A 56,272-nucleotide genomic window follows, 5' to 3' on the forward strand; every position below is an offset into this window, starting at 1 on the left:
TCCGCTGCTGGGGATCGAGGCGGGGCTGTTCGGCGGGATGGCCCGGGTCCGGCTGGAGATGTACGGGCAGGCGGAGCCGCTCTTGTCGGCGGCGCTGATGCGCTGCCGCAGTGAGCAGCCGCAGCGCAAGGAGCTGCGGTACTGGCTGGCGCGGGCGCACGAGGGTACGGGGCGCAGTGCGGCGGCGCTGCCGCTGTACCGGGCGGTGCACCGGGTGGATCCCTCGTTCATGGACACGGCGGCCCGGCTGACGGCGATCGAGGACGGCGACGACACCGACGGCATGGCCGACCTGGCGGGTCTGGCGGGCTTCTCCGGTTACGGGACGTACGGCGGGCACGGCCCGTCCCCGGCCGGCGGGAACTTCGCGGCGGTGGCGCTGGGCGGCGGGCCCGTGCAGGACGTCGCGGCGGACGGGCAGGCCGAGCCCGACCCGCTGACCGTTCCGCCGCCTCCGCCGGGCCGGGTGGAGGGCGTACGGCACAAGGTGTCCGTCCCTGCGCAGGGCGCGCCCACGGGGCTGCCGCCCGGGCCGGCCGATCCCGAGGCGCTCGCCGAGGCGTTGGCGGAGCTGGAGCGGATGGTGGGCCTGGAACCCGTCAAACGGCAGGTGAAGGCGCTGTCCGCGCAGCTGCACATGGCACGGCTGAGGGCGGGTCAGGGACTGCCGGTGCAGCCGCCGAAACGCCACTTCGTCTTCTCGGGGCCGTCGGGGACGGGGAAGACGACGGTGGCACGGATCCTGGGGCGGGTCTTCTACGCGCTGGGGCTGCTGGGCGGGGACCATCTCGTGGAGGCGCAGCGAGCGGATCTCGTGGGCGAGTTCCTGGGCCAGACCGCGGTCAAGGCGAACGAGCTGATCGATTCGGCGATCGGCGGGGTGCTGTTCGTGGACGAGGCGTACTCGCTGTCGAACTCGGGCTACAGCAAGGGTGACGCGTACGGGGACGAGGCGCTCCAGGTCCTGCTGAAACGGGCCGAGGACAACCGGGACCACCTGGTGGTGATCCTGGCCGGGTACCCGGCCGGGATGGACCGGCTGCTCGCGGCCAATCCGGGGCTGTCCTCCCGGTTCACGACGCGGGTGGACTTCCCCAGCTACCGGCCGCCGGAGCTGACGGCGATCGGCGGGGTGCTGGCGGATGCGAACGGGGACCGGTGGGACGAGGAGGCGCTGGAGGAACTGCGGAGCATCAGCGGGCACGTGGTGGAGCAGGGGTGGATCGACGAACTGGGCAACGGGCGGTTCCTGAGGACGCTGTACGAGAAGAGCTGCGCGTACCGGGACCTGCGGTTGTCGGGGTTCGCGGGCGAGCCGTCGCGGGACGATCTCGCCACCCTGCGGCTGCCGGACCTGATGCAGGCCTACGGGGAAGTCCTGTCGGGCCGCGGCCCCCAGGAACGCCCGGACGCCGCGCCGCCGCCGCTGTAGCCGGGCCGGTGGCCTGCCGCTGGGCTCTTGCCGGTGCCCGTGCCCGTGACGTGCCGTCGGCAGTGGCTGTTCCGGGCCGGTGCCCTGCCGCTGGGCTCTTGCCGGTGCCCGTGCCTGTGCCGTCGGCAGTGGCTGTTCCGGCCCGGTGCCCTGCCGCCGGCTCTGCGGCTCCAGCCGGTGCCGCTGGGCCGGAGCGGTCCCGCTTGGCCGCTGCGCGGGCCTCCCCCACCCCGCCCCTTCCCGAAACCGGGGCTTGCGACCCCGGCCCCCGCTCCCGGGGGCTCCGCCCCCGGACCCCCGCGCCTCAAACGCCGGCGAGGCTGGGTGGGCCCTGCGCTGCCGGTGAGGTTGAAAGTGCCCGCCGTAGTTGGTGAGGTGACGGACCCCCGATCGTGAAGCCGCACCCAAGCGCTCAGGGCGGGGAAATCCAGCCTCGCCGGCGTTTGAGGCGCGGGGTCCGGGGCGGAGCCCCGGTCTTGTGCCCGCACCGACCCGTTAAGCCGAGCCACATCCAGCCCCTCCGGCGATTGAGGAGCGGGGTGCGGGGCGGAGCCCCGGGTGGGGCCCCGCACCCGGCGGCTACGCGCGGTGGGCCGGGTCGCGGACCTCGCCGACCAGCATTTCCAGGACGTCCTCCAGGGCGACCAGACCCAGGACCCGGCCGGCGGGGTCGGCGACCTGCGCCAGGTGGGTGGCGTCCCGCCGCATGACGGTGAGGGCGTCGTCCAGCGGGAGGGTGGCCGAGAGGGTCGTCATCCGGCGCCAGACCCGCTGGGGGACGGCCCGCTCCCGTTCCTCCAGGTCCAGGACGTCCTTGACGTGCAGGTAGCCCATGAAGGCACCGCTGTCCGCCCGGACGGGGAAACGGGAGTAGCCGGTCCGCACCGTCAGCTGTTCGATCTGGCGCGGGGTGACGGAAGGACCGACGGTGACGATGCGATCCCGTGCCAGGAGCACGTCGGTGACCGGGCGGCTGCCCAGTTCCAGGGCGTCCTCGAGGCGCTCCTGTTCGACCGGCTCCAGGAGTCCGGCCCGCCGGGAGTCCTGGAGCAGCCGGCCGAGCTGGGCGCTGGTGTAGACGGCCTCGACCTCGTCCTTCGGCTCGACCTTGAAGAGCCGCAGGACGAGCTTCGCGCAGGCGCCCAGCGCGGTGGTGACCGGCCCGCACAGGCGGGCGAAGGCCACCAGGCCGGGGCTGAACCACAGGGCGGTCTTCTCGGGGGCGGCCATGGCGAGGTTCTTGGGGACCATCTCGCCGATGACCAGGTGGAGGAAGACCACCGCCGACAGGGCGACGGCGTAGCCCAGTGGGTGGATCAGCCCCTGGGGGACGTGGAGCGCGTGGAAGACGGGTTCCAGCAGCCGGGCCACGGTGGGTTCGGCGACCGCGCCGAGGGTGAGCGAGCACACGGTGATGCCGAACTGCGCGGCGGCCATCATGCGGGGCAGGTTCTCCAGGCCGTGGAGCACCTGCCGGGCCCGCTTGGAGCCGGCCGCGAGGGGCTCGATCTGGCTGCGCCGTACGGAGACGAGGGCGAACTCGGCGCCGACGAAGAAGCCGTTGGCGAGGACCAGCAGCAGGGCGAAGAGGAGTTGGAGCGCGTTCATCGGGACGCGCCCTCCAGCTCGGCCGGCTGCGGGGCCGGATCGCCGGGGCGGCCGGGGCCGCGCCGGGCCGCGTTGGCCGCCGGCTGCCCGGCGTCGGAGGGCCGTGCGGGCTCGGGAACGGGCCCGTACGCACCGGTGGCCGTGGGGACCGAGGTCAGCCGGACCAGCCGGACCCGTTCGGCGCGGTTGCGTCCGACCTGGCGGACGGACAGCTTCCAGCCGGGGAGTTCGGCGCGGTCCCCGGGGGCGGGGATCCGGCCGAGGAGGTCGGCGACGAGACCGGCGACGGTCTCGTACGGCCCCTCGGGCACCTCCAGGCCTATCCGGCGCAGGGTGTGCACCCGGCAGCTGCCGTCGGCCTCCCAGGAGGGGCGGCCGTCCTCGGCGGGGACGGCGGCCAGCTCGGGGCTCGCGTCCTCGGCGAGGTCGTGCTCGTCGCGGACCTCGCCGACGAGCTCCTCGACGATGTCCTCCAGGGTGACCACCCCGGCGGTGCCGCCGTACTCGTCGACGACGACGGCCATCGGCTGTTCGCTGCGCAGCCGCTCTAGCAGCGGCTGCACCGGCAGCGAGCCGGGCACCAGCAGCGGGGCGACGCAGATCCGGGCGACGACCGTGCGGCCGCGTTCCGACTCGGGCACGGCGAGGGCGTCCTTGAGGTGGACCACGCCGGTGATCTCGTCGATGCGGTCGCGGTACACCGGGAAGCGGGACAGGCCGGTGGCGCGGGTCAGGTTGAGCACGTCGGCGGCGGTGGCCGTGTGCATGAGGGCGCTGACCTTCACCCGGGGGGTCATGACGTGCTGGGCCGTGAGCTCGCCGAGCGAGAGGGTCCGTACGAACAGGTCGGCGGTGTCCTGTTCGAGGGCGCCGGCCTGGGCCGAATGGCGGACCAGGGAGACCAGTTCGCCGGGGGTGCGGGCGGAGGCCATTTCCTCGGTCGGCTCGACGCCGAGCGCCCGTACGAGCCGGTTGGCGACGGCGTTGAGGCCGGCGATGACCGGCCGGAAGGCACGGGAGAAGGCGCTCTGCGGGCCGGCGACGAAGCGGGCCACCTGGAGGGGCCGGGAGACCGCCCAGTTCTTCGGGACGAGCTCGCCGACGACCATCTGGACGGCGGAGGCGAGCAGCATGCCGATGACGACGGCGACGCCGGAGGCGGCTCCCTCGGGGAGGCCGGTCGCGGTGAGCGGCCCGGCCAGCAGTGCGGCGAGGGCGGGCTCGGCGAGCATGCCGACCACGAGGGAGGTGATGGTGATGCCGAGCTGGGTGCCGGAGAGCTGGAAGGACAGCTCCCGCAGGGCCTTGACGACCGTGCGGGCACGGCGGTCACCCTCGGCTGCGGCGCGCTCCGCCTCGGGCTTCTCCACGGTGACCAGCCCGAATTCGGCTGCCACGAAGAATCCGTTGGCGAGGATCAGGACGAAGGCCGCCCCGAGCAGGAGTAGCGGGATGGTCATGCCGCCGCCTCCGTGGGGAGGGCGGCGCGGGTATTACCGGACGATCCGTCCATTGCTGGAGGGAGTCACTCCTCAAGTCGCAGGTTCCCTTGGCACCCGGGGTTCCCGGGGCCGGTGGGAGGGCGCGCACGGAACGCGCCCCGCCACCAGGGTAGTCATTGAGATCGCGGCCGCAACGGTAGGCGGCGGCGAGGGTCGGTGGGCCGGGGGCCTCAGTGGTCGTTTTCGCCGGTTCCGCGGGATTCGGCGAGGGCGCGCAGGGCGCGGGCGTCGCCGATCGCACGTTCCTTGGCGATACCGGGCTGGATGCCGAGGACGGGCAGGCTGGTGCCGTCGCTGAGGTCGAGGAACACCCACGGGTCGCCGGGGCGGAGGTTGACGCGCAGGATCTGCGCCCATTCCAGGCGGCGGGTGGTGGTCAGGTTCACGACGGTGACCCCGGCCTCGTCCGCGGTCACCTTGGGGCGGCTGAGCAGGACGAGGACGGAGGTCAGCAGCACGGCGGTGAAGACGAAGCTGATCCGCTCCCCCGGGCTGAGGTTCTCCAGGAGGAAGGCGATCGCCGTGATGGTGGCGAACATGGCGAGCCCGACGCTCAGCAGGACGGCCCTGGTGCGGGTCGGCCGGAAGGTGACCGGCAGGGCGGGCGGTACGGGCTGGGCGGCGGACTCGGCCATGGTGGTTCGGATGCCTTCTGGGGTGGTCGTGCGGCGGGTCAGAGACGGCAGGCGTGGATCGAGGTGGTGAGGATCGCGCGCGCGCCGAGCTCGTACAGGTCGTCCATGATCCGCTGGGCTTCCTTGGCGGGGACCATCGCCCGGACGGCGACCCAGCCCTCGTTGTGCAGCGGGGAGACGGTCGGCGACTCGAGGCCCGGGGTGAGGGCGACCGCGCGCTCCAGGTGCTCGGCGCGGCAGTCGTAGTCCATCATCACGTAGCTGCGGGCGACCAGGACGCCCTGCAGGCGGCGCAGGAACTGCTGGGCCTGCGGGTCGTCGGCGTCGGTGCCGTTGCCGCGGATCACGACGGCCTCGGAGGTGAGGATCGGCTCGCCGATGACCTCGAGGCCCGCGTTGCGCAGGCTGGTGCCGGTCTCGACGACGTCCGCGATGATCTGGGCGACGCCCAGCTGGATCGCGGTCTCCACGGCGCCGTCGAGGTGGACGACGGAGGCGTCGATGCCCAGGTCGGCGAGGTGCTTGGCGACGATTCCCTCGTACGAGGTCGCGATCGTCATGCCGTGGAAGTCCTGGGGGCCCTTCGCGGTGCCGGGCTTGGTGGCGTAGCGGAAGGTGGAGCGGCCGAAGTTCAGCGGCAGGATCTCCTCGGCGGAGGCCCCGGAGTCGAGCAGCAGGTCACGGCCGGTGATGCCGATGTCGAGCTTGCCCGAGGAGACGTAGATCGCGATGTCCTTGGGGCGGAGGTAGAAGAACTCCACCTCGTTCTCGGGGTCGACGACCACGAGCTCCTTGGACTCCTTGCGCTGGCGGTAGCCGGCCTCATGGAGCATCGCCGACGCCGGTCCGGAGAGTGAACCCTTGTTGGGGACGGCGATGCGCAGCATGGGTCTTCCTTTGGTGCGTAGATGCGTGATTGCGGAAGTGGGGTGTTCGGACCGGGCTCAGAGGTGCTTGTAGACCTCGTCGAGGGAGATCCCGCGCGCCACCATCATCACCTGGACGTGGTAGAGCAGCTGGGAGATCTCCTCGGCGGCGGCTTCCTTGCCCTCGTACTCGGCGGCCATCCAGACCTCGGCGGCCTCCTCGACGACCTTCTTGCCGATGGCATGGACGCCCTTGCCGACGAGCTCGGCGGTACGGGAGGTGGTGGGGTCGCCGTTCGCGGCCTTGAGCTGGAGCTCCGAGAAGAGCTCTTCGAAGCTCTTGGGGGATCTGTTCGCCATGATGTCCATAGAGTACGGGTTCACCCGGCGCCCGCGGCGCCAGGGTTCACTCCGTGGACTACCGCCAGGGTTCGCTGACCGTACGCAGGGTCATGGCGGTGGAAACGGCGGCGGTGACCGCTTCGTGCCCCTTGTCCTCGTTCGACCCCTCGAGTCCGGCGCGGTCCAGCGCCTGCTCGTCGTTGTCGCAGGTCAGCACGCCGAAGCCGACGGGGACTCCGGTGTCGATCGACACCTGCACCAGGCCCTGGGTGACGCCCTGGCAGACGTAGTCGAAGTGCGGGGTGCCGCCGCGGATGACGACGCCGAGGGCGACGATCGCATCGTAACCACGACCGGCGAGCACCTTGGCCACGACCGGGAGTTCGAAGCTGCCGGGGACGCGCAGCACGGTCGGCTCGTCGATGCCCAGCTCGTGCAGGGCCCGCAGGGCGCCGTCGACCAGTCCGTCCATGACCTTCTCGTGCCACTGGGCCGCGATCACGGCGACCCGGAGGTCGCCGCAGTTCTTCACGCTCAGTACGGGTGCGCCCTTGCCGCTCACAGCTCTGCTCCTCGGTGGTGGTGTGGTGTGACGTGTGGGATGTGGGGTGTACGTGGTTACTGGTTGCCGCAGGCGGACGTGGTCACGGCAGCCTCCAGCCAGGGCAGGTCGTGGCCCATCCGGTCCCGCTTGGTGCGCAGGTACCGCAGATTGTGCTCGCCCGCCTCCACGGGCATCGGCTCCCGGCCGGAAACCTCGATCCCGTGCCGTACGAGGGCGGCGGCCTTGTCGGGGTTGTTGGTCATCAGCCGGACGCTGCGGACGCCGAGGTCGGCGAGGATCTGCGCGCCGGCCCCGTAGTCGCGGGCGTCGGCGGGCAGGCCCAGTTCCAGGTTGGCGTCGAGGGTGTCGCGGCCGAGCTCCTGGAGCTCGTAGGCGCGCAGCTTGGACAGCAGTCCGATGCCGCGGCCCTCGTGGCCGCGCAGGTAGACGACGACGCCGCGGCCGGCGGCCTTGATCCGTTCCATGGAGGCGTGCAGCTGGGGGCCGCAGTCGCAGCGCTGGGACGCGAAGATGTCGCCGGTCAGGCACTCGGAGTGCATGCGGACCAGGACGTCCTCGCCGGCGTCGCCGCGGCCGATCTCGCCGTGGACGAGGGCGATGTGCTCGACCCCGTCGACGGTGGAGCGGTAGCCGTACGCAGTGAACTCGCCGAAGGCGGTCGGCAGGCTGACCTCGGCCTCGCGGCGCACGGTGGGCTCGGCGGAGCGGCGGTAGGCGATCAGGTCCTCGATGGAGATGATCGTCAGGCCGTGCTTGCGGGCGAAGGGGATCAGCTCGGGCAGGCGCAGCATGACGCCGTCCTCGCCGGCGATCTCCACGATGGCGCCCGCCGGGCGCAGGCCCGCGAGGCGGGCGAGGTCGACGGCGGCCTCGGTGTGGCCGTTGCGGACCAGGACGCCGCCGGGCCTGGCGCGCAGCGGGAAGATGTGGCCGGGGCGGACGAAGTCGGCGGGCTCGCTGGCCCCGCTCGCGAGCAGCCGCAGGGTGGTGGCGCGGTCGGCGGCGGAGATGCCGGTGCTGACGCCGTGGGCCGCGCTCGCGTCGACGGAGACGGTGAAGGCGGTCTGCATCGACTCGGTGTTGTTCTGGACCATCTGGGGCAGTTCGAGCCGGTCCAGCTCCGAGCCCTCCATGGGGGCGCAGATCAGGCCGCGGCACTCGCTCATCATGAAGGCGATGATCTCGGGGGTGGCCTTCTCGGCGGCGATGACGAGGTCGCCCTCGTTCTCGCGGTCCTCGTCGTCGACGACGACGATGGGCCGGCCCGCGGCGATGTCGCGGATGGCCTGCTCGACGGGGTCGAGACGGAAGGTCTCTTCGGAAGCGTCGAGGATGTCGGGCACGGGCTTGAGGGAGGTCATGCCGTTGCTCCTTCCAGGGCCGGGGCGGGGGCGGTGCGCGAGCGGAGCCACCAGTCGCGCATGCCCCACAGGACGAGCGCGCCGTAGATGACGTAGACGAAGCCGGAGAACGCGTAGCCGTTGGCGAAGTTGAGGGGGACGCCGACCAGGTCGACCAGGAGCCAGGCGAACCAGAACTCGACCATGCCGCGCGACTGGGCGTACATGGCGACGACGGTGCCGACGAAGATGTAGGCGTCGGGCCAGGGGTCCCAGGACAGCGCGGGGTAGGCGGTGAACAGCAGGGCGACCGCGACGGTGCCGAGGGCTGCGGCTCCCACCAGGACGCCGCGTTCGCGCCAGGTGGCGAAGCGGACCGCGAGGCCGCCGTCCTGGGCCTGCTTCCGGCCGCGGTTCCACTGGGCCCAGCCCCAGGCGGCGACGAGCATGACGACGACCTGCTTGCCGGCGCTGCCGGACAGGTGGCCGGCGGCGAAGGCCACGAAGAGGATGACGCCGGAGAGGAACTGGGCGGGCCAGGTCCATATGGAACGCCGCCAGCCGAGGGCGAGGGCGATCAGACCGATCGTGTTGCCGATCATGTCGGACCACTTGATGTGCTGGCCGAAGGCGGTGAAGGCTTCGGAGTTCAGCGAGTTCAGCGAGTTCAGCGTGTTCACCGCCCCGCCTCCCGGTCCGCGCCGAGCAGGCGCTCCACGTACTTGGCGAGGACGTCGACCTCGAGGTTGACCGGGTCGCCGGGCTGCTTGATGCCGAGCGTGGTGAGCGCGAGGGTGGTGGGGATGAGGCTGACGGTGAACCAGTCGGCGGCGGCTTCGACGACGGTGAGGCTGACGCCGTCGACCGTGATGGAGCCCTTCTCGACGACGTAGCGCGAGAGGTTCGCCGGGAGGGCGACCTTGACGATCTCCCAGTGCTCGGAGGGGGTCCGGGAGAGGATCTCGCCGGTGCCGTCCACGTGCCCCTGGACCAGGTGGCCGCCGAGCCGTCCGCCGAGGGCCATGGGGCGCTCCAGGTTGACCCGGGAGCCCTCGGTGAGGGCGCCGAGGCTGGAGCGGTTCAAGGTCTCCTGCATGACGTCGGCGGTGAACTCGCCGTCGGCGGTCTCCACGACCGTCAGGCAGACGCCGTTGACGGCGATGGAGTCGCCGTGCTTGGCGCCCTCGGTGACGACGGGGCCGCGCAGGCGGAAGCGGGAGGCCTCTTCCAGCTGCTCGACGGCGGTGACCTCGCCCAGTTCTTCGACGATTCCGGTGAACACTTCAGTGCTCCTTGAGGGCTGTGTGGACGGAGGGGGCCGTGGGGACGGCGGTGATGCGGATGTCCGTGCCGATGCGGACGGTCTCGGTGATGTCGAGCCGGAGCGCTTCGGTGAGGGTGGCGATGCCGGCGTCGGCGAGGGCGGCGGGGCCCGCGCCGAGGAGGACCGGGGCGAGATAGCCGACGACCTTGTCGACGGCGCCCGCGGCGACGAAGGCGCCCGCGAGGGTGGGGCCGCCTTCGAGCAGGACGGAGCGGATCCCGCGCCGGTGCAGTTCGGCGAGGAGGGCGTCCACCGAGATCCCGTACTTGTCGTGCGGGAGTCGGGCCAGCTCGACCCCGGCGAGGTGGCGGGTGGCCGCCTCGTCGAGGTCCTGTGCGACGGCGATCAGGGTGGGCGCGGCCCCGTCCAGGACGCGGGCGCCGGGCCGGATGGTGGCGTGGGTGTCGAGGACGACGCGCAGCGGCTGGTCGGCGGCTGCGAAGCCGGCGATTCCGCGGACGGCGAGGTGCGGGTCGTCGGCGCGCAGGGTGCCGGAGCCGACGACGACGGCGTCGGACTCGGCGCGCAGCCGGTGGACGTCGGCGCGGGATTCCGGGGAGCTGATCCAGCGGCTGGTGCCGTCGGCGGCGGCGATCCTGCCGTCGAGGGTGGCGGCGTACTTCCACAGGACGTAGGGGCGGCCGAGGCGTACGGAGGTCAGCCAGGCGGCGTTGCCGGACTCGGCCTCGTCCGCCAGCAGTCCGGCGGAGGTGTCGATCCCGGCGGCGCGCAGGGTGGCGGCGCCCCCGCCGGCCTCCGGGTTCGGGTCGGAGACGGCGTAGACGACGCGGGTGACGCCGGCCTCGACGAGGGCCTGGGCGCAGGGCCCCGTACGGCCGGTGTGGTTGCAGGGTTCGAGGGTGACGTAGGCGGTGCCGCCGCGGGCGGCCGCCCCTGCCGCGCGCAGGGCGTGGACCTCGGCGTGCGGGCCGCCGGCGCGCTCGTGCCAGCCCTCGCCGACGATCGTGCCCGCGGCGTCGGTGATGACGCAGCCGACGACCGGGTTGGGGCGGGTGGAGCCGAGGCCGCGGGCGGCGAGCTCGATGGCTCGGCGCATGGCGCGGGTACCCGCGTCGGGTGCTGCGTGCGCGGCGTGTGTCGCCACCGGGTCCTCCTGCCTCATCGGGCACGGACTCCGGGGCCTGTCGGGATACGACAGATGAAGCGGTACAGCTCACACGGGGGCGCCGAGGCCGGAAAACGGTCCGATCGGGCATATCCGTGGGGATACGCCGATGAACCGCCGACGGCGGCGTACCGGTGACTGGCCCGCCGCGCACTGCCTCCCATCCGGACTTTAACCGTCGGTCCAGGAATCTCACCTGGTCAACCGGCCGCTGGCTGCGGACGGGTCGCGGACTATAACCGCCGGTTCGGAATTACACCGACCCCGGAGTGCGCTGCTACTGGTACTGAAGCCAGTCTGCCACGGGTGATCGGCGGCCATGAGGGTGAGGGGCTGTGGCCTGGCTCACATGGGGGCGCCTTCCGGACTCCACGGGGGCCGGCTCGGGGCTCCGCCAGGGGGCGGCTCGGGGCTTCAGCCGGGGGTGCGATCCGGGACTCCGTCCGCCGGCCGGTTCGAGGCTCGGCCGGCACCCTCCGGGGCGCGACCCGGGGCCTTTTCGGGGACTCGGTCAAGTGAGCCGTGGATGGTCCAGACCTATTGACGGGTTGGTCTAGTCCTCTTAACGTTCCCTTCATCTTCTCCCGGGAACAGCCCGTCAGATGTGCGCACGTCACGGGCCAACAAGCGCCACCCTTCTGCATGTTGTGTCCTGTTGTGTCCTGCCATCCTCCCCTCCCCAGGAGGCACAATGCCGTCCCCCACACGTACGAGAGCGATGCTCCTGGCATCCGGCGCCGCAATCGCCGGACTGCTGGTGGGCGGGCTCTCGGCGGGCGTCTCGCACGCGGCCGACAACGAGTCGTGCCGCCCCGACGGGCTGTACAGAACGGCCGGCGCCGACGTCCCGTACTGCTCGGTCTACGACTCCGAAGGCCGCGAGAAGATGGGCGCCGACCACCAGCGCCGCGTCATCGGATATTTCACGGGCTGGCGCGACGGCAGCAACGGCGAGCCCGCCTACCTCGCGAACAACGTCCCGTGGTCCAAGGTCACCCACCTGAACTACGCCTTCGCCCACGTGGGCGCCGACAACAAGATCTCCGTCGGCGCGGACAACGCGAACAACGCCGCCACCGGAAAGACCTGGCCGGGCGTCGCGGGCGCCGAGATGGACCCGGCCCTCCCGTACAAGGGCCACTTCAACCAGCTGACCAAGTTCAAGAAGCAGTACCCGAACGTCAAGACGCTGATCTCGGTCGGCGGCTGGGCGGAGACGGGCGGCTACTTCGGCGACGACGGCAACCGCGTGGCCTCCGGCGGCTTCTACTCGATGGCCACCAACGCCGACGGCTCGGTCAACCAGGCCGGCATCGACACCTTCGCCGACTCCTCCGTCGCGTTCATCCGCAAGTACGGCTTCAACGGCGTCGACATCGACTACGAGTACCCGACCACGATGAAGGACGCGGGCAATCCGCTGGACTGGCAGCTGTCCAACGCGCGGCGCGCCGGCCTGGTCCAGGGCTACGCGGCCCTGATGAAGTCGCTGCGCGAGAAGCTCGACCGCGCGGGCGCCGCCGACGGCAGGCACTACCTGCTCTCGGTCGCCGCCCCCTCCTCCGGCTACCTGCTGCGCGGCATGGAGACGTTCCAGGTGCAGAAGTACCTGGACTACGTCAACATCATGTCCTACGACCTGCACGGCGCCTGGAACGAGTACGTCGGCCCCAACGCCTCGCTCTTCGACGACGGCAAGGACGCCGAACTGGCCGCCGCCGGCGTGTACTCCACCTCCCAGTACGGCGGCGTCGGCTACCTCAACACCGACTGGGCCTACCACTACTTCCGCGGCTCCATGCCCGGCGGGCGCATCAACATCGGCCTGCCCTATTACACCCGCGGCTTCAAGAACGTGCAGGGCGGCACGGACGGCCTGTGGGGCAAGGCCCCCGCGACCAGCTGCCCGGCCGGCGCGGGCCTGACCAAGTGCGGTGACGGCGCGGTCGGCATCGACAACCTGTGGCACGACAAGGACACCAACGGGGCCGAGTCCCCGGCGGGTTCCAACCCGATGTGGCACGCCAAGAACCTGGAGAAGGGCGTCGTCGGCGACTACGTCACGAAGTACGGCTTCCCGGCGAACACGGCGCTGACCGGCACCTACGCCCGCAAGTACGACTCCACCCTGGTGGCGCCGTGGCTGTGGAACGCCCAGAAGAAGGTCTTCCTGTCCACGGAGGACGAGCAGTCGGTGGCCGCCAAGGCCGACTACGTGGTGCACAAGGGCATCGGCGGCACGATGGTCTGGGAACTCGCGGGCGACTACTCCTACAACGCGGCCAAGGGCCAGTACGAGATGGGCGACACGCTCACCTCCCTGATGTACGACAAGTTCAAGGCGGCCTCGCCGTACGGCGCGAAGAAGGCGGGCGCGGCGCTGCCCGCCCAGGCCGTGGACATCAAGACGGAGTTCACCGAGTTCAAGCTGGGCGACTCCAACTACCCGATCACCCCGAAGCTCAGGATCACCAACAACACGAAGGCGACGCTGCCCGGCGGCACCGAGTTCCAGTTCGACTACGGGACCTCCGCCCCGGCCAACGCCTCCGACCAGTCCGGCTTCGGCACGAAGGTCATCAGCAGCGGCCACACCGGCGCCAACGTCGGCGGCCTCAAGGGCGACTTCCAGCGGGTCTCCCTGAAGCTGCCGGCCTGGCAGACCCTGGCCCCGGGCGCCTCGGTCGACCTGGCGTTCAACTACTACCTGCCGGTTTCCACGCCCTCCAACTGGACGGTGAACATCTCCGGCACCACCTACGCACTGGCCGGGGACCTGGCACGCGGCACCACGGTGACGGAACCGGGCGGCACCCAGCCGCCGACCACCCCGCCGACCACTCCCCCGACCACGCCGCCCACCACCCCGCCCCCGACGGGCGGGACCTGCACCGGCCCGGCGTACGTGGCCGGGACCGTGTACAACAGCGGCAGCGTCGTCTCCCACAAGGGCCACACCTGGAAGGCCCAGTGGTGGACGCAGAACGAGGAGCCCGGCACCACGGGCGAGTGGGGCGTCTGGAAGGACCAGGGGGCCTGCTGACCACCCGACGGGTGAAGCCCTGACGTGAGGACCCGGTGGCCCGGTCGGCCACCGGGTCCCCGTGCGTGCGCCCGCGGGCATGCCCCGCACATGCCTGCGGGCAGGCCCGTACGGGTGGCCGTACGGGCCCTCGTAGGCTGCTCCGGTGAGCACCCATGTCACCGCAGCCGTAGCGGACTTCGAGGAACACCGGCCCCGGATGTTCGGCATCGCCTACCGGATGCTCGGCTCCGCCGCCGAGGCCGAGGACACCGTCCAGGAGGCCTACCTGCGCTGGAGCGCCGCCGACCGCAGCGACATCGACCACCCCGGGGCCTGGCTCGCCAAGGTCGTCACCCGGCTGTGCCTCAACAGCCTCACCTCGGCCCGGGCCCGGCGCGAGGAGTACGTCGGCCCGTGGCTGCCGGAACCGGTCCTCACCGGGGACGGGGCGCTGGGCCCGCTGGAATCGGCGGAGCAGCGGGAGGGCGTGTCCATGGCCCTGCTGGTGCTGCTGGAGCAGCTCACGCCGGCGGAGCGGGCGGTGTACGTGCTGCGCGAGGCCTTCGCGTACGGCCACCGGGAGATCTCCGAGCTGCTCGACCTCACCGAAGCCAACTGCCGCCAGCTCCACCGCCGGGCGGCGGCCCGGGTCGCGGCGGGCTCCCCGAAGCCGCGCTTCACACCGGACCCGGCGCAGTGGCAGGGCCTGGTGGATTCCTTCCTGACCGCGGCGCGCAGTGGGGACCTGGCCCGGCTGGAGGGCCTGCTGAGCGCCGACGTGCGCTACGTGTCGGACGGCGGCGGGGTGGTCAACGCGGCCAGGCGGCCGGTCGTCGGCCGGAACAACGTGGCCCGCTTCGCGATCGGAGCGCTGGGGAAGTACGTGGCGGGTGTGCCGCTCACCGTCGCGGAGGTCAACGGATCGCCCGCGCTGCTCTTCGGCGAGATCGGAGTCCTGGTGGTCGAATTCGAGAACGGCCTGGTCAGCGGCCTGCGCGCGGTGGTCAATCCGGAGAAGCTGGAATTCCTGCGGCGGCAGCTGTCACATTCCTGAGGGCTGTCCGGTCTGCGCTGGTGAACGCATCCGCATCAGGAAGGACGGACACCATGAGCACCATCCTCGTCACCGGAGGCACCGGAAACCTCGGCTCGCTCGTCACCGAGCGGCTGAGGGCGGCGGGCCACGAGGTCCGCGTCCTGAGCCGGCGCGCCCCGGACCACCCCGTCGATCTGCGGGACGGCAGCGGGCTGGACGCGGCGATGGCGGGCGCGGAGGTGGTCGTGCACTGCGCGAGCAGCCCGCGCGGGGGTGACGAGGCGGCCGCGCAGCACCTGATCGACGCCGCCCGCCGGGCGGAAACCGTCCGGAACATCGTCTACATCTCGATCGTCGGGGTGGACGAGGTTCCCCTGGGTTACTACCGGACGAAGCTCAGGGTGGAGCGGATGCTGGAGGAGTCAGGGCTGGGCGTGACGATCCTGCGCACGACGCAGTTCCACGACCTGGTCGCGCAGGCGGTCGACATGGCGGCGAAGCTGCCGGTCGTGCCGCTGCCGAAGGGGGTGCGCGTCCAGCCGATCGCCGTCGAGGAGGTCGCGGACCGCATGGCGGAACTGGCGGTCCCCGCTCCTTCGGGCCGCGTTGCGGACATGGGCGGCCCGGAGATCCACACCCTGCCCGAACTGGCCCGCACCTACTTGAAGGCCACGGGCCGCAACCGCCGGCTCCTCCCCGTCCCCCTGGCGGGCAAGGCCTACGCGGGCTTCCGCCGGGGCGGCAACCTGACCCCGTCCCACGCGTCGGGCCGCGGCACGTTCGCGCAGTACGCGGCGGGGCGGGCGCCGGGCCGCTGACGGTGGGGGCGTCCGGCCCTCACCCCCCGAACAGCACCTCCTGCGCCGCCTCGCGGGCCGCCTCGCGGGCGCCCGACAGGATGGCCGAGCCGCCCAGGGTCGTGGCGCGGACCGCGGTCGGGACGGGGATCAGGGCGCTCAGGCGGTCGGCCACGCGGGCGGCCAGGGCGGGGCCGCCCGCGCGGCCCAGTTCGCCGCCCAGGACCACGCAGCCGGGGTCCAGTACGGCGGCCACCGCTGCCGCGCCCACCGCGAGGCGTTCTGCCAGGGCTTCGAGGAAGGGCTCGCCGGCGGCTCCCGCCACCGCGTCCTCCGCCGGGCCGGCGAAGCCGTGTTCCGCCGCCAGGGCCGTGACGGCCTCGCGGCCCGCCAGGGCGTGGAAGCCGCCCCCGCAGTCGGTGGCAGAGGGGAGGGCTCCGGTGCCCGGGACCGGGAGGAAGCCGATCTCGCCCGCCCCGCCGGAGGCGCCCCGGCGCAGCCGGCCGTCCAGGACGACTGCGGCGCCCACCCCCGCCCCGAGCCACAGCAGGACGAAGGAGTCGAGGTCGCGCGCCACGCCCAGGCGCTGTTCGGCGAGGGCGGCCAGGTTGGTCTCGTTCTCGACGACCACCACGGCGGGCAGGCTCCGCTGCAGGGCGGTGACGAGGTCCCGGTGCCAGGCGGGCAGGCCGGTGGTGTCGCGGAGTTCGCCGGTGGCGGGGTCGACCAGGCCGGGGGCGCCGATGACGACGGTGTGCAGGGCCTCGGCGCCGACCTCGCGGGCGGTGCGCAGCAGGGCCGCCACCGCGTCCTCGGGGGCTCCGACGGGGAGGGCGGCCTCGGCCAGGGGGTGGCCGAGGAGGTCGGTGACGACGGCGGTGACGCTGTCGGTCCGTACGTCGAGGGCGGCCAGGTGGGCCCGGCGGGCGATGATCCCGTACAGCTTGGCGTTGGGGCCGCGCCGCTGTTCCCCCGATTCCCCGACGACCTCGACCAGGCCGGCCTCGGTGAGCCGGTCGACGAGGTCGGCGACGGAGGGGCGGGAGAGGCCGGTCATGGTCTTGAGCTGGGTGGCCGTCAGCGGGCCCGACTCCTGGAGGAGTCGCAGGGCCAGGCGGTCGTTGAGGGCGCGGGCCGTGCTCGGCGAGGCGGGGGACGGCGGCGCCGGGGTGGGGCCGGAGGCGAGGGCAGGGGTCACGGCGCCATCCTAAGGACTCTTATCCATTAACCATCAGGCAGGCTCCCTGATAGTTTATCTGCATGACCGGGGAAACAGACCTCAGCCCGGCGCGCCTGCGCCATGCCCGTTTCGCGATCGCAGCCGTCTTCTGCGCCCACGGCGCGGTCACCGGCTCCTTCGCCACCCGTATCCCCTGGATCCAGGAGCACGCCCAGCTCGGCGCCGGCACCCTGGGTCTCGCCCTCGCCTTCCCCGCGCTGGGCGCGGCGCTCGCGATGCCGCTGGCCGGACGGATCAACCACCGCTTCGGGGCCCGCGCCGCGCTGCGCGCGCTGCTGGCGCTGTGGACCCTCTCCCTCGTCCTGCCGAGCCTCGCCCCGAACCTGCCGACGCTCTGCTTCGCCCTCTTCGTCTACGGAGCGACCTCCGGCATGTCCGACGTGGCGATGAACGCGCTGGGCGTGGAGACCGAGAACCGGCTGCGGCGCTCGATCATGTCCTCGCTGCACGGCATGTGGAGCGTGGGCGCGCTCCTCGGCTCGGCGGCCGGTACGGTCGCCGCGCACGCGGGGGCCGACGCTCGGCTGCACCACCTGATCGCCGCGTGCGCGCTGACCGCGGCGGGGCTGCTCGCCGTACGGGGGGTGCTCGACCTGAAGGCCGCCGCGGACGCCGAGGCTCCGGCGCACTTCGCGCTGCCGCCCAAGTCGGCGGTGCTCATCGGGGCGATCGGGTTCTGCGCGGTCTTCGCGGAGGGCGCGAGTCTGGACTGGTCGGCGGTCTACCTGCGGGACGTCCTGGACACCGACGCCGGACTGGCGGCGGCCTCCACCACGGCCTTCGCGCTGACCATGGCCGTCGCCCGGCTCGCCGGGGACCGGGTGGTGGACCGGTTCGGGGCCGTGCGCACGGTCCGGGCGGGCGGGGTGCTCGCCACGGCGGGCGGGCTGCTCGTGGTGACGGCCCGGCATCCCGCGGCGGCGATGGCCGGCTTCGGCCTGATCGGGCTCGGCATCGCGGTGGTGGTCCCGCTGGCCTTCGCGGCCGCGGCGCGCAGCGGGCCGGCTCCGGCACAGGCCATCGCGGGCGTCGCGACGATCACCTATACGTCGGGGCTGATCGCGCCCTCTGCCATCGGCGCCGTGGCGGACGCGACCTCGCTCGTGGTCTCCTTCGGGCTGGTCACCCTGCTGGCGTTCGCGCTGGTGGCGGGGGCGTCCGTACTGCGGCAGAAGCCGTCCGGGCCGGGCGCCGGCCAGGCCGGCCGGGACGAACCGGCCACCATCCGGCCGTAGGACATCGCGGGCCGCCGTGCGGCCCCGGGAGGGCACGGACACGCCTCGTTGACGCGTGCGTTGACGGGGTTTCGCCCGAACCGGGGAAGCGTACGGCCAAGTTCCCCGGATCCGGGCCGGTCCCTGCGACCCTGCCTCCCATGGAAGCGGTGCTGGCGCGGATGCGCGCCCTGGACGAGCGGCTCCCGCCGCAGGACGGTGTCGCCGTCTTCAACCGGGTCTACCTGACGGTCACGGAGGCCCTGGACCGGCGGATCGTGCGCGGCGACTTCCCGGTGCCCCGGCGGGCCGAGACGCTCGGCGTGCGGTTCGCGGAGCGGTACCTGGCGGCGGTGGAGGCGGACCGCGCGCCGGCTTGCTGGCGCCCCCTGCTCCAGTACCGCCGGCATCCCGGGATCCATCCGCTGCAGCACGCCCTGGCCGGGATCAACGCGCACATCGGGCACGACCTGGCCGTCGCGGTGGTGTCCACCTGCCGGGCCCTGGACTGCGAGCCCGCCGCCCTCGAGGCCGACTTCGACCGGGTGGGCGACACCCTGGTCGCCCTGGAGGAGCGCATCCGGGAGGACCTGATGCCCGGTCCGGACCTCCTGGAGATCGCGGACCCGCTGACCCACCTGGTCGGCTCGTGGAGCCTGGACCGCGCCCGCGCGGGCGCCTGGGCGGCGGCCCGGATGCTGTGGACCCTGCGCCGCTCCCCCGAGCTGGCGGAGGAGTTCCGCGCATCCCTCGACGCCGGTGTCGGCCTGGTCGGCCGCTGCCTGCTGACCCCCACCGGCATGAGGTCCCGGTGCGATCTGGTGGGTTCACTCCGTACGGTGGCCGGGTGACCGGATTCGCCACCCTGCGGCTGCGCACCAGAAGGCCGCGGGTGTCCGCGTCCCGCAGCCGCCTCCCCCCACGCGGGAGCTGTGGTGTCCGGATCCGGAGTTCCACCCGCACGAGCCGCTGCCCGCCGTGATGCCCCGCCTGATGCGGGCCCCGGCGGACGGGGAGCTCTCGGCGTGCCCGTTGTGCGGGGCGGACCGTGGCACGACGACGTGGAGCGACGGGTACTTCACCCACCGGCTGTGCGCGGCATGCGGGGTGAGCCTGGGCCTGCGGGACTCGTACGCGCCCACGACGGCCGGTGTGCGCGGGACCCGCTGGAAGCTCGTGTGGGAGCGGGCGGTGTGAACCGCACGGCATGGGAACGGGCCGCCGCCGCGCTCGTGGCGCGGGGGCGGCCCGTGGTCACGGGGGCCGGCGGGGGTCACCCGTCCGTGGCCGTGGGGAGGGTCAGTCCTCCGGGAGTTCGACCGGGGCGATCTCGTCGTAGACGTCGCCCGGGCCGGGGTTGGTGGCGTCCGTGGAGCCGCCGAGGTGGTGCATGACGCCCCAGACGGCGTTCAGGGCGGTCTGGACGGCGCCCTCGGCCCAGCCGGCCGTCCAGGAGATGTCGTCGCCCGCGAGGAAGATGCCGCGCTTGTCCTCGGGGAGGCGGTCCTGCATGAAGTGGGTGAACAGGCGGCGCTGGTAGCGGTAGTGGCCGGGGAGGTTGGCCTTGAACGCGCCCATGAAGTAGGGCTCGTTCTCCCAGGACACGGTCACCGGGTTGCCGATGATGTGGCGGCGGATGTCGACCTTCGGGTAGATCTCGCCGAGGGACTTCAGCATGACCTCCATCCGCTCGTTCGCGGACAGCGGCAGCCACTTCAGGCTGTCGTCGCACCAGGTGTAGGACAGGCAGATGACGGCCGGCTGGTCCGGGCCGTTGTCCAGCAGGTACGTGCCGCGGGTCATGCGGTCCGTGAGGGTCATCGACATGACGTCGCGGCCCGTCTCCTCGTCCTTGTCGAGCCAGAAGGGGCGGTCGACCGGGATGAAGAGCTTGCTGGACTCCATGTAGTGGGTGCGCTCGATCGCCGTCCAGTGGTCGATCGGGAAGAGCGTGTCATCGCAGGCGATCTTCGACAGGAGCATCCAGGACTGGGCCGTGAAGATCGCGGCGCGGTACGTACGGATGTCGCCGGAGGCGTCGGTGACCGTGATGCGGTTGCCGGCCGTGCGGTGCAGGCGGGTCACCGCCGGGCGCGGGGTGCCCTCGTGCAGGGAGGACAGCGAGGTGCCCTGGGCCCAGTGGACGATCTTCTCGGGCTCGCGCTCCCACAGGCGCAGCGGGAGCTGCTGCGAGCCGCCGACGATGCCGCGGTGGTGGTCGTCGGCCTCGGTGTAGACGACGCGCAGGATCTCCAGGATGGAGTTCGGGAAGTCGGTGTCCCAGCCGCCGGTGCCGAAGCCGACCTGGCCGAAGATCTCGCGCTTGCGGAAGGACTGGAAGGCCTCGGACTTGCAGAGGAAGCCGTAGAAGGTCTCGTCGTCGAGCTTCTCGACGAGCTTCGCCCATATCTCGCGGATGCGCGGGACGTCCCGCTCGCGCATCGCGGTGTTCATGTCGGAGAAGTCGGCGCCCTCCTCCAGGCAGGCGTTCCACGCGGCGGACACGTCGCGGTAGACCTGCGGGAGGTCGGCGATGGTCTCGGCGTAGTGGGTCTCGCCCTTGAGGTCGACGACCGTGGAGGGGGTGGACTCGGCGAGCGGGTTCGGGAAGGGCTCCGTGACCAGGCCGACGAGGTCGATGTAGTGCTGGAGGGCGGTGGAGGACGGCGGGAAGCGCATGGCGCCCATCTCCGCGGTCAGGCCCTCGGTGCCGGCGCCCTCGAAGCCGACGGTGCGCAGGCGGCCGCCGATCTGGTCGGCCTCGTAGACGACGGGCTTGAGGCCCATCTTCATCAGCTCGTAGGCGGAGATGATGCCGGACAGTCCGCCGCCGATGACGGCGACCTCGGTGCCGTGCTCGGTGGCCGGTATCTGGCCCAGGCCCGCCGGGTGGGCGAGGAAATCGTCGTACGCGTACGGGAAGTCCGGGCCGAACATGGTGATCGGCGGCTGTCCGTCGCTGTGCGGGACGGCGGTGGTGGGCACCGTGGACGTCATGGGGGTACGTCTCCTTGCGGGCAGGGCAGGGCGGGGCTGGGCAGGGCGGGCCTGGGGAGGCCGGGAGGGTCAGACGAGGGAGGCGTAGAGCCCGGGGCGGCGGTCGCGCAGGTACGGGTTGGTCGTGCGCGACGCGTGCAGCAGCTCGGGGTCGGCCTCGCCGAACACCAGCTCCTCGCCGCGGCCGGCCCGGGTCCGGGTGACCCCGTCGGGGCTCGCCAGGCAGCTGAGTCCGACGAACTCGAACTCGCCTTCCGGGCCGGTGCGGTTGACGTACGCGATGTACATCTGGTTCTCGAAGGCCCGTACGGGGACGAGCTGTTCGGCGACGAACTGGAACGGGTGCATCTGCGCGGTCGGCACCAGGAGGAAGTCGGTGCCGGCGAGCGCGTGGGCCCGGACGGTCTCGGGGAACTCCACGTCGTAGCAGATCATGATGCCGATGCGGAGACCCCCGAGGTCCGCCTGGACGACGGGGACGTCGCCGGGGGTGAAGGCCTCCTGCTCGAAGCAGCCGAACAGGTGCGTCTTGCGGTAGTTCGCCAGGCGCTCGCCGTCGGGGCCGATGAGCTGGGCCGCGTTGTACACGGCGTCGCCCGACCGCTCGGGGTAGCCGTACAGGACGGCGACCCCGTGGCGGCGGGCGATCTCGCCGATGGCGCGGGCGGACATGCCGTCGGCCGGTTCGGCGAGGCCGGCGATGTCCTGGGGGGCCAGGGCGTAGCCGGTGAGGAACATCTCCGAGGTCACGAGGAGCCCGGCCCCGCCCTGTGCGGCGCGCGATGCGGCCTCTTCGAGCGCCTTCAGGTTCTCGGCGGTGTCGCCGAGCCGTCCGGAGCTCTGGAGGAGGGCGGTGCGCAGCGGGGGCATGGACAACCTCTGTGGCAGGAGGGGAGGGGGTCCTAAGACGGTACGTTCGGGCGTTCGACCCGGACAAGCCGTGACCGTTGCGCTGCGCGCATCGATTCGTTGCGTGTTCCCGGGTGGGTGCGGTGATTCGTTGCGCGGGGCGCCGCGGGGCTCTCCGGGTCCCCCTCAGGCGCCCGTGCGGAAGGCAGGGTGTGCGGCCAGGAACCGTAGATCGTCGAGTATGTCGGGGGTGTGGTCGGAGACGACGCGGCCGCTCCAGGTGTCGACGAGGGCGGGGACGGTCAGCGGGCCGTCGAAGTGGTGGCCGGCGGCCTCGTAGGCGTGCCGCAGCGCGGTGTCGTCCGCGCCCGGGCCGAGGACGGTGGCGGGGACCGCGTCCGCGAGCCCCTCCGCGGCCAGGGCGGCGGCCACCCGGAGGGAGCGGGGACAGCCGGCGGAGAGGTAGAGGCGGTAGCGGCGCGGGACGGGCGAGAACCCGGCGCCGATGCGGCCGCGCAGGGCGGGGGCGGGACCGGTGGGGGGCAGGACGGTGTGCGACATGGCTCTCCTGGGGCGTACGGGTGTGCCCCTCGGGCGCCGCGGGCGGCGCCGGGGCTGCGGACGGGTTCGGGCGGGCTCGGGCGGCGTCGTCGCGGCGTCGGGGCGCGTTCGGGCAGCCCATGACGGGCCGGCACCGCTTCGGCCGAGGCGCCGGCGCGGCGTGCGCCGGGGCTCGTGGCCGAAGCCGTACGGGGCCTGCCGACGGGGCGGCCGCCGGGCCCGGGCTCGTGGCGAGGGGCGTGCGGGCCCGGCCGAGGCGGCGCGGGGGACGCCGAGTGCGCTCCGGCTCGTGGCCGACGGCGTGCGGGTCAGCCGCGGAGGGCGGAGGCGCTGCAGACGCGCAGGAGGTCGATGTGCAGGCGCCGGGTCAGCCACCAGCGGCGAAGGGTCCGCGCCCCCGCTTCCGCCGTCCTGGCCTCGTCCACCGGTACCGGTCCCCGTCCCTCATGTGCGCCCCGTCCTGCGGTGGTTACGCTTCCCGCTGGGGGCGCCGGCCAATCCTGGTCGTTCGCGCCGCCGCGCACCGACCGAAGGAGCTCCGCACCGATGTCCGCCGAGGTACTCGACAATCCGGTCTGGGCCGCGCTGAACGGGCCGCACCGCCGTTTCGCCGAGCACGGGCCGGCGGGGCTGGCCGCCCGCTACACCCTGGACACCACCCCGTTCGCCGGGCTCGGCGATCCGGAGGATCCGCGGGCCTGGGCGGATCTGGCCGAGCTGGCGGGGCCCGGGGAGGAGGTCTGGCTGACGGGGCTGCCGACGCCGCCGCCGGGGTGGGAGACGGTGCTGAACCTGCCGGGTGTCCAGCTGGACGGGCGGGCGGTACGGGCCGAGGCGGCGCCGGAGGCGGTGGTGCTGGGGCCCGGGGACGTGCCGGAGATGCTGGAGCTGGTCGGGCTGACCCGGCCGGGGCCGTTCCTGGACCGGACGGTGGAGCTGGGCACGTACCTCGGGATCCGGCACGAGGGGCGGCTCGTCGCGATGGCGGGGGAACGGATGCGGCCGCCGGGGTGGTCGGAGATCAGCGCGGTGTGCACGCATCCGGAGCACCGGGGGCGGGGGCTGGCGGCCCGGCTGATACGGGCGGTGGCGTGGGCGGTGCGGGAGCGGGGGGACGTGCCGTTCCTGCACGCGGCGGCTTCCAACACGTCCGCGGTGCGGCTCTACGAGGCGATGGGCTTCACGCTGCGGCGGCGGCCGGTCTTCGTGGGGCTGCGGACCCCCGCCAAGGAGGCGTGACCGCCGGGAGGGCGCCGGCGAGCCCGGAAGGGCCCGGCCGGGCCGGATCTCCCTAGGCAGGTGCGCCGGAAGTGAAGCGGCGCAGTAGGGGGGAGAGGACCAGGACCGACTTGGTGCGTTCCACGAAGGGTTCGCCGGCGATGCGTTCCAGTACGCGTTCGAAGTGCCGCATGTCGGAGGCGAAGACCTGGACGAGGGCGTCCGCGTCGCCGGTCACGGTCGACGCGGACACCACCTCGGGGTACCGCTCCAGTCCTCGCCGGATGTCGTCCGGCGAGGTGTTGTGGCGACAGTAGATCTCGATGAAGCCCTCGGTCTCCCAGCCCATCGCGGCGGGGTCGACGCGGACGGTGAAGCCGGTGATGGCTCCCTCGGCCCGCAGTCGGTCCACGCGCCGCTTGACGGCGGGGGCGGAGAGGCCGACCTCGGAGCCGATGTCCGCGTAGGAGCGGCGGGCGTCCTCGGCGAGGGCGTGCACGATGCGTTCGTCGAGATCGTTCAGTCGCACTGCGGGTGGATCACTTTTCTGCTGTGGCCAGTGTGGAACGGCGCATGCCGTACAGGAAGTAGACCACGAGGCCGACGGCCATCCAGACACCGAACGCGACCCACGTGGCCGTCGGCAGGCTGTACATCATCCAGCCGCAGGCGATGAAGCCGAGGATCGGCGTGACCGGGAACAGCGCCACCTTGAAGGTGCGCGGCAGGTCCCGCTTGGTGTAGCGCAGGATGACGACGGCGACGTTGACCAGGGCGAAGGCGAACAGCGTGCCGATGCTGGTCGCGTTGGCCAGCTCACCCAGGGGGATGAAGGCCGCCAGGGCGCCGCAGAAGAGGGAGACGATCACCACGTTGGCGCGCGGGGCGCCGCTCTTCTCGTCGACCTTGGCGAAGACCTTGGGGACGAGGCCGTCGCGGGACATCGCGAAGAGGATGCGGGTCTGGCCGTAGAGGACGGCGAAAACGACGGAGGCGATGGCGACGACCGCGCCCGCCGCGAGGACGACACCCCAGATGCTGGTGCCGGTGACGTCGGTCATGATCTGGGCGAGCGCGGCCTCGGTGCCCTCGAAGTCCTGCCACGGCATGGCGCCGACGGCGACGAAGGCGACGAGGACGTAGAGGACGGTGACGATGCCGAGCGAGAGCATGATCGCGCGGGGGAGGTCCTTCTTCGGGTCCTTGGCTTCCTCACCGGCGGTGGAGGCGGCGTCGAAGCCGATGTACGAGAAGAAGAGGGTGGAGGCGGCGGCGCTGATGCCGGTGATGCCGAGCGGCGCCAGCGGGGCGTAGTTGCCGGACTTGATGCCCATGACGCCGATGCCGATGAAGAGCACCAGCGTGACGATCTTCACGGCGACCATGATCGTGTTGACCCTGGCGCTCTCCTTGGCGCCGCGCATCAGGAAGACCATGGCGAGCAGGACGACGACCAGCGAGGGCAGGTTGATCCAGCCTCCGTCACCCAGCGGGTTCGAGAGGGTCTCGGGGATCGTGAAGCCCACGGTCCCGTCGAGGAGTTCGTTGAGGTACTGGCCCCAGCCGACGGCGACGGCGGCGACCGAGACGGCGTACTCCAGGACCAGGCACCAGCCGCAGACCCAGGCGATGAACTCGCCCATGGTGGCGTAGGAGTACGAGTACGAGGATCCGGACACGGGGACGGATCCGGCCAGCTCCGCATAGGAGAGGGCCGAGAAGAGGGCGGTGAGGCCCGCTATGACGAAGGAGATCGTGACGGCCGGGCCGGCCTTGGGTGCGGCCTCGCCGAGGACGACGAAGATGCCGGTGCCCAGGGTCGCGCCGATGCTGATCATCGTCAGCTGCCACATGGTGAGCGAGCGGCGGAGCATGCCGCCCTCGCCCTGACCGCCCTCGGCCACGAGCTGCTCGACCGGCTTGCGGCGGAGGAGCGGGTGCGCGGGCCTGCGGGGCTCGGTCGTGACGGGTGGCGCCTGGCCGTGGTCGAGCACGAAGGACTCCTTCTTCACTGCGGATGGGGACTGACAGGCGTCGACCGCAGCGGTCCGGAGCAGGAGCAGGCATGGGCCTGGGCATGGGGGGACCGCCGAGCAGGCGGTCCGCGCCACTCCACGTACAGCGAGTGAGCCTACGAGCTGAGGGATGGTGCCCGTAATGCACCATCCTTGCACATTGGCGCACGATCGTTGCGCGGATCTGTCCCGGATGGTCCTTTGTTGCGCTCCGATGATCGATCGCTGCGCAGCCGACCTCCGGCGTCGTTCTTGACACTTCGTCAGATCTGCCGCAGCGTGCCGTCATGGATCTGGACGTGCTCTACGAGATCGACGTGCCGAGGCCCTGGGACGGGCCCCATCCGCACGGTCAGCGGGCCGCCGAGCAGCGCGCCTACCGGGAGGCCGTCGAGCAGATCCGGCTCGCCGACCGGATGGGGTTCCGCACGGTGTGGGCGGTCGAGCACCACTTCCGCGAGGGCCGCTCCCACTGCCCGGCCCCCGAGGTGCTCCTCGGGCACCTGGCCGGGCTGACCGAGCGGATCCGGCTCGGCTTCGGGGTGACCCTGACCCCCTTCGGCTTCACCCCGCCCCAGCGGATCGCCGAGAAGGTGGCCACCGTGGACGTCCTGTCCGGCGGCCGCGTCGAGTGGGGCACCGGCCGCTCCACGCCCATGGAGCAGGCGGCCTTCGGGGTGGACCGGGAGCGGTCCCGGGAGGACTGGCGGGAGGCCCTGGAGATCGTCGCGGGGATGTGGCGCGAGGAGTACTTCGAGTACGCCTCCGAGCGGTTCCGCTTCCCGCGCCGGATGGTCACCCCCAAGCCCGTGCAGGACCCCCACCCGCCCGCCTGGATGGCGGCCACTTCCCCCGGCTCGGCCGAGGTGGCCGGGGCGGCCGGCCTCGGGCTGCTCTCCTTCTCGATCATGCAGCCGCTGGAGGCGATGGCCCGGCAGGTGGCGGCGTACCGGAATGCCGCGCGCGCCCCCCGGCCGCTCACCGACGTCACGACGAACCGGGTCAGCGCCTACACCCTCGTCCACGCGACCGAGCCGGGCGCGGCGCCCGGTGCACGCGTGTGGGACTCCGCGGCCTGGTGGTACGCGAACCTCGCGCAGTTCACGCTGGAGTGGGAGCTGCCGCACCTGGATCCCGGGGAACGCGAGCGGACCTTCCCGTTGCTCACCCCCATTCTGGAAGGGGAGGTTCCGGTGCGGGAGTTCAGCGACGGGGACATGATCCTCATCGGGGACGCGGAGACGATCGTCGCCAAGGCCAAGCGGTACGCGGACCTCGGCGTGGACCAGCTGATCTGCTACGTGCAGTGGGGGTATCTGGAGCACCGGGAGATCCTGCGGACGATCGAGATCCTGGGGAAGGAAGTCATTCCGGAACTCGCCCGCTACGAGCCCCGGACGGCCGCCGCATGACCGCGCCGGGCTGCATGACCGCGCCGAGCCCTGCGAGCGCTCCGAACCCCGCGAGCGCGCCGCACCCCGCCGGCGCGCGGAGCCCCGCCGAGGCGCCGAGCCCCGGGACCGCGCCCGCCCCCGCCGCCGGCGGCCCCGCCGGAGGTCTCGACACCTCGCCCGTGCCCGACTACGCCGCCCTGCACCGCCTCGACGGCCGCCGGCTGGTCCTGCTCGGCGCCGGCAACGGCATCGGCCGTCAGACCGCCCACGCCCTCTCCGCCGCGGGCGCCCGCGTCCTGTGCGCGGACCTCGACGGCGAGCGGGCCCGGGTCGTCGCCGCCGAGACCGGGGGCGTCCCGTACACGGCCGACGTGACCCGCCGCACGGCCGTACGGGCCCTCTTCGCGCAGGCCCCCGCACTGCTGGGCGGCCCGGTGGGCGGGGTGGTCGACATCGTCGGCATGGCCCGGTACGCGGCCCTGCCCGACCTCGACGACGCCGGCTGGGACTGGCACTTCGACGTGGTCCTGCGGCACGCCTGGCTCACCGTCCAGTACGGCGGCGAGGCCGTCGCGGCGGCCGGCGGCGGGCCGCTCGTCTTCGTGGCCTCGGTCTCCGGGCTGACCGCGGCCCCGCGGCACGCCGCGTACGGGGCCGCGAAGGCCGGGCTGCTGTCCCTGGTCCGCTCGGCGGCGGTGGAACTGGGCCCGCGCGGGGTACGAGTGAACGCGGTGGCTCCGGGGGTGGTGTGGACCCCGCGGGTCGCCGCCCTGCTCGGCCCCGAGGGGCGGCGGCGCAACGCGGAGAACGCCCCGCTGGGCCGGGTCGCCGAGACCGCGGACATCGCGACCGCCCTGTACTTCCTCGTGTCGCCGCTGTCCTCGTACGTGACGGGGCAGACGCTGGTGGTGGACGGCGGGGTGGGAGTGAAGTTCCCGTATCCGACGATCGGAGGCGAAGAGTGAGACCACCGGGCACCGACACCGGCCCTGCCCCCGACCCGTACGACGCCGGCCGGTGGCAGGACCCCGCCCCCTTCCTGCGCGGGGTCGCCTGGCTGGACAAGGGCCGCCCGGTGCGCGCGGACCCGGCGGACACCATGCGGCTGCCGTGGGACACGGGCGAGCGGGCCACCCTGCCCATCGGGGTGCGCCTGGAGTTCACCACGCAGACCGCGCACGCGGTGGAGATCCGCTACCGGGCGACCGTGCCCGGCCCCACCGACGCCCTGCGCGACCTCGCGCACGGCTTCGCGCTGTGGGACCGGCACGGGGTGGTCAGCGAGGTGTTCACCGAACCGGCCACGGAGGCCGTCGTACGGATCGAACTGCCCGGCGGCGGCGGGCCGTTCACCCTCCATCCGCCCGAGACCCAGTCCCCGGTCGTCCTCGGCCTGCGCGGGATCGGCGGACCGCTCACCCCGGCCCCGCCCGCCCCGCGCTGGGTGGTGCACGGCGACTCCATCACCGAGGGCTGGTGGTCCACCCGCCCCGCCCACGGCTGGCCCGCGGTCACCGGCCGGGCGCTGGGCTGGGACGCCGTCAACCTCGGCTACGCGGGAGCCGCCCGCGGCGAACTCGCCACCGCCGAGCAGATCGCCGGCCTGCCCGCCGATGTCCTCACGCTCGCCTTCGGCACCAACTGCTGGTCGCGGGTGCCCTATTCAGCGCCGCTCCTGTACGAGACCACGCGCGTGTTCCTCGAACTGGTCCGGCAGGGGCATCCGCGGACCCCGCTCCTGCTGGTCTCCCCCGTCCTGCGGCCCGACGCCGAGCGGACCCCGAACCGGCTCGGCGCCACGCTGGGCGCGCTGCGCGACGCGATGGAGCGCGCCACGCGGGACCGGATCGCCGCGGGCGACGACCGGTTGGCCGTGCTGCCGGGCCGGGACCTGCTGGGCCCCGAGCACCTGGAGGACGGGCTGCACCCCAACGACGCCGGACACCGGGTCCTGGGCCTCGCTGTGGCCACGGCTCTGCGGCGCGCCGGGTTCGCCGCGGGGTGAGTGAAACAGCCCACGACGATCGCCGTGAACAGATCCGTCCCCCAGGGGCGTGTCCTGAGCACAGTTGCCGGCGCCGAGGCGGCGGCACGAAGGACACCACAGTGGGAGAGAGATCACGATGGGTATGAAGCGCGGAACCACCCTTGCCGCGGCGGCGATCGCCGTCGTCCTGGCGGCGAGCGCCTGCGGTCCGGCGGACGACGAGGCCGCCGGCCCGGCCGTGCCGGCCGGCGCCGCCTCCGCCCAGGCCTCCTCACCCGCACCGGCGGCGGACGGCTACGCGGCCGCACCCGCCGGGCAGCCGGCGGGCGCCACCGGCGAGCAGCCGGGCTCGGGCGCGGGACTGTCCGTGGCGAAGGACCCGAAGCTCGGCGACCACATCGTCGACGGCAACGGCATGACCGTCTACCGGTTCAAGCCGGACACCGCGTGGCCGATGGCGTCCAAGTGCGAGGGCGACTGCGTGGCCAAGTGGCCGGTCGTGCCGCCGGTGGACAAGGCCGACGCCAAGGGGATCACCGCACGCAACTACCTGGTGCTGGACCGCCCGGACGGCAAGAAGCAGCAGACGGTGGACTGCTGGCCCGTCTACACCTTCAGCGGTGACAAGAAGCCCGGCGACACCAACGGCCAGGGCGTGGGCGGCACCTGGTACGCCGTCTCCCCGGAAGGCAAGCTCATCACCGTCCAGTAGCCCCGGTTCCCCCCGCCCTTCGGACCGCGCGGCCCCTTCCCCGACCCTCCCCCCGGGCAGGGGCCGCGCCCGTTCCGCCCCGGCGGACCGGTGCCTAGACTCGCCGCATGCTGCGCGTACTGGCCGTCGACGACGAGAAGCCGCTCCTGGAGGAGCTCCTCTACCTGCTGCGCTCCGATCCCCGGGTGCGCAGTGTGCAGGGGGCCGGCGACGCCACCGAGGCGCTGCGCCGGATCACGCTGGCGCTGGAGGCGGGGCCGGACGGGGCGGACGGCATCGACGTGGTCTTCCTCGACATCCACATGGCCGGGCTGACGGGTCTGGACATCGCCCGGCTGCTGGCCGGGTTCGCGCGGCCGCCGCTGATCGTGTTCGTCACCGCGCACGAGGGTTTCGCCGTACAGGCCTTCGATCTGAAGGCGGTGGACTACGTGCTCAAGCCCGTGCGCCCGGAGCGGCTGGCGGAGGCGGTCCGGCGGGTGTGTGCGCAGCTGGGCCGTGCCGGGCAGGCTCCGCCGCCGGCCGCCGAGCCCGCTGCGGCCGTGCCGGTGCAGCGCCGGCCGGCCGCCGGGGTCACCGTCACCGACCGCACGCCGGACCAGATAGCCGTCGAACTGGGCGGTGTCACCCGGTTCGTGGCGATCGCCGACATCGCCTACGTCGAGGCCCAGGGCGACTACGCCCGGCTGCACACCGACGAGGGCAGCCACCTGGTGCGGATCCCGCTGTCCACACTGGAGGAGCGGTGGGCGGCGCGCGGGTTCGTCCGGATCCACCGCCGGCACCTGGTGGCGCTGGCCCGCATCGACGAACTCCGGCTGGAGGCGGGCACGACGAGCGTCCGGGTCGGGTCGGCGGAGCTCCAGGTGAGCCGCCGCCACGCGCGGGAGCTACGGGACCTGCTGATGCGGCACGCGACCGGCTGACCGTCCGGCGGCGCCGCGGTGCCGTTCGTCGCACGGCGAGTGGCGTACGGCGATCCGGCGGGACCGTCGGCCGCCCGCCGGCCGTGCGCCCGCGTATCGTGGATCTTCCGGCGCGGGAGGAGCGCGATGTCCGAAATCCAGGCGCTGCTCGACGCGTTGACGGGCCTGCCGCGCCGCGTGCCCGCCGGGCCGGCCGAGGCGGAGGCGCTGCTGGCCCGCCTCAGAAGTGCCGCCGCACGCTGGGCCGATGTCCTGTACGAGGCCGGCGAGGGGGTCCGCGGCCAGGTCCCGCCACGGGCGGAGGCTGCGCTGACGCTGGCGTTCCGGCGGGCCGAGGAGTCGTACGTGGAGCTGGAGATCGCCCTGCGCGACTGCGCCGAACACCGCGATCCCGCCATCTGACCCCCCTCGCGGCCGGCCGGGCCGCGGAGCCGGCGGGGGCCCGGGGGCCGGATCGGGCCTGTTGCCGGGTTCGGGCCGTGCGTAGACTCCCGTCACCCTTCCCTTCGCTCCGCCGGGGGGACCCCCACCCCCGGCCGAAGGACCCCCGGTGAACCAGACGTACGCGCTGACCGCCGTCGCCGTCGTCGTCCTCGCCACCGTCCTCGTCGGCGCGCTGGGCTTGCGCATATCCCGGACCACCTCCGACTTCTACGTCGCCTCCCGCACCGTCGGGCCCCGCCTGAACGCGGCCGCCATCAGCGGCGAGTACCTTTCCGCCGCGTCCTTCCTCGGGGTCGCCGGGCTGGTCCTGCTCCAGGGGCCCGAGATGCTCTGGTACCCGGTCGGCTACACCGCCGGGTACCTGGTGCTGCTGGTGCTCGTCGCGGCCCCGCTGCGCCGCTCGGGGGCGTACACGCTGCCCGACTTCGCCGAGGGCCGCCTGGAGTCCCAGGCGGTGCGCCGGATCGCGGTGCTGTTCGTGGTGGGGGTCGGCTGGCTGTACCTGCTGCCGCAGCTGCAGGGCGCGGGGCTGACCCTGGAGGTCCTGACCGGTGCCCCGCACTGGGTGGGCGGGGTGGTCGTCGCGTCCGTGGTCGGCGCGGCCGTGGCCGCCGGCGGGATGCGCAGCATCACCTTCGTGCAGGCCTTCCAGTACTGGCTCAAGCTCACCGCCCTGCTCGTGCCGGCCTTCTTCCTGATCGCCGCCTGGGCCGGGGACGGCGCCCCGCGGGCCACCTTCGACGCCCCGGCCGTCTTCCGCGAGCACACGGCCGTCACGCTCGCCGAGGACGTCCGGATGTCGGTGGACGCACCGTTGGCGCTGACGGTGACCGGGCAGGTGGACGGGCGGACGTACGAGGCCGCCCCGCTGACGCTCGCGGCCGGGCAGCATTCCGTACGGGCCCGCGCGCGGCTGGAGTTCACCCCTGGCTCGGTGGTCCCCGACACCCGGGCGGAGGCCGGCCTCAGCGCGTCCAGCTGGTCGGAGCCGCTGGCCGGGGACCGGCCCGAATACCGGCTGTACGCGACGTACGGGCTCATCCTGGCCACCTTCCTCGGGACGATGGGGCTTCCGCACGTCGCCGTGCGCTTCTACACCAGTCCCCACGGACGGGCCGCGCGCCGCACCACTCTGGTGGTGCTCGGGCTGGTCGGCGTCTTCTACCTGCTGCCGCCGGTGTACGGGGCGCTGGGCCGGATCTACGCGCCCGGGCTGGCGCTGACCGGCGACGCGGACGCCGCGGTGCTGGTGCTGCCCGAGCGGATGCTGGGCGGGCTGCTCGGTGAGCTGCTGGGGGCGCTGCTGGCCGGGGGTGCCTTCGCGGCGTTCCTGTCGACGGCTTCGGGGCTGACGATGGCGGTGGCCGGGGTGCTGCACCAGGACCTGTTGCCGGCGGGAGGGGTGCGGAGCTTCCGTTTCGCGGTGCTCGTGGCGGTGCTCGTGCCGCTGGCCGGGAGCGTGGCGGCGCGGGACGTGCCGGTGGCGGACGCGGTGGGGCTGGCGTTCGCGGTGTCGGCGTCGTCGTTCTGTCCGCTGCTGGTGCTGGGCATCTGGTGGCGCGGGTTGACCCCACCGGGGGCGGTGGCCGGGCTGGTGACGGGCGGCGGGGCGGCGCTGAGCGCGGTGCTGGCGACGCGGGCGGGGCTGGCTCCGGCGGGCTGGGTGCACACGCTGCTGGCGTGGCCGGCGGCCTGGTCGGTGCCGCTCGGGTTCCTGACGATGGTGGTGGTGTCGCTGGGCACCCGTTCGCGGATCCCGGCCGGGACGGCGGCCACCCTGGCCCGGCTGCACCTGCCGGAGGACGTGGCCGGGGACCGGGTGGGGGGCGGCCGGTGACCGGGGCGGTGGTGGCGGCCCTGGCGGTGGCGGTGGCGGCCCTGCTGCTGGGCGCCGGCTGGGCGGCGGGCCGCCGCCAGGCCCTGCGCGGCGAGCGGGCGGCCGGACCGGATCTGGGGACTCCGGTGGAGCGGGCGACGTTCCACACCCTGCACACGGCTTCGCTGGCCGCTCCCCCGCTGCGCGCGGGGCTGACGCAGGACGCGGCGCGCAAGGCGGCCCGGCGGCTGCGGTCGCTGCTGGGCACGGAGGCGCTGTGCCTGACCGACCGGGAGTCGGTGCTGGCCTGGGACGGGCCGGGCGCCGACCACCACGAGCGGCGGGCGATGGAACGGGTGGCGGTGATGCTGGAGTCGGGGCGCAGCCAGAGCGTGCGGACCGAGTGCCGGCGGCCGGACTGTCCGCTGAAATGGGCGGTGGTGGCTCCGCTCACGGGTGAGGACGGGATGCTGGGCGCGCTGGTGGCGTACGGGTCGCGGGAGTCGGCGGTGCTGGTGCGGGCCGCGACGGAGGTCGCGCGGTGGGTGTCCGTACAGCTGGAGCTGTCCGAGCTGGACCGTTCGCGGACGCGGCTGATGGAGGCGGAGATCAAGGCGCTGCGGGCGCAGATCTCCCCGCATTTCATCTTCAACTCCCTGGCCGCGATCGCCTCGTTCGTGCGGACGGATCCGGAGCGGGCCCGGGACCTGCTGCTGGAGTTCGCGGACTTCACCCGCTACTCCTTCCGGCGGCACGGCGAATTCACCACGCTGGCCGATGAGTTGCGTTCGATCGAGCAGTACCTGGCGCTGGCCGGGGCCCGGTTCGGGGACCGGCTGAAGGTGACCCTGCAGGTGGCGCCGGAGGTGCTGCCGGTGGCGCTGCCGTTCCTGTGCCTCCAGCCGCTGGTGGAGAACGCCGTCAAGCACGGGCTGGAGGACTCCACCGAGGAGTGCCGGATCGCCATCACGGCGCGGGACGCAGGCTCGGAGGCGGTCATCACCGTCGAGGACAACGGGATCGGGATGGACCCGGCCCTGCTGCGGCGGATCCTGGCCGGGGAGGGCGGCGGTTCCTCGTCCGGCGTCGGGCTGCCCAATGTCGACGAGCGGATCCGGCAGGTGTACGGGGACGCGTACGGGCTGGTGATCGAAACGGGGCCGGGCGCGGGCATGAAGGTGACGGTACGGATCCCGAAGTACCGCGCGGGCGTCCACAGCTCCCCACCCGGCGGCCGGCCGCCCCACCCCTGACGGCCGCCCCACCCCTGACGGGCGCGTCACCTGCCCGGCCTCGCCGGCGTTCGATCGCGCGGGTACGGGTCTCAGCCCCCGGCCTTGCGGCGGATACGGGTGTGGCCCCGGCGTCCCGGTGGGGACGGCGGGGCCACGGAGAGCGGGGGAGGTCAGCTCCAGCTGGCGTGCAGGGGCTTGCCCTCGGCGTAGCCGGCGGCCGACTGGACACCGACGACCGCCTTCTCCTCGAACTCCGCGAGGGAGCCCGCGCCCGCGTAGGTGCAGGACGAGCGGACGCCCGCGATGATCGAGTCGATCAGGTCCTCGACGCCGGGACGCGCCGGGTCCAGGAACATGCGCGAGGTGGAGATGCCCTCCTCGAACAGCCCCTTGCGGGCCCGGTCGTACGCCGACTCCTCGGACGTCCGGTTCTGTACGGCCCGCGCCGACGCCATGCCGAACGACTCCTTGTACAGGTGCCCCTCGGCGGACTGCTGCAGGTCGCCCGGGGACTCGTACGTCCCCGCGAACCAGGAGCCGATCATGACGTTGGACGCGCCGGCGGCCAGCGCCATCGCGACGTCACGCGGGTGACGGACACCGCCGTCGGCCCACACGTGCTTGCCGTACTTCTTCGCCTCCGCCGCGCACTCCAGCACCGCGGAGAACTGCGGGCGGCCCACGCCGGTCATCATGCGGGTGGTGCACATGGCGCCGGGGCCCACACCGACCTTGATGATGTCCGCGCCGGCCTCGATCAGGTCGCGCACGCCCTCGGCGGCGACGATGTTGCCCGCGACGATCGGGACCTGCGGGTCCAGCGCGCGGACGGCCTTGATCGCATTGATCATCGACTCCTGGTGGCCGTGCGCCGTGTCGATGACGAGCGTGTCCACGCCCGCGTCGAGCAGCTGCTTGGCCTTCTGCACGAAGTCGCCGTTGATGCCGACGGCGGCCGCGATGCGCAGCTTGCCGTTGGCGTCGGTGGCCGGGGTGTACAGGGTCGCGCGCAGCGCGCCCTTGCGGGTCAGGATGCCGACGAGCTTGCCGTCCTTGTCGACGGCCGGGGCCAGCTTGCGGTGGCCGGCGTCGAGCGTGTTGAAGGCCTCGCGCGGGTCGATGTCGGCGTCGATGAGCAGCAGCTCCTTCGACATGACCTCGGAGAGCTGGGTGAAGCGGTCCACGCCGGTCAGGTCGTGCTCGGTGACGACGCCGACCGGGCGGTTGTCGCCGTCGACGACGACGCCGGCGCCGTGGGCGCGCTTGGGCAGCAGGGACAGCGCGTCGGCGACGGTCTGGGTGGGCGCCAGCGTGATCGGGGTGTCGAGCACGAGGTGGCGGGTCTTCACCCAGGAGATGACGTCGGTGACGATCTCGATCGGGATGTCCTGGGGAATGACGACGATGCCGCCGCGGCGGGCGACGGTCTCGGCCATCCGGCGGCCCGCGATGGCGGTCATGTTGGCCACGACCAGCGGAATGGTGGTGCCGGTGCCGTCGGGCGAGGAAAGGTCGACACCCTGGCGGGAACCCACCGCGGAGCGGCTCGGCACCATGAACACATCGTCGTACGTCAGGTCGTACGGCGGCTTCAGGTCATTGAGGAAACGCACGTGCTGAACATCCCAGTCGATCGGAGGGGCCGGCCCTGCCCGTCAGGGCAAGCCGAGGAAACGCACGTACTTCATTCTCCCACGTTCCGGCGTTTACCACGCCCCGGCCGATCGTCCAGGACATACCGGGCCCTGTGGTCGGTTCCTACGGGACCGTCGCCCCGCTCGTGCGCCGGTGCACCGGGCCGGGGCGCTGGACCAGGGGGAGAACCGTTCCGCCGTGGCGGACCGCCGTGAACTCGGCGGCGATGGCCAGGGCGGTCTCCTCGGGGGTGGCGCCGCCGAGGTCGAGGCCGATCGGTGAGCGCAGGCGGGCCAGCGCGGCCTGCGGGAGGCCTTCCTCCTGCAGCCGCCGGGCCCGCTCGGCGTGGGTGCGGCGCGATCCCATGGCTCCGACGTAGGCGAGCGGCAGCCTCAGGGCGAGGTCCAGCAGCGGTACGTCGAATTTGGCGTCGTGGGTGAGGACGCAGACGGCGGTACGGCCGTCCAGCCGGCCGGCGTCCCGTTCCGCGGCGAGGTGGCGGTGCGGCCAGTCGACGATCACCTCGTCGGCGTCGGGGAAGCGGGCGGGGGTCGCGAAAACGGGCCGGGCGTCACAGACGGTGACCCGGTGCCCCAGGAAGGCGCCGATCCGGGTGAGGGCGGCGGCGAAGTCGACGGCTCCGTAGACGATCAGCCGGGGCGGTTCGGCGGCCGACTCGACGAGCAGGGTCAGCGGCTCTCCGCACAGTCCCCCGGCGGTGCCCAGCTCGGCGGTGCCGGTGCGGCCGGCCAGCAGCATGGCGCGTACCCGTGCGGCGGCCGCCCGGTCCAGGGCGGCCCCGCTGCCGAGGCCGCCCGCTCGGGTTCCGTCGGCGTGGACGGCGAGCGCGCGGCCGAGCTGCGCCGGCGGGCCGCTGACCACCCGGGCGAGCGCGGCCCGGGTCCCGCGGGCGGCGGCGTCGAGCACGGAGCCGATGACGGGCCGTACCGGGTCGTGCCCGCGCACCGGGGTGATCAGGACGTCGAGGACTCCCCCGCAGGTCAGCCCGACGGCGAAGGCGTCGTCGTCGCTGTAGCCGAAGCGGTGCACGCCGCCCTTGCCGGACCCGATGGCCTCGAGGCAGAGCTCGTGCACCGCGGACTCCACGCAGCCCCCGGAGAGGGAGCCGAGCGCGGTGCCCCGGTCGTCGACGGCGAGGGAGGCGCCGGGTCCGCGCGGGGCGCTGCCGCTGACGGCGACGATGGTGGCCAGGGCGAGGTCACGCTGCGCGGCGTACCAGGCGCGCAGCCCGTCGGTGATGTCGAGCATCAGCGGATGTACTCGCGGCGCGTGGCCTGGCCGGGTATGAGGGGCCGGGGCGGCAGCGCGGCCGGTGCGGGGGGCCGGGCGGCGGGGAGCCGGGCCGCGGCGGGCGGGCCGGCGGCCGCGGGCCGGCCGGGGCCGGCCGGCCGGGTGGCGGCGGAGCGTGCGGGTCCGGCGTACCCCTCGGTGTCCCGGCCGCGCGCGGCGAGGAGTTTCGCGGCGTGGGCCACGCTCGCGAGGGTGGCGTGGTGGTGCCAGCCGCGGAAGGAGCGGCCCTCGAAGTCGCGGATGCCGACGGGTTCGCAGGTCTCGGTGAAGTCGAGGGCGACGCGGTCGGTGAGTTTGGCGAGCAGGAAGAGCTGGGCGAGCGGCCGGTCGCCGATGTTGGTGATCCAGAACTCGGAGGGCAGCAGGGCGGCCTCGGTCCAGGCGCCGAAGAGCAGCAGCGGGGTGGAGGGGGCGGGCAGGGGCCGGTCCTCGCAGGGGGTGGCGAGGATGGAGGCGGACGTCAGCAGGGTCACGGCGCCCTCGGCCCGGCCGTGGCGGGTCCATTCGACGACGCGGCGCTGGGAGCGCAGCGAGTCGATGAGTTCGCGGGCGGGCGCGGTGTGCGGCCCGGGTTTGTGGCGGCCGGCGCCACCGAAGGAGACGGGCAGCGAGCCGTCGACCTTGAAGACGAAGGGGATGTCCTGGAGGGTGAAGGATTCGATGCTCTGGGGCAGGTCGCAGTTGGCGACCTCCATCACCACCGGCCGGCGCTGGAGTTGCCAGGTGGCGGCCATCCGCTGGACGGCGTGCACGGCGTCCTGGGCGGGGGTGAGCGAGCGGGCGGTGTCGGGGATGCCGGCGCGGCGCCGGCGCAGGTGTTCGCCGGTCCAGGGAGCGGGGAGGGTGAGGGTCCATTCGACGGGGAAGCTGGCTTCGCTGGAGGCGAGCCAGATGCCGCCGGCCTGCTGGCAGTTGGCGGTGCGGCCGAGCTGGGGCACGAACTGCCGGCCGACGCCGACGGAGCGGTCGCCGGCCTTCTCGATGACCATGGGCTGGAGCACCCAGGCCAGCGGGCGCTGCGCGGTGCGTTCGAGGTGCTGGGCGAGGGAGCGGCGGACCGGGGTCCAGTCCCAGGGGGACTTGCTGATGAACTGCTGGAGGCTCTGCTCGACGGAACTGGCCCCGGTTCCGGCGATGTTACGGATCGTTTTCTTCCCGGTGGTCCGTACCAGGCCGTTCAGATAAACGCGGGCCCAGTTTCGCTGGTCCCGCCGCGGTAAAGACTCGAAAAGAAGAGAGATCAGGGCGTCGATCGATTCGGAGATTTCCTTCGTGGAATCCTCCGGCAGCACTACGCGAGCCATCTTCGGCCTCCCCCGCGACCAGCTAGATCCAATACCCTACTTGACCGCGCAGAACGGCCGTAGGCCCCGGCGGCTACTTCCTGAGGTCGCTGGCAGATTCGAGCCGCTCTTCCTCTACCACGAGGGGGATGGGGATCTGGTTCGCCGCATAGTAGAGCGCGATCAGGAAGTGCGCGACAAGGGTGAGCGGAGCGGAGAAGAAGGCCAGGACCACGGTGCAGGGGTAGGCGATGGCACCGAGACCGAAACGCACCCGTGTGGCCCGGGCGCCTTCCCTGTCCACCTGCTCGTGGAAGAGGTGTCCGACGCGCGTGACGTACCACCAGAAGGCCAGGAAGGCCAAGGCGTAGGCCACGGTGACGAGGCTGTAGAGCACGGCCGCCGCGTTCGCCGAGCCGCCCTCTTCCATGAGGTGTTCGGCGAGGACGTTGGTGGTGTAGGGAATCACCGATACCACCATCAGTACCAGGAGGTTCAGGAACAACAGCGGACGGTCGACCCGCTTGAGGTGGCTGAAGATGGTGTGGTGGTTCACCCACATCACACCGATGATGAGGAAACTCACCACGTAGGCGGCATAATGCGGCCATTGTTCCCGGACTCCGTGCCAGAACTCGGATCCCGTTTCTTCCGGAACCTTCAACTCCAGCACGAGGATCGTAATGATGATGGCGAATACGCCGTCACTGAATGCCTCGACCCGCCCGGTTTCGCGTTCCATGGTCTCCCCTTCACCACTTCTTGCATATATCTACGCGCCATACATACGGGGAGGGCGCGCATCCCCCGCCCTCCCCGCACACGCTACCCAGATTTCGGCGGTCAGCCGCCGAACCCGGCGGTTTGGCGCCAGATTCGGCCATCGCGGACCACGAGCGTCCCGAACGCATGCTCCGGTTCGCCGTTCAGGTTCATGATCGCGCGGTAGAAGATGGTGTCGTCGGTCTCGATGTACTCCTGGAGTTCGACCAGGGTGGGCTTCAGGGTGAGATAGCCGGTGAACGTCTCGCGAACGGCCTCGATGCCGGCCGAGACGCCCTCGAAGCGCAACAGCACCGCGTCGTCGGTGTAGTTCTTCATCACCGCCTCGATGTCCAGGGCGGCCAGCGCTTCCATCTGGCGGACGAACACCGGGTGCAGTGTGGAGATGTCGTACTTGGCCATGTCGTCTCCCTTTCAGGGGGTGGAGGTGGGCACATCGGCACGTGGGACGGCGGACGGGGCGGCAGGTGGGACGGCGGACGGGTCGGCGGGCGCGGCGCAGGCAACGGCGCTGCCGGCGAACGGCAGTCGGACGACCATCCGGGTCTCCCCGGGACGCGAGCGGGCCGTGATCGACCCGTGGTGGCGCTGGGTCACGATGCGGTAGCTGAGGTGCAGCCCCAGACCGGTGCCCTTGCCCACGTCCTTGGTGGTGTAGAAGGGCTCGAAGATCCGCGGCAGGGACTCCTGCGGGATGCCGCGGCCGGTGTCCGTGATCTCCACGACCATGCAGACGCCTTCGGCGCGGGCGCGCAGCGTGAGGACGCCGGAGCCCTCCATCGCCTCGGCGGCGTTGTCGACCAGGTTGGTCCACACCTGGTTCAACTCGCTCGGATAGCCCGTCAGTTCGGGCAGATCCGGTTCGTACGCGCGCACGATGGTGATCCCCGTGAGCTTGGACCGCAGCACGACCAGCGTGTTCTCCAGTCCGTCGGTCACCTGGAAGCGCTGTTCGGGGGCCCGGTCGAGATTGGCGTAATCCCGGGTGGCGGCCACGAGCTGGGAGATGCGCGGGCCGGCCGCCCGCAGCTCCGCGGCGAGCGAGCGGATCTCCAGGAGGGCCGCCAGATGGTCCAGGGCGGGTGCGAGGGCCGGCTCGCCGACCCCTTCCAGCCGCTCCAGCAGCCATCCCAGCTCCAGCCCGAGGTCGGAGACGCCCGAGCCGAGCAGACCGGGCCGTTCCGCACCGGCCTCCTGCGCCCAGTCGGCGATCTCCTCCTCCGCGTCGGCCTGGGCGAGGGGGTCGGTGGTCACCGGCGGTGGCAGCTTGTCCAGCTCCTCGGTGAGCCGGTCGAACACGGAGCGCTCCGCGCCGTCGGCGGCGGCCCCCCAGGCCTGTGCGGTGCGGGTGAGCCGGTCCAGGGCGGGGGCCAGTTCCTGTGCGGCCCGGGCCACGGCGGCGGCCGGGTTGTTGAGCTCGTGGGCCAGCCCGGCGGCCAGGGTGCCCAGCGCCTCCACGGTGGCCCGTTTGCGGGCCTGCACCTCGGAGGACTTGATCCGCCAGGCCAGTACGGGGATGAGTACGGCGGCCACCCCGTGGCAGCGGGTCAGCATCTCGAAGAAGACCGGCTTCGGATAGGCGACGACCGTGGTCGACGGCCCGCTCGCGGCAGCGGTGGCCACGTACGCCCCCTCGGTCAGCAGCGGCAGTTCCCCGGTGAACCGGTGGGCGGCCGATGGTTTGCCGTCGTGGTCCTCGGCCGCGATGCCCTCCTCCTCGGTGGAGTGCCGGGTGAGGACCTCCTCCCGTCCGTCGACGACCTTGGTGACGACGAGGCCGCCCGACAGCAGGACGTGGAAGCCGGTGGCCTCCTCGCCGTCCCGGAAGAGGACCTCCCCGTCGGCGAGGACCCGGGGTTCGGAGACCGAGACCAGCCAGTCCAGCTGTTCCCCGGTGATCCCGGCGAAGATCTCCAGCCCGCGCAGGGCGGACCTCAGCTCCGGCGCGTTCATGCCGTGCTCCCCTCGGCCCGGGTACGGGCGGCCAGCCGCAGGGTGACCAGCAGGGCCAGCGCGCACACCGCGGCGACGGCGGCCATGAAGCCGACCGAGGTGCGGTGCAGCCCGTGGATGTTGGTCAGCATTCCGGCGAGGACCGCCGGGACGCTCATCGCGAGGTACGCGAAGACGTAGACGGCGGCGGTCAGTTCGCCGCGGTGCGCCGGGTCGGCGAGCGCGCTCAGCGCCCGGAAGGAGCCGAGGAAGGCCGCCCCCCAGCCGCTGCCGAGGACGGCCGTGGCGACGAGGAACACGGCGGCCGAGCCGAGTCCCAGCGCGAGCAGGACCAGCCCGAGCCCGGCGAGGAGACCCAGCAGCCCGAGGACGGCGGTGCGCAGCGCCTCGGTGCGGCCGAGCGCCAGCTGGGCGGCGGTGGCGGCCCCGGCGAGCAGGGCGACGGTGGCGCCGCCGGCGAGGTAGTTGGTGGACCGCAGCAGGGACAGGGCCAGGTGCGGACCGAGCGAGAGGTAGAAGCCGCCCACCGACCAGACGGCGACGATGGTCAGGACGAGGACGGCGAACCGGCCGCGGACGCCGGCCGGCACCCGGATCCGGTGCGGGACCACGCGGAAGCGGCCGCCCGCACCCGGTGCGCTCTCCCGCATCCGGACCACGCCCACCAGGGTCACGGCGAAGGCCCCGACCAGCAGCAGGTAGCTCAGGACGGTCGGCGCGGGCGCGTACTGGACGAGCAGGCCGGCCCCGAGCCCGCCGAGCCCGATGCCCACGGTCGGTCCGGCGCTGTTGACCTGGGCGCCGAGCGCGGGCCGCGAGCGGGGGGCGAGTTCCAGCAGGGCGGCGCCCATGGCCCCGGTGGCCAGACCCACGGCCAGGCCTTGGACGGCTCGGGCCGCGAGGAGCAGCCCCAGCCCCCGGGCCCCGGCGAACAGGCCCATGGAGACGATCGCGAGGACCAGCCCGGCACCCAGGACCGGGCGCCGGCCGAGGGTGTCGGACAGGGAGCCGAACAGCAGGAGCCCGGCGAGCACGGTGACCGCGTACAGGGCGAAGACCACCGTGATCACGCCGGAGGACAGGTCCCACTGCTGCTGGTAGAGCACGTAGAGGGCGGAGGGCACGGAGGAGGAGAGCATCAGCAGGACCAGGACCGAGCCCACCACCCAGAAGCCGGAGCCTCTGGGCGCCCCGGCCGCCGGCGCGGCCGGGTGCGCGGCAGCCCCCGTGGTCGTTTTCGATGTGTCGGCCACTGCTTGGTCAACTCCCCCGTGGTGGATGGTCAGGCGAGGGCCTGGGCCCTCGCCAGCGCGCGGGCCGTGAGCACCCCCGCCAGATGGCCGAGGTATTCGGCCGAGGTGCCGCGCCCGGGTACGAAGAGCTCCCGGGGCTCGGCGCGGAAGGCGGCGAGCACGGCGTCGGTGGTGTACGGGCCGCCGCGCAGCCGGTCCTCGACCGCGCGCAGCCGCAGCGGGCGGGCGGTGGCCCCGGCGACGGCGATGCGCGGGCCGTCGGGTGTGATCCGTACGGCGGTGGCGCACACCGGGTAGCGGGTGGCCCGGTCGGCGGTCTTCTCGAAGGCGGCGGCCGGTCCGGCGGCGGGCACCAGCAGGGCGGTGACCACGGATCCGGCCGGCACGCCGGAGGCGGCGAGCTCCTCGGCGGGTACGGTGCCGCGCCCGCCGGGACCGGCCAGTTCGACCAGCGCACCGGCGGCGATCGCGGCGACCGGCAGGTCGGTGGCGCGTCCGCCGGTGGCGAGGTTGCCGCCGGCGGTGCCGAGGTTGCGGACCTGGGGGTCGCCGTTGGCGCGGGCCGCGGCGGCCAGCTCCGGCGCGCGGGCGAGGACCAGCGGGTCGGCGGCGAGCTCGGCGAGCGTGGTGAGCGCCCCGATCCGGATCCCGTCGGCGGTGCGACCGGTCCCCCGGAGCTCCTCCAGGTGGCGTATGTCGACGAGCAGGCGGGGCCGGCCGGCGCCGGTCCGCAGCTCGGGCAGCAGGCTCTGGCCGCCTGCGAGCACGCGGGCACCGCGCGTTCCGCGGAGCAGGGCCAGCGCTTCGTCGAGGCCGGCGGGCCGGACGTAGTCGAAGTCGGTGAGGATCACTGCGCTTCCCCTCTCAGGCGGCGCCAGACCTTCTCGGGGGTGAGCGGCATGTCGATGTGCCGCACGCCCAGGTCGGACAGGGCGTCGACGACGGCGTTGACGACCGCGGCGGCGGGCGGCACGGTGGCGATCTCACCGGCGCCCTTGGCGCCGAGCGGGTTGTGCGGGCTGGGGGTGACGGTCTTGTCGAGCGCGAAGAACGGCACGTCGGCGGCGCGCGGCAGGGCGTAGGTGGTGAGGTCGCGGCTGACGAGCCGTCCGTCCTCGTCGTATTCGGCGGCCTCCATCAGCGCCTGGCCGAGGCCGTGCACGATGCTGCCCTCGATCTGGCCGAGGACGATCTTGGGGTTGCCGATGTTCCCGGCGTCGTCGACGGCCGTGTAGGCCACCACGTCAACCTCGCCGGTGAGTTCGTCGACCTCGACGACGGCGACGTGCGTGCCGAAGGGGAAGTTGAAGTCCGGCGGGTCGAAGTGGGTGGTCTCGTCGAGGGCGGGCTCGATCTCCGCGGGCAGCCCCCAGCCGTACCACAGGGCCATCGCGAGCTCGGCGAAGGTCTTGGCGTTCGCCTCGTTGCCCTCCTCGTGGACCGTACCGCCGGCGTAGACGACCTTGTCCTCGGGGACGCCCAGGAAGACGGCGCCGGCCTTGACCAGCTTGCTCTTGATCTTCCGGGCGGTGAGGGCGACGGCGGGCGCGGCCATGCTGTAGGAGCGCGAGCCGTACGTGCCCTGCCCGTAGGGGGCTTTGAGGGTGTCGCCCTCGTGGACCTGGACCTGGGCGGGGTCGATGCCCAGCTCGTCGGCGGCGACCTGCGCGAAGACGGTGCCGTGGCTCTGGCCGGTGGAGGCGGAGCCGACGGTGACGGTGACCTCGCCGGTCGGGTGGACGCGGATGTTGGCGCTCTCCCAGGTGCCGCCGAGCATGCCCTCCTGGGACATCCGGGTGGAGGGGCCGACCCCGCAGACCGCGACGTAGGTGGCGAGACCGACGCCGAGCCGCTTGCCGCGGGTGCGGGCCTCGGCCTTGCGGGCGGGCATGTCGGCGTAGCCGGACAGCTCGATCGCCCGGTCGAAGTTCAGCCGGTAGTTCCCGGAGTCGTAGGTCCAGCCCAGACCGTTGTCGTACGGGAACTTCTCCTTCGGTACCAGGTTCTTGCGCCGCACCGCCGCCGGGTCCATGCCGATCTCGGAGGCGTACCGGTCGACCAGGCGCTCCATGAGGAAGGCGGCCTCGGCACGCCCGCTGCCGCGCTGGGCGCCGAGCGGGACGGTGTTGGTGAAGGCGGCGTACACCTCGCAGAAGGCGGCGGGGATGTCGTACATGCCGCTGATGGAGCGGCCCATCAGGGCGGTGGCGACGCCGGGGCCGATGGTGGAGGGGTACGCGCCGAGGTTGGCGTGGCTGGTGCAGCGCACGGCGGTGATCCGGCCGTCGCGGGTGCCGGCGAGGGTGACGTGCTGGCGGTGGTCGCGGCCCTGGACGGTCGAGTTCATCAGCCCGGTGCGGGTGTCCACCCACTTCACGGGCCGGCCGAGCGCCTTGGAGAGCAGCAGGACCAGCGGCATGTCGGGGTACAGGTAGCCCTTGGTGCCGAAGCTGCCGCCGACGGTCGGGGCGACCACGCGGAGTTTGTTGAAGGGGATGCCGAGGACCAGCGCGGAGAGCAGGAAGCGGTGGTTGTGCGGGCCCTGGGTGGAGGCGTAGAGCGTGTACTCGCCGGTGGCGGCGTTGTAGTCGCCGACCGCGCCGCGGGGCTCGATGGGGCTGTTGATGGTGCGCTGGTTGACCAGGTCGAGCTCGACGGTGGCCTCGGCCGCGGCGATGGCCGCGTCGGTGCGGTCCTTGTCGCCGCAGGTCCAGTACGCGTTCAGGTTGCCCGGGACGGCCTCGTGCAGCTGGGGCGCGCCCTCGGCGAGGGCCTCGTCGGCCCGGGTGACCACGGGCAGCGGCTCGTACTCGACGGCGATGGCGGCCAGCGCGGCGGCGGCCTGGCGCGGGGTCTCGGCGACGACGACGGCGATGGGGTCGCCGACGTGGCGGACGGTGTCGCCGGTCAGGACCGGGCGGGCGCCGGGAAGTCCGTAGGGGTGGGGCGGGAAGTGGCTCTCGACGCCGCCGGGGATCCAGATGCAGGGCAGCGGCATGACGTCGGGGAAGTCGGCGGCCGTGGCCACCTTCAGGACTCCGGGCAGCTGCTCGGCGGCCTTGGTCTCGATGGAGAGGATCCGCGCGTGGGCGAGCGGGCTGCCGAGGATCGCCATGTGGGCGGTGCCGGGGAGGTCGATGTCCGCGACGTAGGTGGCCTCGCCCCGCAGCAGTTGCGGGTCCTCCCGGCTGTCGAGCGGCTGGCCCAGGACGGTGTGCGCCTGCGTGGAGGCGGACTGCGAAGTCCGCTCCCCCGTCTCTGCGGTCATGTCCTCACACCTCCTGACGCGAGGCGGCGCAGGCGCGCTGCACTCCCCGTACGACGCTGTGGTAGCCGGTGCAGCGGCAGAGGTTGCCGGTGAGCCACTCGCGGATCTCGGGCTCGGTGGGGGCCTCGCCGCCGGAGGCGGAGTCGACGAGTTCACCGAGGGCCATGACCATGCCGGGGGTGCAGAAGCCGCACTGGGTTCCGTGTTCCTGGCGTAGGGCCTCCTGGAGGACGGTCAGTTCGCCGCCCGTGGTGGTGACGCCCTCGATGGTGGCCACCTCGGAGCCGGCGGCGGAGGCGGTGAGGATCAGGCAGCTCTTCACGGAGCGCCCGTCGAGCCGGACGACGCAGGAGCCGCACTGGCCGGTGTCGCAGCCGACTTTGGTGCCGGTCAGTCCGAGGCCGTCGCGGAGCCGTTCCACGAGCAGTTCGTTCGGCTGCGCCGAGAACTCCTCGGGTCTTCCGTTCACGTTCAGTGTGATATCCATGCCAGCGCCTGCGCTTCCGTGAGCGGCCGGTTGAAAAGGGGTCCGCCGGGCTGCTGGAGCATTCCTCCGGAATGCAGCGGACCGGTGTCGACGGGCGCGAATCCGAGATCCGTGATGATTCCCGCGACGATTTCCTTCGCTTTTCCGTCGTCCCCCGCGGTGAAATGCGCCAGGCGCTCACCGGACGCGGTGCCGGCGACGGCGAGGGTTTCGAAGTGCATGGTGTTCAGGGATTTCACGACCTGGGCGCCGGGATACCACTCGGCGACCAGGTCGCTGGAGCCGCGTCCGCCGAGGTCGGCGGGGGCGCCGGCGCCGGCGAACGCGTTCGTGGCGTCCACCAGCACCTTGTCCTGTACGACGTGCGGCGGCAGCAGCCCCCGTACGCCGGCGAACGGCACCATCAGCACGATGAGATCGGCCCGGCCCGCGGCCTCGGCGGGGTGCGCCGCCGAGGCGGCCGGACCCAGTTCGGCCACGAGCGGGCCGAGGCTGCGCGGGCCGCGGGCGTTGGCGAGTACGACGTCGTGGCCCGCCGCCACGAGGATCCGTGCGAGGACCGTGCCGATCCGCCCGGTGCCGATGATGCCTGTCCGCATTGACGCTCCTCGGGAAGGGGTTCGGTCCAGGGGGTTCGTCCAGGGGGTTCGGTCCGCGCCGGTCTCAGTCCATGCCGATCCAGACCGACTTGGTCTGGGTGTAGCTCTCCAGCGATTCGGGGCCGCACTCGCGGCCGTAGCCGGAGGCCTTGTAGCCGCCGTAGGGCACGGAGGGGTCGTACTGGTTGTAGCAATTGACCCAGACCGTGCCGGCCTTGATCTGCGAGGCGACGCGGTGGGCGCGCCGCAGGTCCTTGGTGTGGACGCCGGCGGCGAGGCCGTACGCGCTGTCGTTGGCGATGCGCACGGCGTCCTCCTCGGTGTCGAAGGGGATGATCGACAGGACCGGGCCGAAGATCTCCTCCTGGGCGATCCGCATCCCGTTGTCGACGCCGGTGAAGACGGTCGGCAGGAAGTAGAGGCCCTGGCTGGAAGCGCCCTCGGGGGTCCAGCCGGTGCCGCCGGTGCGCAGCACGGCGCCTTCCTTCTCGCCGATCTCGATGTACGAGCTGACCTTGTCGAACTGGCCGCGGTGGGCCAGCGGCCCGAAGAGCGTGGCCGGGTCGCGCGGGTCGCCGGGCTTGAGGTCGGCGGCCCGGCGTACGAGGCGTTCGACCATCTCGTCGTGGATGGGCCGGTGCAGGAGCAGCCGGGAGCCGGCGGTGCAGATCTCGCCCTTGTTGTAGTAGATGCCGAAGAAGGCGAGTTCCTCGGCGGCGTCGAGGTCGGCGTCGGCGAAGACGATGTTGGCGGACTTGCCGCCGAGCTCCATCGTCACCTTCTTCAGGGTGCCGGCCGCCTTGCGGATGATGGACTGGCCGACCACGGTGGAGCCGGTGAAGGCGATCTTGTCGATGCCGGGGTGGTCGGTGAGGGTCTCACCCAGTTCCACGCCCGGACCCGTGATCACGTTCAGGACGCCGTCCGGGATCTCCGCCTCCTGGAAGAGCTCCGCGATCTTCAGGGCGGTGAGCGGGGTGGCCGGGGAGGGCTTGTGGACGACCGTGTTCCCCGCCGCCAGCGCCGGTGCGATCTTCGTCATCGACAGCAGCAGCGGGAAGTTGAACGGGGTGATGGCGCAGACCACGCCCAGCGGTTCGCGCAGGGTGTAGGCGAGCTGTCCGCCCGCCGGGGCCCGGGAGGAGCCGTCGACGCGGGTCACCGCGCCGGCGTAGTAGTGCATGAGCTGGGCGGCCATGGGGGCGTCGACCGTGCTGGAGAAGGCGAACGGCTTGCCCATGTCCACGGTCTCCAGCAGGGCGATCTCCTCCAGATCGCGTTCGATGAGCTCACCGACCCGGTTCAGGCGCAGCGCGCGCTCCTGCGCGGACAGTCTGCTCCACGGACCTTCCTCGTACGCCGTGCGGGCGGCGGCGACGGCCGCGTCCGCGTCGGCCGCGGTGGCCTGGGCCACCGGCACGATCTCCCGGCCGTCCACGGGGCTGATGTCGGGTTCGGTACGGCCGTCCCGGGCCGGGACCCAGGTGCCGCCGATGAACAGCTTCCCGGGGTTGGCCAGGGGCTGGTCGCTGAGCACGCGCTTGGACATGGCTGCCTTCCGGTGTCGGATGCGGGGTACTAGCCCTTCGCGAGCTGCGTCAAGAACGTCTCCGCGAGGGCTTTGGAGGAGTACGGGTTCTGGCCGGTGGTCAGCTTGCGGTCCACGACCACGTGCGAGTCCCAGATCGCCTCGGCCTTCTCGTAGCGGGCGCCGAGCCGGGTCAGCTCGACCTCGAGGATCAGCGGGAGCCGGCCGGCCATGTTGGTGACCAGTTCCTCGCTGTGCGAGAAGGCCGTCATCCGGTAGCCCTCGAAGGGCCAGCGGCCCTCGCCGTCGCGCAGGGCGAGCAGCGCGGTGTGGCCGTGGCAGACGGTGGCGAGCGGCTTGTCCCGGGCGATGACCCAGCGCAGGATCTGCGCCAGTTCGTCGGACTTCGGCAGGTCGCCGATGGCGCCGTGGCCGCCGCTGACGTAGACGCCGTCGTAGTCGGCGATGTCCTTCTCGGTCAGCGACTCGAGCGCGATCGGCGCCGTGAGCTGGGGGGTGTTCTCGATGACCCGGACGTACTCGGCGGCGTTGGCCGCGTCCTCGTCCGGCGAACCCTGCGGGCGGACCCACCGGAGGAACTGGGGGTCGATGCTCGTCCGGTCGACCGTGGGCGCCCGGCCGCCGATCGTCGCCACGTCCACGGTGTGGCCGGCGGCCTTGAACAAGCCGTAGGGAACGACGAATTCCTCGGCCCAGAATCCCGAGGGGTGCTGTTCGCCGTCCAGGAGATGGAGCGTGGCCTTGGCCGTCATGACGACGAGAATCTTCATGATTCTCTCCTTGTTCTGGATTCGCTGCCGATTCAACACGGCCCCGCGCGGGGGGCGTAAGGGGGCGGCGTCAGGCCCGCGATACTTCGTCACGTGCGTCCAACGCCGAGATGATGGTGCGGAATTCACCGACCAGGGGGTGGTCGGGATGGGCTTCTGCGAATATGCGTTCCCCGTACAGGGCCGCCATTTCCGGCGAGTACGGAAGGATTCCGGCCAGAGGCGCCCCGTAGACCTCCTCGGTGCGCCGCCGTGCCTCCACCCGGTCGATTCCCTCGGGGGCCATGCTCAGCACGAGGGTCCGCCGGCAGGGCAGGCGTCCGGCGAGGGCGATTGTCTCCTCCACTCCGGAGAGGTCGATCCGGTCGGCCCGCGCCATGATCACCAGTACGTCGGCGCTCGCCATGGCGGTGACCGACTCGTTGTTGAGTCCGGCGTGGGTGTCCAGCAGCAGCACGTCGAGCGCGTGGTGCGCGGCGAGCCGGTCGAAGCCCTCGGGGAGCAGCCCCACGTCGTACCCGCTGGTCATGAGCTCCCGCAGGGCGGCGGTGCCGGTCCTGGCCGGTACGACGTACAGCCCTGGCACCCCCACCTGCTGGGCGGCGGCCTCGATCTCACAGCGGCCGAGCAGGTAGTCGGCGAGCGAGGGGCCGGGCCCGAGGCGGAACAGCAGGTCGAGGGTGGGTGACTGGATGTCGGTGTCCACCACCCCCACCCGGCGCCCGCCGGCCGCGATCAGCAGCGCCAGGTTCGCCAGGACCGAGGACTTCCCGGTGCCACCGCGGTGCGAGTGCACCACGATGGTGCGGGTCATCAGGCCACCACCCGGTAGCCGTCGCCGTCCGCGTGCGGCCCCCGCGCCGCACGTGGCCGGTGCAGGGCCAGCATGGTGACGTCGTCGTGCTGTTCGGCGGTGCCGGTGTGCTCGCGCACCGCCAGGTCCATCCGGTCGACCACGTCCTTGCCGCTCACCGGGATGCCGGCGAGCAGTTCCAGGACCCGTTCGTCGCCGAGGAAGCTGCCGTTCGGGCAGCGGGCCTCGGGGACCCCGTCCGTGAAGGCGAAGAGGGTGTCGCCGTGGTTCAGCTGGGCGTAGCCCAGGGTGTAGACGCAGTCGGGCAGTACCCCCACCGCGGGCCCGGTGACCTCGAGCGCGAGGGGCCGGCTGCCGTCCCCGCGCAGCAGCAGGGGCGGGTTGTGGCCGCCGTTGATGTAGACCAGGCTGCCGGTGAGCGGGTCCAGCACCCCGAAGAACAGGGTGGCGAAATAGCCCTGCCGCAGGTGGTTGCGGGTGAGGTAGCCGTTGGTGGCGGTGACCGCGTTGAGCAGCGGGGTGGCGCCGACGACCGGGACGCGGCGGCTGCCGCCGGTGCGCCCGGCGGCCACCAGGTGCTGCAGACCGCTGTTCTCCGCGGTGTGCCGGAGCAGGGAGCGGATGAGCGCCATGAAGAGCGCGGCCCCGACGCCCTTGTCGCAGACGTCGGCGACGACGAAGGCGAGCCGGCGGCCGCGGGAGATCTCGAAGACGTCGTAGAAGTCCCCGGCGACCTGGCGTGCGGGCCGGAAGCGGACGTCGATCTCCCAGCCGTCCGGGACGGGGAGGTCTTCGGGCAGGAAGCCGGCCTGGATCTCGCGGCCGATCTCCAGTTCCTTCTCGTAGCCCATGAGTTCGGCGCGGGCGTCGGCTTCGCGCAGGGTGCGGCCGAGTCCGGCGCGCTCCGAGCAGCTGTGCAGCCGGGCCCCGACGAGGGCGGGCAGGAAGGGCGGTACGAGGTAGTCGTGGCCGATCCGGACGTGCTCCTCCAGCGCGGCGAATTCGGTCACCGTCCAGACGACCACGATGGGCGCCCCGGCCCAGCGGCGCAGCCGGCGTACGGCGAGCCGCACGGACTCCCCGTCGGACTCGGCCGGGGCGAGCAGCACGTCCGCTGCGGGCAGCAGCTCCTGCGGGCCTTCGCGCAGTTCCGTCAGCGTACGGGTGACGAGTGCGGCGTCCATGGAGCGCAGCGCCGTCAGCAGCTCGGGCGGCGGTGGCGGGTACACGTCGAGGATGATCACGGTCGTGGAGGGCATCGGTCCGTCCCCTCGGCCTTCACGGTCAGCGTGCTGATGTTGCGGCCGTCCCTGTGCACGTAGCTGAACTCGTCGACGCTGGTCAGCGCCAGGTGGATGCCGAGGCCGCCGATCCGCCGGTCCTGCGGGGCGACCCCGCGGGCGGGCGGAAGGCGGCCCTCTACGGGGTCGAAGGGGGGCGCCGAGTCCACGAGGGTGATCTGCACCCCGCCGGGGCCGGAGCGGCCGCGGACGGTGATCCGCCCGCCGCCGCCCCGGTACCCGTGCATCACGATGTTCGTGGCCAGTTCGTCCACGGCCAGCCGGATCCGGTAGGTGGCGCCCTTGTCGAGGCCCGCCCGGCCGGCCAGCCGCAGGACGAACGCGGCGATCTCGCCCAGTGCCCCCACCGTCGCGGGCACCTGCAGTACGGCGGGCGTCCTCGCCAGTTCGGCCATGTCAGTCACGGTGGTCACTCATCGGCGAGGACGATGCTGCGGTCGAGCCCGGCCGTGCGGATGGTCCGGGACACGGGCTCGATGGCACCGGTCACCTTGATGGTGACGTGGTCGGCGACCTTCTGCTGGGCGAAGACCAGGGAGCGCAGTCCGGCGCTGGCCATGTAGCCGACGCCTGCCATCCTGATCTCGACGGTGCCGGTGCCGTGGCCCGCGGCCTTCTCGATGGTCCGGTGGAAGTCCGGTGCGGTCTTGGCGTCCAGTTCGCCGGTCAGCTCGATCACGGTGGTGTCGCCCTCGATGCTCAGGGACACGGAAAGCGGCATGTCAGGTCTCCTCGGGATCGTTGGTGCGGCCCACCAGGACCACGACCGACCGCGGGCCGATCAGGTACTTCCCGGCGTTGTCCAGTTGCTGCTCGGTGCCCGGGGTGCGGATGTCGTGCGGCGCCTCGGCGCCCGTGTCGGCGAACAGGTGCCAGCTGCGGCCGCCGGGCAGGGCGGGCAGTTCCAGGTCGTGCGGTTCCCAGTGCGCGTTCATGGCCACGTACACCACGTCGTCGTCGCCGGTGCCGCAGCGGGCCACCGCCAGCAGCCGGCTCTCGGCCGACCAGTCGGGCTGCCAGGCCCGCTCCCCGTGCCAGCTGATGTCGGGCAGGCCGAGGTGCTCGCGGACGTGTCCGGTGGGGTGGGCGGTGGAGCGCAGCTCGCGGTGGTGTTTGCGGAAGGCGATCATCTCCCGCGTGAACCGGAGCAGTTCGGCGTTGTCGTCGACCTGGTTCCAGTCGAACCAGGAGAGTTCGTTGTCCTGGCAGTAGGTGTTGTTGTTGCCCTGCTGGGTGCGTGCGACCTCGTCGCCGGCCAGCAGCATCGGGATACCCTGGCTGGTGAAGAGGATGGCGAGGGCGTTCTTCATCTGCCGGGTGCGCAGCGCGTTGATCTCGGGGTCCTCGGTGGGGCCTTCGGCGCCGCAGTTCCAGCTGTTGTTGTCGTTGGCTCCGTCGTTGTTGTTCTCGCCGTTGGCCTCGTTGTGCTTGTCGTTGTAGGAGACCAGGTCGGCGAGGGTGAAGCCGTCGTGCGCGGTCAGGAAGTTGACCGAGGCGGCGGTGCCGCGGCCGGTGTAGAGGTCGGGCGAGCCGGCGATGCGGGTGGCCAGTTCGCCGGTGACGCCGGGGTCGCCCTTGAGGAAGCTGCGCACGGTGTCGCGGTACTTCCCGTTCCACTCCGCCCAGCGGCCGTACGCCGGGAAGTTGCCGACCTCGTAGAGTCCGCCCGCGTCCCAGGCCTCGGCGATGAGCTTGGTGTGCCGCAGGACGGGGTCGTAGGCGAGCATCTCCAGCAGCGGCGGGTTGGGCAGCGGAGTGCCGTCCGGGGACCGGCCGAGGATGGCCGCGAGGTCGAAGCGGAAGCCGTCGATGTGGTAGTCGGCGACCCAGTGGCGCAGGCAGTCGAGCACGTAGTTGCGCACCACGGGGTGGTTGCAGTTGACGGTGTTGCCGGTGCCGCTGAAGTTGAAGTAGTACCCCTCGGGCGTGAGCATGTAGTAGGTGGCGTTGTCGAGCCCCTTGAAGGAGATCGTCGGGCCCTGCTCGTTGCCCTCGGCGGTGTGGTTGAAGACGACGTCGAGGATGACCTCGATGCCGGCCGCGTGCAGGTCCTTGATGAGGGTGCGGAACTCGTCGCCCTGCATCCCGTAGCGTCCGGTGGCCGCGTAGCCGGCCTTGGGCGCGAAGAACGAGACGGTGTTGTAGCCCCAGTAGTCGAAGAGCTGCTCGCCCGTCTCCGGGTTGGTGCGCGGGTTGTCGCTCTCGTCGAACTCGAACACGGGGAGCAGTTCGATGCAGTTCACCCCGAGTTCCCTGAGGTACGGGATCTTCTCGCGCAGCCCCGCGAAGGTGCCGGGTGCGGTGACCTGCGAGGAGGGGTGCCGGGTGAAGCCGCGCACGTGGGTCTCGTAGACGACGAGGTCTTCGGCGGGAATGCCGAGCGGGGTGTCGTCGCCCCAGTCGAAGTCCTGGAGGCAGACGCGGGAGCGGTACTGGTAGCCGCGGCTGCGGTCGGGCTCCACGCCCCACACATCGCGGCCGGCGATGAGCCGGGCGTACGGGTCGGAGAGGACCTGGCGGGCGTCGAAGCGGTGCCCGGTGACCGGGTCGTAGGGGCCGTCGGCCCGGTACCCGTACTCGATGTTCTCGTGGTCGAGGCCGAAGACCGTCATGGCGAAGACGCTGCCGGTGCGGAATTCCTCGGGGAACTGCAGCTCGGCCATCGGCTCGGGCTCTCCGCGCTTGTAGATCACCAGGGTCATGGAGGTGGCCTGGTCGGAGAAGACGGAGAAGCTGACCCCGCCGGGGACCACGTTGGCCCCGAAGGGGAACGGTTTGCCGGCGCGGACGCGGTACCCGCCCACCTCGTGGGTCGGGTACGCGTCGACGCGCAGGACCTGCTCGGCCTGTGCCTCGCTCATCGCGCGGCCCTGGCCTTGGCCTTGGCGGCGGCGGCCGCCGCTTCGCCGGTCTCGAAGAAGTCGAGGAACCCGGTGGCCGACATGACGAACCGGACTTCCTCGCTCACCCCGTAGAGGGTGACGGCGACACCCGCGTGCTGGGCCTCGCGGTAGACGACGAGCAGGGTGCGCAGGCCGGCGCTGGAGACGTAGGTGACCGCGGTGAGGTCGATCTTCAGCGGTTTGCCTTCGCGGACCAGCGGCAGCAATGCCTGGAGCAGTGCGCCGGACGTCTCGCTGTTGATCTCACCGGTGACGACGAGCACGGTGCCCGTCTTGTTCCGGCGTTCCTTGAGGTTGAGAGTCATTGCCTTCCCCTCTGATTGGGGCGCCCCCCGTTGAGCGCTACTTGTCGGCCACCGGACGCAGCCGGACCTTGACCTTGACCCGCCCCTGGACGTCCGGGAGCGTGACGGTCAGCGCGTCCGCGTCGAACGCGTCGTACGGCTTCTCGTCGATCTCCACGGACGCGATCCGCACCGAGCCGGCCGGGAGCAGGTCGGGCGAGACGCGCAGGATCCGGTCGGGCAGGTCGGTCGGGTCGGGCTGGAAGTGGAAGTCCATCTCCCGGCCGTTGATGAGCAGGTTGTTGTAGACGGCGGCGAGGTAGCACAGCTCCGCCGAGTGGTACATGGACATCGAGTGGCTGCCCTTGAGCCGCTCGGTGCCGAGGAGGTACGGCATGCCGTCCGCGAGCACGTTGAAGTAGACGGCTCCCTCGTCGTGGTCGAGGAAGAAGGTGTTGTAGAAGGCCTGCGCCTGCCGGGCCTCGCGCAGTTCGGCGTCGCCGCCGACCGTGCCGCTCAGGATGAGGTAGGCGAGGATCGCCTGCTCCTGCTGCCACCAGGCCTTGCGGTCGTGCCAGGCGAAACGATACGTCTCCTGGTCCCCCGACCTGACGCGTTCGACGACGTCGTACCAGCCGCCGCGCTGCCGGTCGCTGCCGACCGGCGGCATGATCTCGCCGATCTTCCTGGCGAGCTCCTCGTACGCCGGCTTGGCCTTCAGCGAGTTCATCCGCATCAGGTTCCAGGCGATTTTGAGGTTGTGGCCGACCACGGCGCGGTTCTGCTGCCAGCTGTGGGCGGTGTCGTGCGACCAGTCGCGGTGGAAGCGCTCCTGGACGAAGGGGCTGTTCTTGTAGTCCGGGAACTTGTCCGCGATGGTGTCGAAGGTGTACTCGAGGAAGTCGGCGTACTTCTGGTCGCCGGTCGCCAGGTACAGGTTGATCAGGTACGCGGGCGCGTGGTCGCCGACCGAGTTCCAGTTCTTGCGCTCGGCGTTCTCCCCGAGGGACTCGTGGTCGGCGCTGAAGAGGATCGGGTCGATGTGCGAGTAGTAGCCGCCCTGTTCCGGGTCGAAGAAGAACTTGTCGAACAGCCGGATGGTGGCGTCGGCGTCGTTCTTGATGCGGACGTCACCGGTGACCCGGTACGTCTGGACGGGGCCGGCCAGCGCGTAGATCTGCTCGTACATCGGGATCGCGTCGTAGTCGTCGGAGAACTCCGAGGTGAACAGCTTGCGTTCGCTGTCCCCGTCCACGCTGATGCCGTGGTACCAGAAGACCACGTCCTCCTCGCTGTCGACGACGCGCATGTGCTTGCGCAGGTACTCGGTGCCGCGCTCGGCGACCTCCAGGTACTCGTCCTTGCCGGTCAGCAGGTAGGCCGAGGCCATGCCGTAGACCAGGCGGGAGATCGTGTCGGTCTCCTGGACGTGGCTGGCGGTCTTGTCACCGCCGAGCCGGATCTCGGTGCGGTACTCGGTGAAGTCCACCGGCCCGTCGCCGAACTGCGCCCGCTTGTAGAAGTCGGCCAGCGACTCGATCTGCTTGATCCACCAGCTGGGCTCCTCAAAGCGGTAGTCCTCCGCGCCGCGGCCCAGGAACACCAGGCGCTTGGCGTCGAAGCGTCCGCCGTGCTCGGGGTAGTGGATGCCGTAGACGAAGAGGAACCGGCCCGGCGAGAGCATCTCGTCGATGTGCCCGGAGGCGTCGATGTAGGGCTCGTCGAGGTTGCGGACCAGTTCGGCGGCGGGGTCGCCGGCGACCGAGACGTCGAACTCGCGCCCGTCCGGGGTCTTCAGGCGCAGTACGCGCGACCCGGAGTCGAAGCGGGCGACGTACCCGGCGATGGTGTCGGAGAAGGAGAAGCTCACGGC

At 72.3% G+C, this 56,272-nt stretch carries 51 protein-coding genes, 1 pseudogene and 1 riboswitch (2 of these 53 cut by a window edge); of the genes and pseudogenes, 16 read left to right on the forward strand and 36 right to left on the reverse strand.

The features are described from left to right. Window positions 1-1,432, forward strand: partial view of an AAA family ATPase gene (locus ACIP5M_RS27910; protein ID WP_401201844.1) — the 3' portion only. 494 nt of this gene lie to the left of the window's left edge; only the last 1,432 of its 1,926 coding nucleotides appear in the window; its start codon lies beyond the left edge, outside the window; it ends in the stop codon at window positions 1,430-1,432. A gap of 579 nt (window positions 1,433-2,011) precedes the next feature. Here ACIP5M_RS27910 and ACIP5M_RS27915 read toward each other — a convergent pair. The 10 genes from ACIP5M_RS27915 to ribD all read right to left on the reverse strand — a co-directional run bounded on the left by ACIP5M_RS27915 (window position 2,012) and on the right by ribD (window position 10,737). Further along, window positions 2,012-3,040, reverse strand: coding sequence for a hemolysin family protein (locus ACIP5M_RS27915; RefSeq protein ID WP_401201845.1), 1,029 nt, complete (start codon window positions 3,038-3,040; stop codon window positions 2,012-2,014). Beyond that, window positions 3,037-4,500: a hemolysin family protein gene (locus tag ACIP5M_RS27920; protein ID WP_401201847.1), complete on the reverse strand. Its 1,464-nt coding sequence runs from the start codon at window positions 4,498-4,500 to the stop codon at window positions 3,037-3,039. Before ACIP5M_RS27920 ends, ACIP5M_RS27915 begins: the two co-directional genes overlap by 4 nt. 212 nt (window positions 4,501-4,712) lie before the next feature. Next, window positions 4,713-5,177 carry a PH domain-containing protein gene (locus ACIP5M_RS27925; RefSeq protein ID WP_401201848.1) on the reverse strand — a complete coding sequence of 155 codons (465 nt, stop codon included), beginning with the start codon at window positions 5,175-5,177 and terminating at the stop codon, window positions 4,713-4,715. Window positions 5,178-5,215: 38 nt separating this feature from the next. Further along, window positions 5,216-6,064: an ATP phosphoribosyltransferase gene (gene hisG, locus ACIP5M_RS27930; protein WP_401201850.1), complete on the reverse strand. Its 849-nt coding sequence runs from the start codon at window positions 6,062-6,064 to the stop codon at window positions 5,216-5,218. A 57-nt stretch (window positions 6,065-6,121) separates the two neighbouring features. Further along, a complete protein-coding gene (locus ACIP5M_RS27935; RefSeq protein WP_401201851.1) occupies window positions 6,122-6,403 on the reverse strand; it encodes a phosphoribosyl-ATP diphosphatase in 282 nt (93 codons plus the stop codon). A 58-nt stretch (window positions 6,404-6,461) separates the two neighbouring features. Continuing rightward, on the reverse strand, window positions 6,462-6,947 hold the full coding sequence (gene ribH, locus ACIP5M_RS27940; RefSeq protein WP_401201853.1) for a 6,7-dimethyl-8-ribityllumazine synthase: 486 nt from the start codon (window positions 6,945-6,947) through the stop codon (window positions 6,462-6,464). Between the two features lie 56 nt (window positions 6,948-7,003). After that, complete coding sequence (locus ACIP5M_RS27945) at window positions 7,004-8,311, reverse strand: bifunctional 3,4-dihydroxy-2-butanone-4-phosphate synthase/GTP cyclohydrolase II (RefSeq protein ID WP_401201854.1); 1,308 nt, start codon at window positions 8,309-8,311, stop codon at window positions 7,004-7,006. Continuing rightward, window positions 8,308-8,952 carry a nicotinamide riboside transporter PnuC gene (locus ACIP5M_RS27950; RefSeq protein WP_401202052.1) on the reverse strand — a complete coding sequence of 215 codons (645 nt, stop codon included), beginning with the start codon at window positions 8,950-8,952 and terminating at the stop codon, window positions 8,308-8,310. Before ACIP5M_RS27950 ends, ACIP5M_RS27945 begins: the two co-directional genes overlap by 4 nt. 14 nt (window positions 8,953-8,966) lie before the next feature. Beyond that, window positions 8,967-9,572, reverse strand: coding sequence for a riboflavin synthase (locus tag ACIP5M_RS27955; RefSeq protein ID WP_401201856.1), 606 nt, complete (start codon window positions 9,570-9,572; stop codon window positions 8,967-8,969). A 1-nt stretch (window position 9,573) separates the two neighbouring features. Then, entirely contained in the window at window positions 9,574-10,737 is a 1,164-nt protein-coding gene (ribD, locus tag ACIP5M_RS27960; RefSeq protein WP_401201858.1) for a bifunctional diaminohydroxyphosphoribosylaminopyrimidine deaminase/5-amino-6-(5-phosphoribosylamino)uracil reductase RibD, read from the reverse strand. 149 nt (window positions 10,738-10,886) lie between these two features. After that, window positions 10,887-11,017, reverse strand: a riboswitch (FMN riboswitch). A 414-nt stretch (window positions 11,018-11,431) separates the two neighbouring features. Between ribD and ACIP5M_RS27965 the strand changes: the two genes are divergently transcribed. The 3 genes from ACIP5M_RS27965 (at window position 11,432) to ACIP5M_RS27975 (ending at window position 15,619) form a co-directional block, all read left to right on the forward strand. Continuing rightward, a complete protein-coding gene (locus ACIP5M_RS27965; RefSeq protein ID WP_401201859.1) occupies window positions 11,432-13,783 on the forward strand; it encodes a chitinase C-terminal domain-containing protein in 2,352 nt (783 codons plus the stop codon). A gap of 145 nt (window positions 13,784-13,928) precedes the next feature. Further along, window positions 13,929-14,819, forward strand: a complete 891-nt coding sequence (locus ACIP5M_RS27970) for an RNA polymerase sigma-70 factor (RefSeq protein ID WP_401201861.1) — start codon at window positions 13,929-13,931, stop codon at window positions 14,817-14,819. A gap of 53 nt (window positions 14,820-14,872) precedes the next feature. Then, window positions 14,873-15,619, forward strand: coding sequence for an SDR family oxidoreductase (locus ACIP5M_RS27975; protein ID WP_401201862.1), 747 nt, complete (start codon window positions 14,873-14,875; stop codon window positions 15,617-15,619). Window positions 15,620-15,638: 19 nt separating this feature from the next. Here ACIP5M_RS27975 and ACIP5M_RS27980 read toward each other — a convergent pair whose 3' ends face one another. Further along, window positions 15,639-16,796 carry an ROK family protein gene (locus tag ACIP5M_RS27980; RefSeq protein WP_401201864.1) on the reverse strand — a complete coding sequence of 386 codons (1,158 nt, stop codon included), beginning with the start codon at window positions 16,794-16,796 and terminating at the stop codon, window positions 15,639-15,641. A gap of 62 nt (window positions 16,797-16,858) precedes the next feature. Here ACIP5M_RS27980 and ACIP5M_RS27985 point away from each other — a divergent pair, with 62 nt between their 5' ends. The 3 genes from ACIP5M_RS27985 to ACIP5M_RS27995 all read left to right on the forward strand — a co-directional run bounded on the left by ACIP5M_RS27985 (window position 16,859) and on the right by ACIP5M_RS27995 (window position 19,249). Beyond that, the gene (locus ACIP5M_RS27985; RefSeq protein WP_401201866.1) at window positions 16,859-18,073 is read left to right on the forward strand and encodes an MFS transporter; all 1,215 of its coding nucleotides are present in this window, start codon (window positions 16,859-16,861) and stop codon (window positions 18,071-18,073) included. Window positions 18,074-18,213: 140 nt separating this feature from the next. Beyond that, window positions 18,214-18,903: a DUF5995 family protein gene (locus ACIP5M_RS27990; protein ID WP_401201868.1), complete on the forward strand. Its 690-nt coding sequence runs from the start codon at window positions 18,214-18,216 to the stop codon at window positions 18,901-18,903. 127 nt (window positions 18,904-19,030) lie between these two features. Further along, window positions 19,031-19,249: a hypothetical protein gene (locus ACIP5M_RS27995; RefSeq protein WP_401201870.1), complete on the forward strand. Its 219-nt coding sequence runs from the start codon at window positions 19,031-19,033 to the stop codon at window positions 19,247-19,249. A gap of 102 nt (window positions 19,250-19,351) precedes the next feature. Here the strand turns inward: ACIP5M_RS27995 and ACIP5M_RS28000 are convergent, their stop codons facing one another. The 3 genes from ACIP5M_RS28000 to ACIP5M_RS28010 all read right to left on the reverse strand — a co-directional run bounded on the left by ACIP5M_RS28000 (window position 19,352) and on the right by ACIP5M_RS28010 (window position 22,459). Continuing rightward, window positions 19,352-21,049 carry a flavin monoamine oxidase family protein gene (locus ACIP5M_RS28000; RefSeq protein ID WP_401201872.1) on the reverse strand — a complete coding sequence of 566 codons (1,698 nt, stop codon included), beginning with the start codon at window positions 21,047-21,049 and terminating at the stop codon, window positions 19,352-19,354. Between the two features lie 69 nt (window positions 21,050-21,118). Further along, window positions 21,119-21,919 (reverse strand): carbon-nitrogen hydrolase family protein, encoded by an 801-nt coding sequence (locus ACIP5M_RS28005; RefSeq protein WP_401201873.1) that lies wholly within the window; start codon window positions 21,917-21,919, stop codon window positions 21,119-21,121. A 165-nt stretch (window positions 21,920-22,084) separates the two neighbouring features. Beyond that, entirely contained in the window at window positions 22,085-22,459 is a 375-nt protein-coding gene (locus ACIP5M_RS28010) for a hypothetical protein (protein ID WP_401201875.1), read from the reverse strand. A 546-nt stretch (window positions 22,460-23,005) separates the two neighbouring features. On the opposite strand from ACIP5M_RS28010, the gene ACIP5M_RS28015 reads away from it, so the two are divergent. Continuing rightward, window positions 23,006-23,698: a GNAT family N-acetyltransferase gene (locus ACIP5M_RS28015; RefSeq protein WP_401201876.1), complete on the forward strand. Its 693-nt coding sequence runs from the start codon at window positions 23,006-23,008 to the stop codon at window positions 23,696-23,698. 52 nt (window positions 23,699-23,750) lie between these two features. Here the strand turns inward: ACIP5M_RS28015 and ACIP5M_RS28020 are convergent, their stop codons facing one another. Together ACIP5M_RS28020 and ACIP5M_RS28025 are read right to left on the reverse strand one after the other, a co-directional pair. After that, entirely contained in the window at window positions 23,751-24,206 is a 456-nt protein-coding gene (locus ACIP5M_RS28020) for an Lrp/AsnC family transcriptional regulator (protein ID WP_007262967.1), read from the reverse strand. A 10-nt stretch (window positions 24,207-24,216) separates the two neighbouring features. Further along, a complete protein-coding gene (locus tag ACIP5M_RS28025) occupies window positions 24,217-25,671 on the reverse strand; it encodes an amino acid permease (RefSeq protein ID WP_401201878.1) in 1,455 nt (484 codons plus the stop codon). Window positions 25,672-25,979: 308 nt separating this feature from the next. On the opposite strand from ACIP5M_RS28025, the gene ACIP5M_RS28030 reads away from it, so the two are divergent. The 8 genes and pseudogenes from ACIP5M_RS28030 (at window position 25,980) to ACIP5M_RS28065 (ending at window position 34,224) form a co-directional block, all read left to right on the forward strand. Continuing rightward, on the forward strand, window positions 25,980-27,104 hold the full coding sequence (locus ACIP5M_RS28030; protein ID WP_401201880.1) for an LLM class flavin-dependent oxidoreductase: 1,125 nt from the start codon (window positions 25,980-25,982) through the stop codon (window positions 27,102-27,104). Further along, entirely contained in the window at window positions 27,101-28,051 is a 951-nt protein-coding gene (locus ACIP5M_RS28035; RefSeq protein ID WP_401201882.1) for an SDR family NAD(P)-dependent oxidoreductase, read from the forward strand. Before ACIP5M_RS28030 ends, ACIP5M_RS28035 begins: the two co-directional genes overlap by 4 nt. Continuing rightward, window positions 28,048-29,091, forward strand: coding sequence for a GDSL-type esterase/lipase family protein (locus ACIP5M_RS28040; protein ID WP_401201884.1), 1,044 nt, complete (start codon window positions 28,048-28,050; stop codon window positions 29,089-29,091). Before ACIP5M_RS28035 ends, ACIP5M_RS28040 begins: the two co-directional genes overlap by 4 nt. Before the next feature lie 259 nt (window positions 29,092-29,350). Next, window positions 29,351-29,785, forward strand: a pseudogene (locus ACIP5M_RS28045) (hypothetical protein); the annotation flags it as partial. 107 nt (window positions 29,786-29,892) lie between these two features. Next, window positions 29,893-30,711 carry a LytR/AlgR family response regulator transcription factor gene (locus ACIP5M_RS28050; protein WP_401201886.1) on the forward strand — a complete coding sequence of 273 codons (819 nt, stop codon included), beginning with the start codon at window positions 29,893-29,895 and terminating at the stop codon, window positions 30,709-30,711. A 126-nt stretch (window positions 30,712-30,837) separates the two neighbouring features. Then, window positions 30,838-31,113, forward strand: coding sequence for a hypothetical protein (locus ACIP5M_RS28055; protein WP_401201888.1), 276 nt, complete (start codon window positions 30,838-30,840; stop codon window positions 31,111-31,113). A 148-nt stretch (window positions 31,114-31,261) separates the two neighbouring features. Further along, a complete protein-coding gene (locus tag ACIP5M_RS28060) occupies window positions 31,262-32,992 on the forward strand; it encodes a cation acetate symporter (RefSeq protein WP_401201890.1) in 1,731 nt (576 codons plus the stop codon). Beyond that, window positions 32,989-34,224, forward strand: coding sequence for a sensor histidine kinase (locus tag ACIP5M_RS28065; RefSeq protein WP_401201892.1), 1,236 nt, complete (start codon window positions 32,989-32,991; stop codon window positions 34,222-34,224). The genes ACIP5M_RS28060 and ACIP5M_RS28065 overlap by 4 nt, the downstream gene beginning before the upstream one ends. Before the next feature lie 152 nt (window positions 34,225-34,376). Here the strand turns inward: ACIP5M_RS28065 and ACIP5M_RS28070 are convergent, their stop codons facing one another. The 20 genes from ACIP5M_RS28070 to ACIP5M_RS28165 form a co-directional block, all read right to left on the reverse strand. Beyond that, window positions 34,377-35,819 (reverse strand): GuaB1 family IMP dehydrogenase-related protein, encoded by a 1,443-nt coding sequence (locus ACIP5M_RS28070; protein WP_401201893.1) that lies wholly within the window; start codon window positions 35,817-35,819, stop codon window positions 34,377-34,379. A 145-nt stretch (window positions 35,820-35,964) separates the two neighbouring features. Continuing rightward, window positions 35,965-37,110 (reverse strand): XdhC family protein, encoded by a 1,146-nt coding sequence (locus ACIP5M_RS28075; RefSeq protein ID WP_401201894.1) that lies wholly within the window; start codon window positions 37,108-37,110, stop codon window positions 35,965-35,967. Then, window positions 37,110-38,456, reverse strand: a complete 1,347-nt coding sequence (locus ACIP5M_RS28080) for an IS701 family transposase (RefSeq protein ID WP_401201895.1) — start codon at window positions 38,454-38,456, stop codon at window positions 37,110-37,112. Before ACIP5M_RS28080 ends, ACIP5M_RS28075 begins: the two co-directional genes overlap by 1 nt. Before the next feature lie 73 nt (window positions 38,457-38,529). Further along, window positions 38,530-39,177, reverse strand: coding sequence for a TMEM175 family protein (locus ACIP5M_RS28085; protein ID WP_401201897.1), 648 nt, complete (start codon window positions 39,175-39,177; stop codon window positions 38,530-38,532). A 101-nt stretch (window positions 39,178-39,278) separates the two neighbouring features. Continuing rightward, complete coding sequence (locus ACIP5M_RS28090) at window positions 39,279-39,620, reverse strand: nuclear transport factor 2 family protein (protein ID WP_401201899.1); 342 nt, start codon at window positions 39,618-39,620, stop codon at window positions 39,279-39,281. Between the two features lie 12 nt (window positions 39,621-39,632). After that, a complete protein-coding gene (locus tag ACIP5M_RS28095) occupies window positions 39,633-41,171 on the reverse strand; it encodes an ATP-binding protein (RefSeq protein WP_401201900.1) in 1,539 nt (512 codons plus the stop codon). Continuing rightward, entirely contained in the window at window positions 41,168-42,424 is a 1,257-nt protein-coding gene (locus ACIP5M_RS28100; protein ID WP_401201902.1) for an MFS transporter, read from the reverse strand. The genes ACIP5M_RS28095 and ACIP5M_RS28100 overlap by 4 nt, the downstream gene beginning before the upstream one ends. A gap of 29 nt (window positions 42,425-42,453) precedes the next feature. Continuing rightward, window positions 42,454-43,275 (reverse strand): FAD binding domain-containing protein, encoded by an 822-nt coding sequence (locus ACIP5M_RS28105; RefSeq protein WP_401201904.1) that lies wholly within the window; start codon window positions 43,273-43,275, stop codon window positions 42,454-42,456. Further along, complete coding sequence (locus ACIP5M_RS28110) at window positions 43,272-45,692, reverse strand: xanthine dehydrogenase family protein molybdopterin-binding subunit (protein ID WP_401201905.1); 2,421 nt, start codon at window positions 45,690-45,692, stop codon at window positions 43,272-43,274. The genes ACIP5M_RS28105 and ACIP5M_RS28110 overlap by 4 nt, the downstream gene beginning before the upstream one ends. Window positions 45,693-45,696: 4 nt before the next feature. After that, window positions 45,697-46,167 (reverse strand): (2Fe-2S)-binding protein, encoded by a 471-nt coding sequence (locus ACIP5M_RS28115; RefSeq protein WP_401202054.1) that lies wholly within the window; start codon window positions 46,165-46,167, stop codon window positions 45,697-45,699. Beyond that, window positions 46,164-46,778 (reverse strand): NADPH-dependent F420 reductase, encoded by a 615-nt coding sequence (locus ACIP5M_RS28120; protein ID WP_401201907.1) that lies wholly within the window; start codon window positions 46,776-46,778, stop codon window positions 46,164-46,166. Before ACIP5M_RS28120 ends, ACIP5M_RS28115 begins: the two co-directional genes overlap by 4 nt. 64 nt (window positions 46,779-46,842) lie before the next feature. Further along, on the reverse strand, window positions 46,843-48,327 hold the full coding sequence (locus tag ACIP5M_RS28125) for an aldehyde dehydrogenase family protein (protein WP_401201908.1): 1,485 nt from the start codon (window positions 48,325-48,327) through the stop codon (window positions 46,843-46,845). A gap of 29 nt (window positions 48,328-48,356) precedes the next feature. Then, window positions 48,357-49,097 carry a type 1 glutamine amidotransferase domain-containing protein gene (locus tag ACIP5M_RS28130; protein WP_401201910.1) on the reverse strand — a complete coding sequence of 247 codons (741 nt, stop codon included), beginning with the start codon at window positions 49,095-49,097 and terminating at the stop codon, window positions 48,357-48,359. A 70-nt stretch (window positions 49,098-49,167) separates the two neighbouring features. Then, entirely contained in the window at window positions 49,168-49,911 is a 744-nt protein-coding gene (locus tag ACIP5M_RS28135) for an AAA family ATPase (RefSeq protein WP_401201911.1), read from the reverse strand. Next, window positions 49,911-51,170: a PP2C family protein-serine/threonine phosphatase gene (locus tag ACIP5M_RS28140; RefSeq protein WP_401201913.1), complete on the reverse strand. Its 1,260-nt coding sequence runs from the start codon at window positions 51,168-51,170 to the stop codon at window positions 49,911-49,913. The genes ACIP5M_RS28135 and ACIP5M_RS28140 overlap by 1 nt, the downstream gene beginning before the upstream one ends. Next, window positions 51,152-51,607, reverse strand: a complete 456-nt coding sequence (locus tag ACIP5M_RS28145) for an ATP-binding protein (RefSeq protein WP_401202055.1) — start codon at window positions 51,605-51,607, stop codon at window positions 51,152-51,154. The genes ACIP5M_RS28140 and ACIP5M_RS28145 overlap by 19 nt, the downstream gene beginning before the upstream one ends. 14 nt (window positions 51,608-51,621) lie before the next feature. Then, entirely contained in the window at window positions 51,622-51,933 is a 312-nt protein-coding gene (locus ACIP5M_RS28150) for an STAS domain-containing protein (RefSeq protein WP_401201914.1), read from the reverse strand. A gap of 1 nt (window position 51,934) precedes the next feature. Beyond that, window positions 51,935-54,073: a glycogen debranching protein GlgX gene (glgX, locus tag ACIP5M_RS28155; protein WP_401201916.1), complete on the reverse strand. Its 2,139-nt coding sequence runs from the start codon at window positions 54,071-54,073 to the stop codon at window positions 51,935-51,937. Beyond that, window positions 54,070-54,420, reverse strand: coding sequence for an STAS domain-containing protein (locus ACIP5M_RS28160; protein WP_401201917.1), 351 nt, complete (start codon window positions 54,418-54,420; stop codon window positions 54,070-54,072). Before ACIP5M_RS28160 ends, glgX begins: the two co-directional genes overlap by 4 nt. A gap of 37 nt (window positions 54,421-54,457) precedes the next feature. Beyond that, window positions 54,458-56,272, reverse strand: the 3' portion of a protein-coding gene (locus ACIP5M_RS28165; RefSeq protein ID WP_401201919.1) for an AGE family epimerase/isomerase. The gene runs 9 nt beyond the window's last position; the window shows 1,815 of its 1,824 coding nt (coding positions 10-1,824); its start codon lies off the right edge, out of view — the gene reads right to left on this strand; its stop codon occupies window positions 54,458-54,460.

The sequence above is a fragment of the Streptomyces sp. NPDC088762 genome, from assembly GCF_044750905.1.
Classification (GTDB): Bacteria; Actinomycetota; Actinomycetes; order Streptomycetales; family Streptomycetaceae; genus Streptomyces.

Coding starts and splice junctions, on each gene's coding strand:
- ACIP5M_RS27915 (WP_401201845.1), bottom strand. CDS start 3,040: ATGAACGCGCTCCAACTCCTCTTCGCCCTGCTGCTGGTCCTCGCCAAC.
- ACIP5M_RS27920 (WP_401201847.1), bottom strand. CDS start 4,500: ATGACCATCCCGCTACTCCTGCTCGGGGCGGCCTTCGTCCTGATCCTC.
- ACIP5M_RS27925 (WP_401201848.1), bottom strand. CDS start 5,177: ATGGCCGAGTCCGCCGCCCAGCCCGTACCGCCCGCCCTGCCGGTCACC.
- hisG (WP_401201850.1), bottom strand. CDS start 6,064: ATGCTGCGCATCGCCGTCCCCAACAAGGGTTCACTCTCCGGACCGGCG.
- ACIP5M_RS27935 (WP_401201851.1), bottom strand. CDS start 6,403: ATGGCGAACAGATCCCCCAAGAGCTTCGAAGAGCTCTTCTCGGAGCTC.
- ACIP5M_RS27945 (WP_401201854.1), bottom strand. CDS start 8,311: ATGACCTCCCTCAAGCCCGTGCCCGACATCCTCGACGCTTCCGAAGAG.
- ribD (WP_401201858.1), bottom strand. CDS start 10,737: ATGAGGCAGGAGGACCCGGTGGCGACACACGCCGCGCACGCAGCACCC.
- ACIP5M_RS27965 (WP_401201859.1), top strand. CDS start 11,432: ATGCCGTCCCCCACACGTACGAGAGCGATGCTCCTGGCATCCGGCGCC.
- ACIP5M_RS27975 (WP_401201862.1), top strand. CDS start 14,873: ATGAGCACCATCCTCGTCACCGGAGGCACCGGAAACCTCGGCTCGCTC.
- ACIP5M_RS27985 (WP_401201866.1), top strand. CDS start 16,859: ATGACCGGGGAAACAGACCTCAGCCCGGCGCGCCTGCGCCATGCCCGT.
- ACIP5M_RS27990 (WP_401201868.1), top strand. CDS start 18,214: ATGGAAGCGGTGCTGGCGCGGATGCGCGCCCTGGACGAGCGGCTCCCG.
- ACIP5M_RS28000 (WP_401201872.1), bottom strand. CDS start 21,049: ATGACGTCCACGGTGCCCACCACCGCCGTCCCGCACAGCGACGGACAG.
- ACIP5M_RS28005 (WP_401201873.1), bottom strand. CDS start 21,919: ATGCCCCCGCTGCGCACCGCCCTCCTCCAGAGCTCCGGACGGCTCGGC.
- ACIP5M_RS28010 (WP_401201875.1), bottom strand. CDS start 22,459: ATGTCGCACACCGTCCTGCCCCCCACCGGTCCCGCCCCCGCCCTGCGC.
- ACIP5M_RS28015 (WP_401201876.1), top strand. CDS start 23,006: ATGTCCGCCGAGGTACTCGACAATCCGGTCTGGGCCGCGCTGAACGGG.
- ACIP5M_RS28030 (WP_401201880.1), top strand. CDS start 25,980: ATGGATCTGGACGTGCTCTACGAGATCGACGTGCCGAGGCCCTGGGAC.
- ACIP5M_RS28035 (WP_401201882.1), top strand. CDS start 27,101: ATGACCGCGCCGGGCTGCATGACCGCGCCGAGCCCTGCGAGCGCTCCG.
- ACIP5M_RS28050 (WP_401201886.1), top strand. CDS start 29,893: ATGCTGCGCGTACTGGCCGTCGACGACGAGAAGCCGCTCCTGGAGGAG.
- ACIP5M_RS28055 (WP_401201888.1), top strand. CDS start 30,838: ATGTCCGAAATCCAGGCGCTGCTCGACGCGTTGACGGGCCTGCCGCGC.
- ACIP5M_RS28075 (WP_401201894.1), bottom strand. CDS start 37,110: ATGCTCGACATCACCGACGGGCTGCGCGCCTGGTACGCCGCGCAGCGT.
- ACIP5M_RS28080 (WP_401201895.1), bottom strand. CDS start 38,456: ATGGCTCGCGTAGTGCTGCCGGAGGATTCCACGAAGGAAATCTCCGAA.
- ACIP5M_RS28085 (WP_401201897.1), bottom strand. CDS start 39,177: ATGGAACGCGAAACCGGGCGGGTCGAGGCATTCAGTGACGGCGTATTC.
- ACIP5M_RS28090 (WP_401201899.1), bottom strand. CDS start 39,620: ATGGCCAAGTACGACATCTCCACACTGCACCCGGTGTTCGTCCGCCAG.
- ACIP5M_RS28095 (WP_401201900.1), bottom strand. CDS start 41,171: ATGAACGCGCCGGAGCTGAGGTCCGCCCTGCGCGGGCTGGAGATCTTC.
- ACIP5M_RS28110 (WP_401201905.1), bottom strand. CDS start 45,692: ATGACCGCAGAGACGGGGGAGCGGACTTCGCAGTCCGCCTCCACGCAG.
- ACIP5M_RS28120 (WP_401201907.1), bottom strand. CDS start 46,778: ATGCGGACAGGCATCATCGGCACCGGGCGGATCGGCACGGTCCTCGCA.
- ACIP5M_RS28125 (WP_401201908.1), bottom strand. CDS start 48,327: ATGTCCAAGCGCGTGCTCAGCGACCAGCCCCTGGCCAACCCCGGGAAG.
- ACIP5M_RS28130 (WP_401201910.1), bottom strand. CDS start 49,097: ATGAAGATTCTCGTCGTCATGACGGCCAAGGCCACGCTCCATCTCCTG.
- ACIP5M_RS28135 (WP_401201911.1), bottom strand. CDS start 49,911: ATGACCCGCACCATCGTGGTGCACTCGCACCGCGGTGGCACCGGGAAG.
- ACIP5M_RS28140 (WP_401201913.1), bottom strand. CDS start 51,170: ATGCCCTCCACGACCGTGATCATCCTCGACGTGTACCCGCCACCGCCG.
- ACIP5M_RS28145 (WP_401202055.1), bottom strand. CDS start 51,607: ATGGCCGAACTGGCGAGGACGCCCGCCGTACTGCAGGTGCCCGCGACG.
- ACIP5M_RS28150 (WP_401201914.1), bottom strand. CDS start 51,933: ATGCCGCTTTCCGTGTCCCTGAGCATCGAGGGCGACACCACCGTGATC.
- glgX (WP_401201916.1), bottom strand. CDS start 54,073: ATGAGCGAGGCACAGGCCGAGCAGGTCCTGCGCGTCGACGCGTACCCG.
- ACIP5M_RS28160 (WP_401201917.1), bottom strand. CDS start 54,420: ATGACTCTCAACCTCAAGGAACGCCGGAACAAGACGGGCACCGTGCTC.